The sequence below is a fragment of the Aggregatibacter segnis ATCC 33393 genome (genome assembly GCF_000185305.1).
In the GTDB taxonomy this organism is placed as follows: Bacteria; Pseudomonadota; Gammaproteobacteria; order Enterobacterales; family Pasteurellaceae; genus Aggregatibacter; species Aggregatibacter segnis.
Genome location: NZ_GL622200.1, coordinates 931,703 through 989,373 on the forward strand (window position 1 = coordinate 931,703; position 57,671 = coordinate 989,373).

A 57,671-nucleotide genomic window follows, 5' to 3' on the forward strand; every position below is an offset into this window, starting at 1 on the left:
AATAAAGTGCGGTCAATTTCCAAAGAGTTTTAAAATCTCTCAAAAATTGACCGCACTTTTGTATTTTCAATGATGCTTATTTTAAGCAAATTTTGATATCTCATTCCCCAATGATAGCGCCAGCGTCCACGCTGGTGCTGTTTAATAAAAAATTGCGAATTTTACCCATAAACGTTGGGATAACTAATGTTCAAAATCCTTTGGATTTTGTGACCGCACTTTTAGTTGATAGGCACAAGCGAGGACGCTTGCGCCATCGTGGGGGGAAAACTCAAGAGTAAAAGAGCAAGATATGATTTATAAAAAAGGTCGTCTGAAATAGTTTCAGACGACCTTTTGCTCGATTTACGGCAATTATTAGCAGCGGCCAGCAGCTTTCAATAAAGCGTTACAACTCGATCCTCCTCGACTTCCTTTGCCGCCATGAACATTTGAACCGGAACATAAGGCGTCAGATGAAACTGCTCCCATGACAGTGGTTACATAGCAAGAGTATGATTTACCGCCTGTTGTTGCTACGAATTTGACTGAATCGATGTCTCCATGGCGATTAGAAATTCTAATACTTTCAGCCGGAACATTTAATGCAAATGCGGCTTTATTTTTTAACGAATTGTCAGAAATGGTCTTATTACCGACTACTCCACAAGCGGACAAGGTTAATATCATTAACAAACTTAATGTGTATTTCATATGAAGTTTCCTTTGATGCTAGGTACTAGGGTTGTAATCCAAAGAACGATTCTAAGAAGAAAAAAAATAAAGTCAATATTTTTGGGAGAAAAAGGGTATGGTTGTATTTCTTTAAGTGATGACTGTAATAATGCAATAGAATTCTTAAATTTTTGCTCAAAAGATGATAAGTTTGAGGTGGTTTTTTCTGAGAATATTAATCACTTGGCAGCTTCGAAAACTATGCCCAAAGAATGTTAAGTTCGACTAAAGATACCAGCGCTGTTTGATACTTAAGATGCATACAGTTTGAATTGGGATATAAAGTGCGGTCAATTTTCAAAGAATTTTAAAACCTCTCAAAAACTAACCGCACTTATTCATTAAAAAAGGCTGATATTGACAGTGTCGAAATCAGCCTTTGGTTTATCTAAAGGGGATTATTTAGGCATCTTTAATTGAGGATCTTGTCCGTAGGATGGATGTCTCGGACCGTAAAGCAAGCAGCCATTACAAGAACGACCTAACATGTTTCCGGTTGCCCATCCTGCCACTTTATATCCTTTATCAGACACGTTATTGACAATCTGTTTAACAACTGCCGTCACAAGCATAGCAAGTGCGCCGCCGTTGTTATTTCTTTCGGCATCGTCCGCATAGCCTTTGCCTTCCCACAAGGTTTTACCATTGCGTAAGTCAACGAGTTTGCCACTCACTTTTACTCTGGTCACGCTGTCGAACACTTGGTAATTCACACCGTAGTCGTCCACATTAATGTAGAGCACGGCATCCGCACCAAAAATCTCGCGTAATTTTTGTGGGTTGACGTTATGAATTTCTTGCGCTTGTGTTAACCCGTTATTTTTAAAGGTTTGATAAACAAGAGCCGGTGGAAAAACATAGTAACCATTTTCAGCCAATGGCGAAATGGCTTGTGCCAACACAGCCGGGGAGCCTTTTACATCATTGGTGGTATCGGTTGGAAGCAATACAAGAATAGACTGCGGTTTGCTCTCTAAATAGTTGGTATAGTCATACGGCGTTGGCTTCATTGCAGAACACGCTGAAAGCAAAAATGCGCAAGCCATGGCTAAATAGAGTGAAATATTTCTCATTTTTTCTCTCCTTTTTTCGCTTTTTTATTTGCGCGATTTTCTTGGGCTGTCTCTACTTTTTTTCCTTTATTTAACAGGAAATTGATGTACTGCGTCGATTCAGGAAACAGGCTCATTTCTTTTTGATAAGATTCAGCCATTTTTCCCGGATTCCCTAATTGCCCATAAAGAAGTCCAATTTGTGCGTATAAACCGGGTGGCACTTTGTTACCGCCATCCAGTTGAGCCAGTTCTTCTAATTTTTGCAGTTGTTCTTGCGGATCACCTTCTTGTGTTAGGTGTTGATAAACAGAAGAAGGGTAAACATCACCATTCCAAGTGTAGAGTGAGTGTTGTTTGTGCCCTGATGAACAAGCCGTCAATACAGCGACGGCAGACAAACATGCAAGAAGTGTTAATTTCTTCATTATCTAACCCTTAATTAGCCGGTTTCCATTGACCTGCTTCAACACCTGAAACAAGGTTGTTTACCGCTTCACGAATGGCTAAATCTAATACTTTGCCATTGAGTGTTGAGTCGTATCCTGATGTACCGCCAAAGCCTAATACTTCACGGTTAGAAAGATTGTATTCGCCGGCACCTTGAACGGAATAAACCACTTCAGATGTTTGTGTGTTAACAATATTTAAGGTGACTTTCGCGTAAGCCACTTGTTGTTTTCCGCGACCTAAAATGCCAAATAATTGTTGATCGCCAACGGTTTTACGGCCAAATTCCGTGACATCGCCGGTAACCACATAATTTGCGCCTTTTAAGGTTTGTTTTTTACCTTTGATTTTTGCTTCTGCTGCAGTTTCAGACATATTGGTGCGATCTAACACACTAAAACGGCCTGATTGTTGTAAATGAGAAACTAAAATCGTTTTTGCTTGATTTCCTAATTGATCTACGCCATCGGAGAATACGCCATTTTGATAGCTTGAACGGTTATCAAATTTACCGACAGAAATCGGTGCTTTTACGCCATGATAAGCGGTGTTGTAGCTGTTGACTTTTTGCACTTCTACGGTACGAGAACCTTCAGTTGCACAGCCTGCTAATGCTAAAATACTTGCTGATAATAAAACCGGATAGAATTTTTTCATCATAGAATCCTTATATTTTCATGAATAAAAAGTGTCCTGAATATCAAAGACGCCGCATTTTAAAGAATTTATTGTTCCTTCGCTATCGAATTTTCTGCGGAATTTATGTAAGTTAATCATCTTTTAGCGGTTTTTTATCAGATCTAAAAAACAATTTAAAAACGCACCGCACTTTTATTAAACCAATCAGGAGAAACCTTCGTGTTATTTAAAAAAATATTCGGCATGATTCAATTTAGCGGCTATAAAAGTTTTTCCGGCTTATACGATTGCTATGCCATTATTGGGTTTGAAAAGCAGCTTGATTTCGCAGAACGAGTAGAGAATTTGGAGTGGAACGTGGATTTGAAAGCCGGGAAAATTACCTTCGGCGAGCAATATACTTATCCGGTTCAGGTGTTGGGTTCTTTTTCTTTTGAGAGTCAAACCTGGCTTTGGAGTTGGGCAAACCAAGCCACCAATATTCCGGCGAAGTTGTTGGAACAAGCGAAAGAATTTCGTGCTTACGGCAAAAAATACAAAATTGATGAACTCACAAAACCCAATCGGGAACTTGCCTTAAATGACGTGCATAGTTTTGGTTTGGTCGCGTTGGGGATGTTTGAGTCTGACGGGTATTACGTGGGCAATTTTGGTGCGGGTGCATTGTTGGTGACGGTGAAAGATCGTAGTTTACGCAAGACATTCTCTTTGGAAGAAGAACATTTGAGAATCTTGTCGGTTTATCCGCAATTCATTTCTTTATTTGAAATTAAAGCCCAGAAAAAAGTGCTACAAAATTATGTGACGGCAAAGGAATATCGCATTATCGAAAATACGGAAACCCATTTAATCGCCCGTCGTGGTGAAAAAGAAATTGTCGGTATTTTTGATGAAGAAGGACGTTTATCGCAGCTGAAAGGGTAGTGCGAGAGAAAGTGCGGTCAACTTTGACGATGTTTTTTAATTGAAAAACACGTTGAATTTTGACCGCACTTTTTATTTTTTTTATAAAGCAAACGTTTGCTTTTGGCCTGGCTAAGAATTAGAATTTGCCGATTTTTTTACTTTGAAAGGATACAAAAATGAGTTCTGAAAATTTTAGTTTGAAGCCCGTTCCACAACATGAACGTAAAGGTGCGGTGGCACTGACGTTTGTTATGCTGGGATTAACCTTTTTCTCTGCAAGTATGTGGACGGGCGGCACGCTGGGCACATCACTCACTTACCATGATTTCTGGTTAGCCGTGATCATCGGTAACTTAATGTTAGGGATTTACACGTCATTTCTTGGCTACATCGGTGCAAAAACCGGCTTGACGACCCATGTTTTAGCGCGTTATTCCTTTGGTGTGAAAGGCTCTTGGTTGCCATCTTTAATTTTAGGGGGCACCCAAGTGGGCTGGTTTGGTGTCGGGGTGGCGATGTTTGCGATTCCGGTTAATAAAGTTACCGGTATTGATGTGAACTATTTAATTTTAGGCTCAGGTTTATTAATGACCATTACGGTTTTTTTCGGTATTTCCGCACTGACCATTCTTTCCACCATTGCGGTGCCGGCAATTGCGGTGCTTGGTTCTTATTCGGTGTATTTGGCGGTAACAGATGCCGGTGGCTTATCTGTGTTAGAAAATATCATGCCGAAAGACGACATTTCCTTACCAATGGCCATTACCTTGGTTGTGGGCTCTTTCATCAGCGCCGGTTCATTAACGGCAGACTTCGTGCGTTTTGGACGCAAAGCCAAACAAGCGATTTTAATCAGCATGATTGCGTTCTTCTTGGGCAACTCATTAATGTTCGTCTTTGGCGCCGCCGGAGCAGCGGTGACCGGGATGTCTGATATTTCTGATGTGATGGTTGCACAAGGATTAATTCTGCCGGCGATTATTGTGCTTGGTTTAAACATTTGGACAACTAACGATAACGCACTTTATGCCTCCGGTTTGGGTTTCGCCAACATTACGGGCTGGAGTAGCCGTCCATTATCGGTATTAAACGGTGTGATCGGTACGCTTTGCGCTTTGTGGTTATACAACAACTTTGTGGGTTGGTTAACGTTTTTATCTGCCGCGATTCCACCGATTGGTGGCGTCATCATTGCCGACTATATTTTGCGTAATAAAGCCTATGCCAATTTTGAACAAGCCAGATTTGTTAGCATCAACTGGACGGCAATTATCTCTGTGGCTATCGGTATCGCGTGCGGTAAATTCTTGCCGGGTATTATTCCGTTAAATGCTGTCATTGGCGGTGCGGCGGCTTATTTTGTGTTAACGCCGTTATTCGGTAAAAAATTGGCGTTCAAATAGGATCGATAAATGTTAGTTAAAAATATTCATATTAACGGCCGTGAAGGCTTATGGCAGATTACCATTGAAGACGGCAAGATTGCCCGTATTCTGCCTAACGAAGAACAGATTGATTTCTCCGGTGACATTTTAGACGGCGAACAGGGCATCGTGTATCCGCCGTTTGTTGAACCGCACATTCATTTGGATGCAACACAAACCGCAGGACAACCGAACTGGAACCAATCCGGTACTTTATTTGAAGGGATTGAGCGTTGGGCTGAACGAAAATCTTTGTTGAGCCATGAGGATGTAAAATCCCGTGCGTGGAAAACCTTAAAATGGCAAATCGCAAATGGCGTGCAACATGTGCGTACCCATGTGGATGTGTCCGACCCCACGTTAACCGCACTCAAAGCCATGCTTGAAGTGAAAAAAGAAGTGGCTCCTTGGGTCGATCTTCAAATTGTGGCATTTCCACAAGAGGGAATTTTGTCTTATCCGAACGGCGAAGCCTTGTTGGATCAAGCCATGGCAATGGGCGCAGATGTGGTGGGTGGCATTCCGCATTTTGAATTCACCCGTGAATACGGTGTGGAATCTATGCATATTGCCTTCAATATTGCGCGTAAATACAACAAACAAATTGATATTCACTGTGATGAAATTGATGATGAACAATCCCGTTTTGTGGAAACAGTTGCCGCGTTAGCGTTGAAATATGAAATGGGCGACAAAGTGACGGCAAGCCATACCACTGCAATGCATTCGTACAATAATGCCTATGCCTCTCGTCTTTTCCGTTTGTTAAAATTATCCAAAATTCATTTTGTGGCTAATCCGCTCGTCAACATTCATTTGCAAGGTCGATTCGATACTTATCCAAAACGCCGTGGTGTGACGCGCGTGAAAGAAATGCTGAAAAACAATATCAACGTGTGTTTCGGCCATGATGACGTATTCGACCCTTGGTATCCGTTGGGAACAGCGAATATGTTGCAGGTGTTACACATGGGGTTACACGTTTGCCAACTCATGGGCTACGGACAAATTAACGACGGCTTAAAATTAGTGACTGAAAACAGTGCGAAAGCGCTAAGGTTGCAAGGTTATGGCGTGGAAGAGGGGAATGTCGCTAACTTTATCATTTTACCGGCAGAAAATGGCTTTGATGCAGTACGTCGTCAAGTGCCGACGCGTTATTCTATTCGTCATGGTAAGGTCATTGCAGAAACCAAATTAGCTGAAACGACCATTCATTTAAACGATAACGAACGCGTCACCTATCGTTAATCTGTTATTTTTAAGGATAAGTGCGGTCAATATCCGATGTGTTTTTTCCGTTGAAAAACATCGTCAATATTGACCGCACTTTTTTGTTTTTCTAAACCTTTCTTTCAGTATTTGTCACAGGCTGCGTTCCTCACTATAATTTCCGCTTTTAAAACCAACCCGGTAAATAATCCTATGCAATTAGAACCTGATTTCTGGCGACACAAAAACCTGCTTGATATAAATGATGCCGAATGGGAGGCATTATGTGATGGTTGCGGCAAGTGTTGTTATCGTAAATATATTGATGGCGAGGGCAAATATGAGCGTTTATATTACACCCGTATCGCGTGCAATTTATTGGATTTGGAAACAGGAAAGTGCGGTCATTATTTGAAACGTTTTGAGTTAGAAGAGGATTGCACCAAACTGACCAAAGACAATTTACCTGAATTTGGCTGGCTTCCCACCACTTGTGCTTATCGTTTGCTTTATGAAGGCAAACCGTTGCCGTCATGGCACCCGTTAATTAGCGGTGATCCTGACAGCGTTAAACGTGCAGGCGTGTTAATCCAAAACGGTATTCATGAATGTGATGTCATTGATTGGTTTGAGTTTGTTGTGGATGAAGAACAATCGGTTTAAGCGTTAAACGATTCATGACATCAAAATGCATCCTTCTTTTTAAAAGGCTCACGTTAAGTGAGCTTTTTTTATTCGCCAAACAGACGATTGAAAATTCAGCCCAAATTAACGCTTAATGCTTGTAAATACTGAAAGATTTATTTTGATAGAGATCACTAATTTGGATTAAAAACATTGTTTTTACCTGCCCCTTCACTACAATACTTATAAATCGTTATTTTTATGTTGTATTGAGTTGTAGGTTCGTATGCAAGTTTCTGATTCTCTTAAACGATCTGCTGAAGACGTTGGCATTTCGCTTTCTCATTATGATATCGACGGGCATTTGATTTATGCCCCTCCGGAAACGTTGCATTATTTCACCGCACTTTTACAACCGCCGAGTAAACGGGAAAAAGGCGCGTTCGATGATGTGATTACCGTCTTTGAGAACGAGCCGATTCATTACGATTTAGCGCGTTTATCCCTTTCCGAGCCTGTTTCCTTAACTATTCAACTTCTTGATGAACAAGGTAAAAAATGTGTTGAACAAACCTGTTCTTCAAGCCAATCGCTTTTATTGCCTTCATTACCATTTGGTTACTATCAATTAAATCTTTCCACGGCGAATCAAAAATATGTGATTCGTGTGTTGTTAGCGCCGCGTACCGCCTATCAACCACCGGTCTTGCAATCAAAAAAAGCCTGGGGGATCAATGTTCAGCTATATAGCTTACGTTCTCAAACGAACTGGGGCATTGGTGACTTCGGTGATTTAGCTTATTTAATTGAGCAGGGCGCAAAACAGGGGGCGGATTTTATCGGCATTAATCCGTTGCATTTGATGTATCCCGCCGTGCCGGAATGGGCAAGCCCTTATAGTTCGTCCTCCCGTCGTTGGTTGAATTTTATTTATTTGGATGTTGCCGCCTTGCCGGAATTTAAATTATCCCGTTCCGTGCAAACTTGGTTTCATTCCACACCTGTGCAAGAACAAATAACCTCCTTGCGTGAAGCCAAAACCGTGGCTTACGGTGAAATAATGCAGCTAAAACTGACCGCACTTGAACAACTATTTGATTTCTTTAAACGTAGTAAATCTGCACAAATCATCGCCCGTCGCCAAGATTTTGATGCTTTCAAAAAAGCACAAGGTGAAGCATTGTTATTGCAAGGGCTCTTTAATGTGTTAGATGGCATTGAGCATGAACATCAACAGGCGGAAGAAAATACCATTGGTTGGTTGGGCTGGCGTAAAGAATGGCAAATGCTCTCAGCGCGTGAACGCAAAGCCTTGTTAAAAGAACATGAAGCAAAAGTGGAATTCTTTGCATGGTTGCAATGGGCGACATTACAACAATTAGGTGAGCTACAAACGTTATGCCGTCAAGTGGGAATGCAACTTGGCATTTATGGCGATTTGGCTGTAAACAGCTCTCGCGGAAGTGCCGATGTGTGGTCAGACCCGGAACTTTATTGTGTCAACGCATCTGTCGGTGCGCCACCTGATCCGTTGGGCCCTGTCGGACAGAATTGGAATTTGCCGCCCTACAATCCAAGCGTGTTAAAAGCCCGTGGTTTCCAACCTTTTATTGAGATGTTGCGTGCCAATATGCAGAACTTTGGCGTGTTGCGTATCGATCATGTGATGGGCTTATTCCGCTTGTGGCTGATTCCTGAAAATAAAACCGCGGCAGATGGCGCTTATGTGCATTATCCATTTGATGAGCTGATGGCGATTCTCGCCATTGAAAGCCAACGCAACCAGTGTTTAGTGATTGGTGAGGATTTAGGTACAGTACCTGATGAAGTGCGGTTGAAATTAAACGAGTTTCGTATTTTCTCGTATTTTGTGTTGTATTTTGCCCAATGCAACAACATGTATCCGCTTAAACAGGATTTCCCACCACATGCCTTTGCCACCATCGGCACCCATGATGTGCCTTCTTTACAAAGTTTCTGGCACTGCCTTGATTTGGCGTTGTTCGGTCAGCTCGGCATTTTAGAGGGCGACGTGTTAAAAGAAAAATACGATCAACGCGTCGTAGATAAACAAGCTTTATTAGACAGTTTGCACCGCGACGGTTATTTACCGCCTGATTATTGGGGCGATGCTTTAAGTATGGCTATGCACGACAATTTGAACCGTCAAATTCACCGTTATTTGGCAGAAAGTGAAAGCCGTTTGGTGGGCGTGCAATTAGAAAATTTATTGAGCCAAGAAGTGTCATTCAATTTGCCGGGCACTTCAACGGAATATCCGAATTGGCGAAAAAAATTAAGCCAATCTTTAGAACTTATTTTTGATGATGCGCAAATGACCGCATTTTTCTCTTTAATTAATCAAGCCCGCAGAGCTTAGCGAGGATTTATTATGACCCAACTAGTAGCGCAATCCGTGATTAATCAATTCTTTGATGGAACACATTCTGATCCTTTTTCCGTATTGGGTATGCACGAAACCGATAACGGCATTGAAATTCGTGCTTTATTGCCGGATGCGTGTCGTGTTAGTGTCATTAATAAAGAAAATCAAGACACCGTCTGTGAATTGAATTCTTTAGATGACAGAGGTTTTTTTGCTGGTGTTGTACCGAACACCCGAGATTTCTTTGCCTATCAATTACAAGTGTATTGGGGTAAAGAATCGCAAATCCTTGAAGACCCTTATCGTTATCATCCAATGATTAATGATTTGGATGAATGGCTTTTAGCTGAAGGCTCATTCTTGCGTCCGTATGAAGTGTTAGGTGCGCATTTTATCGAATGTGATGGTGTTTCCGGTGTGAACTTCCGTTTGTGGGCACCGAACGCGAAACGAGTTTCTGTGGTGGGAGATTTCAACTATTGGGACGGACGTCGCCATCCGATGCGCTTACACCCTGCAAGTGGCGTATGGGAATTATTCCTACCGAAAGTTGCATTAGGGCAGTTGTATAAATTCGAATTAATTGATTGCCACGGCAATTTACGCTTAAAAGCCGACCCTTATGCCTTCAGTTCACAGTTACGTCCTGATACAGCGTCACAAATTAGTGCGTTGCCGGACATCGTGCCAATGACTGAAGCCCGTCGTAAAGCCAACCAATGGGATCAACCGATTTCCATTTATGAAGTGCATTTAGGGTCTTGGCGCCGTAATTTAGAAAATAATTTCTGGTTGGATTATGACCAAATCGGCGATGAATTGATTCCTTATGTAAAAGAAATGGGCTTTACGCACATTGAGTTTTTACCGCTTTCCGAATTCCCGTTTGACGGTTCTTGGGGCTACCAACCACTAGGACTGTATTCTCCAACCAGCCGTTTTGGTACGCCGGAAGGGTTTAAACGTTTAGTGGAACGCGCCCATGAGGCCGGCATTAACGTGATTTTGGACTGGGTGCCGGGGCATTTCCCAAGCGATACCCATGGTTTAGTGGCGTTTGACGGCACAGCATTATATGAACACGCTGATCCTCGCGAAGGATTCCATCAAGACTGGAACACGCTCATTTACAACTATGGTCGCAACGAAGTGAAAAACTTCTTATCCAGTAACGCCTTATATTGGATTGAACGTTTCGGCGTTGACGGTATTCGTGTCGATGCGGTGGCCTCCATGATTTATCGTGATTACAGCCGTGCCGAGGGAGAATGGATTCCGAACCAATACGGCGGACGGGAAAATTTAGAAGCCATTGAATTCTTAAAACACACCAACTGGAAAATTCATAGTGAAGTGCAAGGGGCGGTTTCCATTGCGGAAGAATCGACCTCTTTTGCCGGTGTAACACATCCGACAGAAAACGGTGGTTTAGGCTTTAATTTCAAATGGAATATGGGCTGGATGAATGACACGCTTTCTTACATGGAAAAAGATCCGGTCTATCGCCAATATCACCACAACCAAATGACTTTCGGCATGGTGTATCAATACAGCGAAAACTTTGTGTTACCGCTTTCCCACGATGAAGTAGTACATGGAAAATGTTCCTTAATCGGTAAAATGCCGGGGGATGCGTGGCAAAAATTCGCGAACTTACGCGCTTATTACGGCTACATGTGGGGCTATCCGGGTAAAAAATTATTGTTCATGGGAAATGAATTTGCCCAAGGGCGCGAATGGAATTACCGCGAAAGTCTTGATTGGTTCTTACTGGACGAATCCATCGGCGGAAGATGGCACATCGGTATGCAACAGTTGGTGAAAGACCTCAATAAAATTTATCGCGAAAACGCACCGCTCTTTGAACTGGATTCGGATCCGCAAGGCTTCGATTGGTTGGTCGTGGATGATGCGCAAAATTCTGTATTTGCCTTTGAACGACGTAGCAGCAAAGGCGAGCGCATTATTGTGATCAGTAACTTTACGCCAGTGCCACGCCATGATTATCGTATGGGCGTGAATGTTGCCGGTCAATATCACGAAATCTTAAATACAGATTCATCCTTTTACGAAGGCTCAAATCTTGGTAACTGCGGTGCAGTGGAAAGTGAGGCAATCCCAAGCCACGGACGAGATCATTCTATTTCTGTTTCGATTCCTCCATTGGCAACCCTCTATTTGAAATATCAAGGATAAGGCATGGTTGCAGTAAAAAATGAGGGCAAGGCTTATCCGTTCGGTTATAGCCAACATGAAGAAAACGGTGAGCAAATGACTAACTTTGCGCTGTATTCTTCTGTGGCGGATGCCGTGGAATTGTGCCTGTTTGAGAATGGCAAAAAAGAGCAGCGTTTTGCTATGCATCGCAGCGAAAATGTTTGGCATATTGCGCTTTCCGGTGTGGCTAACGGTATGCAATACGGTTTTAGAATCACCGCAGAAAATGACCGCACTTTAGCCAATCCAAACAAGCTCATGCTTGATCCTTATGCTAAAGCCGTGGTGGGTAAACCGGATTTAAGTTCGGTAGAAGTGCGGTCGATTTTTCAGTTAAATGATCCACGAGATAACGCGGAATTTGCGCCGAAAGGTCAAATTATTGAGACGGCATTTGACTGGCAACACGATAAAGCCCCGAAAACACCTTGGGCAGAGACCGTGATTTATGAACTCAGCGTAAAAGGGTTTAGCCAATTACGCACGGATCTACCTGAAAAGTTACGCGGAACTTATGCTGGTTTGGCGCAACCGCAAAGTGTGGCGTATTTAAAAGCATTAGGTATCACCGCCGTGGAATTGTTGCCGATTAATTACCACGTAAACGAACCGCACTTGCAAGAAAAAGGACTACAAAATTATTGGGGATATAACCCGTTGGCCATGTTTGCAGTAGAGCCAAAGTATTGCTCCGAAGAAAACCCTGAAAACCCGTTGTATGAATTCAAAAGCATGGTGAAAGCATTACATGAAGCGGGGATTGAAGTAATTTTAGATGTGGTATTTAACCACACGGCAGAATCAGAAAAACCGTTCCCTACCTTTAGCCAACGTGGCATTGATGATCGGACGTATTATTGGCAAAACGAACAAGGCGAATATATTAACTGGACAGGTTGCGGCAATATGCTGAACCTCGCCAATGACATCACCCGAAAATGGGTGGTGGATTGCCTACGTTATTGGGTGGAAGAATGCCATGTAGATGGTTTCCGTTTTGATTTAGGCACGGTGTTAGGGCGTGAGTCACCGGATTTCAACCCACACGCCAAACTGTTTGACGATATCGCTCAAGTACCGAGTTTACAGCAGGTGAAATTCATCAGCGAACCTTGGGATATTGGCCATTACGGTTATCAATTAGGACGTTTTCCCCATTATTTTGCCGAATGGAACGACCGCTTCCGTGATGATATGTGTCGTTTTTGGTTATGGAAAAGTGGGGAAGTGGGCGCATTTGCCGAACGTTTTGCCGGATCAAGTGATCTGTTCAAGCGAGAAACACGCTTGCCACACACCACCCTGAATTTTATTACCGCTCACGACGGTTTTACGTTGCGCGATTTGGTGAGTTATAACCATAAGCATAACGAGGCGAACGGCGAAGATAATCGCGATGGTCGCAATGAAAATTACAGTTACAACCATGGCATTGAGGGCAGTCAATTAGACCTAAATGACGAGTACCAAAGTACGGTGGAAAATCAGCGTGTTTTAGCGCAAAGCGGATTATTGGCAAGTTTGTTATTGGGCAACGGCACACCAATGTTGCTTGCCGGCGATGAATTCGGCAACACGCAATTCGGTAACAATAACGCCTATTGTCAGGATAATGAAATCACGTGGCTGAAATGGCAGGATTTCAATCAGGAATTATTTGACTTGACCAAACAACTGATTGCAACACGAAAACAAATTCAAAGTTTACAACGGGATGTTTGGTGGTCAGATGAAAATGTCATTTGGCTCAACATTGAGGGTGAATCAATGCGAACCGAGGATTGGCATAATCGGGAAAGCAAAGCGCTGCAAGTGGTATTAGATCAGCAATGGCTTTTCTTAATCAATGCGAAAGCAGAACCCCAGTCTTTTATGTTGCCCGTCGCGTTTGATGGACACTGGAAGGCCGTGGCAGGTACAACAAACTTAACGGAGCAACAACGGCAAGTTGATGTAGGTGGTATGGCGTTTTGTGTGTTGAAAAAAATGGATACTTAAAACAATATAACGGAGTTCACTATGAAAGCTAATCTAAATAAACACGATCTCGTTAAAAGCACCTTAGTGCTTATTTTGGCCGGTGGCCGCGGTTCACGTCTGCATGAATTAACGGATAAACGTGCAAAACCGGCACTTTATTTTGGTGGTAACCGTCGAATCATCGATTTCGCTTTGTCCAACTGTATTAACTCCGGCTTAAACCGCATTGGTGTCGTCACGCAATATGCTGCTCACTCTTTATTACGTCATTTACAAAAAGGTTGGTCTTTCTTACCACAAGAGCGCGGTGAATTCATTGATATGCTCCCGGCGCGTCAACAAATTGATGACTCCACTTGGTATCGCGGTACAGCTGATGCGGTATATCAAAATATGGCGATTATTCGTGATCACTACCGTCCGAAATACGTCTTAATTCTCGCAGGTGACCACATTTATAAACAAGACTATAGCCAAATGTTGTTAGACCACGTGACCAGTGGTGCAAAATGTACCGTGGGCTGTATTGAAGTACCACGTTCTGAAGCGCATGAATTTGGCGTGATGGCAGTCAATGAAAATCTGAAAGTGAAAGCCTTCGTGGAAAAACCGAAAGATCCACCGGCAATGGTGGGCAAACCGGATACCTCGTTGGCTTCCATGGGGATTTATGTGTTTGATGCAGACTATCTCTATCAAATGTTAGATCGCGAAGTGAATACGCCTTGCACATCTCATGACTTCGGTAAAGATGTATTGCCGAAATGTTTGGAAGAAGGCACGTTATATGCCCATCCGTTCAGCCGTTCTTGCATGGGTCGCAATACCGAGGGTGATATTTATTGGCGTGATGTGGGGACATTGGATAGCTTCTGGCAATCAAACATCGACTTAGTGTCTGAAAATCCGCAATTAGATATTTATGACCAAACTTGGCCGATTCGCGGAAACCCGGTACAAGCGTATCCGTCTAAATTCTTCTATAAAAATGCCAATGTTAAGCCGGTGGATAACTCCCTTATCGGCGGTGGTTGTGTGATTACCGATGCGTCAATCAGTTATTCCGTGTTATTTGATCGCATTAAAATTAATGAAGGCTCAGTGATCGATCATAGTGTCGTGTTGCCGGAAGTGAGTGTCGGTAAAAATTGCGTGTTGAAACACTGTATTATTGACCGCCATTGTGTCATTCCGGACGGTATGCAAATCGGTGTTGATCGCGAATTGGACAGCAAACGCTTCCGCATCAGTTCAACTGGTAAAGTCATTTTAGTGACACCTTCGATGTTGAAAAAATTAGAAGGACAAGAAGTGTTCTCGGAAGAACATTTAGATTAACGTGAAATAAAGTGCGGTCAGTTTTCAAAACGTTTTAACTATTACTCATAAATCACGCAAGTGATTTATTCGCTCCTTCGGAGCCGTTGGCAAAGCCAACGTTCAAAATCCTTCGGATTTTGTGACCGCACTTTAAGAAGGTAAATACAGGCGCAAGCGTCTTCGCTTGTGCCTGTAACAGAATTGTTTATAACGACACGCGTTAGAAAACGTGCGTCATATTAGGTAAATAAAATGAAAGTATTACACGTTTGCTCGGAGTTATATCCTTTACTGAAAACCGGCGGATTAGCCGATGTGATGGGCGCATTGCCATTTGCACAAAAAGAAATCGGCATTGATGCACGTATTTTGTTGCCGGCTTATCCGGCGATTATGGCTGGCATTCCGCACACGTCCGTGGTGACAGAATTTGATAATTTTGCCGGTCATATCGTTTTGCGCTATGGCGAATATAACGGTGTCGGCGTTTATCTTATTGATGCACCGCACTTATATGCGCGTGAAGGCAACCCTTATCACGATGCTAATTACAATGATTACGGCGATAACTACAAACGTTTCGCATTGTTAGCGTGGGTTGGGGCTGAATTGACCACCGGTTTAGATAGTTGGTGGCGTGCCGAAGTTGTTCATGCCCATGACTGGCACGCAGGTCTAACGGCGGCGTATTTATTTAATAAAGGGCGTCCGGCAAAATCCGTCTTCACCATTCATAATTTAGCCTATCAAGGTCAATTTGATTATCGCCATTTATTTGAAATCGGCTTGCCGCACAGTATGTTCCATGTAGATGGCTTAGAATTGTTTGGGCAAATTTCTTACTTAAAAGCCGGGCTCTATTATTCAGATGCCGTGACAGCCGTTAGTCCGACTTATGCGAAAGAAATTACCACACCGGAATTTGCTTATGGCTTACAAGGCTTACTTTCAACCCTAGATCATGAAGGGCGCTTGGTGGGCATTCTAAATGGCGTTGACGAAAAAATTTGGCATCCGATGAACGATCAGTACATTCAACATGGTTACAAGTTGAAATACATGGGTGGCAAAACGAAAAACAAAGCGGATCTACAAGCTTATTTCAATCTTCCACAACAATCTGATGCGCTATTGTTTGTCATGGTGACCCGTTTAACAGAACAAAAAGGCGTTGATTTATTGCTAGAAAGCGCTGATGAAATCGTTAAACAGGGTGGACAGTTGGCGATTCTTGGCTCAGGCGCACCGCACTTAGAAGCCGGTATTCGTCAATTAGCGGAAACCTATCCGCAAAATATTGCCGTTAAAATTGGCTACGATGAAGCGTTATCACATTTGATGGTTGCCGGTGGCGATGTTATTTTAGTGCCAAGCCGTTTTGAACCTTGCGGTTTAACACAGCTTTACGGTTTAAAATACGGTACGTTACCCTTAGTTCGTGCAACGGGTGGTTTGGCGGATACGGTGGTCAATAGCACGGCGGAAAATATTCAAGCTCGAACAGCAACCGGATTTGTCTTTAGTCATGCGACGGCGGATGATTTGCGCCAAGCGTTACAAACGGCATTTGCTTTATGGAAAAAACAACGTTTATGGGCAACGGTTCGAGTCATTGCAATGGAACAAGATTTTAGTTGGCAAATCTCTGCAACCCATTACCAACATTTATATCAAAGAATTTTATCTCACTAATGAAATACTTATCTTCTGCGTAGAGAGAAAACAAAATTTGCGCAGAAGATTGTTGTTGTTTTTTTATTTTGAATGATTAAAATTCACCCGCTTTTTTTATTAACTGAGGACTATTTTTATGATAATGGATAATTTCGATTCTCCATTCCTATATGATCGACCTGAAGTCAATGTCGATTCATTGAAAAAGACGATTGTTTATAAGCTGATTTTTTTAATTGGCCGCTCACCAAAAGAAGCGAGTCAACGGGATTGGCTAAACGCCACATTATATGCCGTACGTGATTTCGTCACCGAAGGTTGGATTACCACTGCACGCGAAGCTAGAGCAGAAGACTCCCGCCGTGTTTATTATTTATCAATGGAATTTTTGATTGGTCGTACCTTATCCAATGCCATGATCGCAGAAGGGTTGTATGACATCGCTAAAGAAGCCCTTTCCGAATTAAACGTTGATTTAGAAGAAATTATTGAAAAAGAAGTGGACCCGGGTTTAGGTAACGGTGGTTTAGGTCGTTTGGCTGCCTGTTTCATGGATTCTATTGCGACATTAGGTTTGCCGGGCATGGGGTACGGTATTCGTTATGAATACGGTATGTTCCGTCAAAAAATTGAAGATGGCCAACAAGTTGAACGCCCGGATGCCTGGTTAGAAAAAGGGGCTCCTTGGGAATTTATTCGTCCGTCTAAACGTTTTACCGTTTCTTTCGGCGGTAATATTCATTTTGAAGGCAAAAAATGTATCTGGAATAAAGGCGAAGAAGTGACCGCACTTGCTTATGACCAAGTGATTCCAGGCTATAAAAATGATTCTGCGGCCACATTACGTTTGTGGTCTGCTCATGCCGGTGAACTTTTCAACTTAGAAGACTTTAACCGCGGTCAACACATTGCTGCCGTGGAAAGCCGCGCCTCTATTAAAAATCTTTCTCGTGTGCTTTATCCGGATGATTCCACTTGGAATGGCCGTGAATTGCGCTTACGTCAAGAATACTTCTTGGTTTCCGCTTCATTGCAAGACATTATCCGTCGCCATAAACGTACCCATGACAGCATGGAAAATTTAGCGGATAAAGTGGCAATTCATTTAAATGATACTCACCCGGCATTAGCGATTCCTGAGTTAATGCGCATTTTAATTGATGAAGAAGGCTTTGAATGGCAAAAAGCCTGGGATATGACCCGTCGCATTTTCTCTTATACTTGCCACACATTAATGTCTGAAGCGTTAGAAACCTGGCCGGTAGAAATGATGGCGAAAATCTTACCGCGTCATTTACAAATGATTTTTGAAATTAACGATCATTTCTTGGAATACGTCAAAACCTACATCACTACCGACGTAGATTTCATTCGTCGCGTTTCTTTAGTAGAAGAAGGGTATCAACGTAAAGTTCGCATGGGTTGGTTATCCGTGGTTGGTTCGCACAAGGTCAACGGTGTTGCGGCAATTCATTCCGACTTAATGGTGACATCTACTTTTTCGGATTTCGCGCGTATTTATCCGGAACGTTTCACTAATGTGACTAATGGTATTACCCCGCGTCGTTGGCTTGCTGTGGCAAACCCACAATTAGCGTCGTTATTTGATAAATATATCGGTTCTGATTGGCGTTGCGATTTAAGCCAAATCGAAAAATTAAAACAATACGCCCATGAAGCAGATTTCAAACACGCCATTGCCGATATTAAATTTGCAAATAAAGTGAAATTGGCAAATTACGTGAAGAAAACGTTAAACATTGATTTGGATCCCCATGCGTTATTTGACGTTCAAGTAAAACGTATTCACGAATATAAACGTCAAATTTTGAACGTGTTGCATATTATTGCTCGTTACAACGCCATGTTAGAGCATCCGGAAAAAGATTGGCAACCTCGTGTGTTTATCTTAGCTGGTAAAGCAGCATCGGCGTATTATGCAGCGAAACAAACCATCCATTTAATTAATGATGTTGCGAATGTCATCAATAACGATGGCCGTTTGGGTGGCCGCTTAAAAGTGGTCTTCATCCCGAACTACAGCGTAAGCTTGGCTCAATTGATCATTCCGGCTGCAGATATTTCTGAACAAATTTCTTTAGCAGGTACGGAAGCCTCCGGTACCAGTAACATGAAATTTGCATTAAATGGTGCATTAACCTTGGGTACATTGGATGGTGCAAACGTAGAAATTTTGGAAAATGTCGGCAAAGACCACATCTTTATTTTCGGTAATACCGTAGAACAAGTAGAGAAGTTACGTCGCGACGGTTACTGTCCATTTAATTTCTATCAAGAGGATGTGGAACTCAGAAACGTTGTTGATCAAATTATTAACGGCCGTTTCTCCGAAAACGATCCGAACCGTTATCAACAGCTATTACAGGGTTTACAATATCACGATTTCTACCAAGCCTTTGCTGATTTCCGCAGCTATGTGGACGCACAAAAATTGGTGGATGAAAAATATAAAAACCGTGATGCATGGATTGATAGCACGATTCAAAATATTGTTAACATGGGTTATTTCTCTTCCGACCGCACCATTAAGGAATACGCGGAAAATATTTGGCACATTGAGCCATTAAATCTCGAGAAATAATTTCCTGATAAAAAGAAACCCCATTTGAATCTGAATGGGGTTTTGTTTTATGGGCTTAAAGTAACTAGAAAAACGTTTTGATTTTTGACCGCACTTTATGCTTTTTTGCCAGTATTTTTACGTCCTTTACGCCATTTCCAGACCAGATAGATTGCTAAAAGCGCAATTAAAATATAAATAATGGACTGTCCTTTTTTGATTTGCTCATGTAGCCAATCCAAGTTACTTGCCCCGAAATCCCCTAAATAAACCCAAATAGGTACAGAAATAATGGCGGCAAAAAAATCTAATAAAAGAAAGCGAATAAAACTCACGCGACGGGTAATGCCGGCAACCATATAAATCGGTGCACGTAATCCCGGTAAAAAACGGGCAACAAATAAAACACGATTGCCATATTGTTCAAATTTGCTCCGAACCATACGTAAACGCTCTAAGGTTAAAAAGCGTCGAATAGGGCGGAAACGTAAAATTTTTGTGCCATAAATACGTCCCAGCCAATACATAGTGCTATCACCTAAGAGGACACCAAATAGACTCACAACTAACATGATATGCACATTGGTATAACCCAAACCGGAAATAACACCACCGGACACTAAGGTAATGTCTTCGGGAATCGGCACGCCAAAACCACAAATAATCAAAACAAATAGCACGGCAAAATAGCCGTAATCACTAAAAAAGTTAATTAAAAATTCCATCGAATACTCTTTTAACTCAATAAAAATAACGCCTTATTTTAGCCCGTTTTTTAGCGTAATATCTAGGAAAATTAACAAGATTTTCGTTTGCTTTAGCACCACGAATTCATTATAATGCACCACCTCAAAGTTCAGGCTTTGAGCAAAATTTGTGGAAATCGCTGGGTCGCCTGCGATTTTTTAATTTTAATCTTTACAAAAGAGAACATAACAATGGCATTTAAATTTAACGCTGAAGTTCGTACAGCGCAAGGTAAGGGTGCGAGCCGCCGCCTGCGTCATAACGGTCAAATTCCTGCTATCGTTTACGGTGGTAGCGAAGCACCGGTTTCTATCATCTTAAATCATGATGAAGTTAACAACGCTCAAGCACACGATGCATTCTATTCCGATGTGATTACTTTAGTTATCGACGGTAAAGAAGTTGCAGTAAAAGTACAAGCAATGCAACGTCACCCGTTCAAACCAAAATTGGTTCACGTTGACTTCAAACGCGTTTAATCATGAAAAACTCCGAAATTCTCGGAGTTTTTTTATATTTAAAAAGATTGAACGCATCATTGCATGCTATGTCTAATGCCCCGTCTTTTGCTCGTAATAGAGTAATTTTCATCAACAATTAATAAGGATTTTTCATGAACAAATTTACAAAAATTAGCGCGACCGCATTATTGGCTCTTTTCTTAACAGCTTGCGACAAACCGGCAGACAAAGCACCAGAAGCGAAACCGGAAACAGCACAAACACAAGCCGCATCAGAAGTAAAAGTAGATGAAAAGGGTGATTATCAAAAATTAGTCGATTGGAACAAGGCACAAGAACAAACACAGTTACAATCACAACAAAAATTCCAACAAGATTTAGTGGCTGCAGTTCAAGCTCAAGATGAGAAAAAAGTGAAAGAAGCGATTGAAACATTTAATCAATCAGTAAAAGATACAATTACAAGCTTAGATGCATTAGATGTAAAAGCAGAATCAATTAAATCTATCAAAGAGCAAACAAAAAATGTATTAAGCTTGGCGAGTGGTTTATTGGTTGATCAGGCTAATATGAGTTTCACTAACCCGACACAAACACCGGAACAACAAAAAGCTTATGCAGAAAAAGCTGAAGCATTAAGAAATGCGATGACCGAGTTACAAAAACAAAGTGTCGAATTAGAACAAAAATTTAATCCTGCACCGGTAGCAGCGCCCGCACAAGACGCAAAATAATATTCTGACTTATTTATCTAAAAATAAATCGCCTTATTGTTCCGCAGTAGGGCGATTTTTTTATATGAAATATACCTTGAAAACTCACCGCACTTTTCTAATTAAATCAAAAAAGTGCGGTGAGTTTTATGTCAGTTTTTTTCCGAAACACTCCTTTGATTTGTATTGGGGTGCATGGCGTGCTAGAATTTAGGACCTTTTTTAATTAAAGACGAGGATAAAATAGAATTCAAACTTAATAAACTTACATTAGTTTTATTATCAGCTCCGCTTATTGCTCATGCAGGTATTTCTCATAACGGAAGTGAACATAATCTTCTTCCTTCTAATCTGGCTACAAATATAACCGATAATCAAGAGCACACTATAAATGGGCCTTTATCGATTTCGGAAGGGGCTAAAACAAACCCTAGCGGGCAAACCAAGGGTGAAATGACCATCGACAATGGTTCCAAATTAAACTCTACAGGTACAGTGTATATTGGGAATCAAAACAATGACGGTTTCGGTGCTAAATTTACTGTCACTGGTGCTGGAAGTGAATTAAATGTAGGGGGGGAGTTAAATGTTGGTAACTATAGTAATGCGAATCTCTCTATTTTAGAGGGCGGAAAGGTGACCTCAACATTTCATGGTAATCCTAACGCTCCTCACTTTTGGGGATGGTTTCTTCATAATGGAACGGCTCGAACAGCGATTGACACTAAAATTGTTATTGATGGTGAAGGTTCGGAACTTTCTTATCATAAAAACTCCTTAATTCGTGTAGTGGGTGGAGGTCATAAGGCAACAACCCTCGATTTGTTGATTTCTAATGGTGGTAAACTCAGCGCAGGTGTGTTGCAATTAGAATCTGGCACAGCCAATATCCAAATCGGGAACAAAAGTAAAGGTGGAACGCTAGATGTTAAACGTTTTACTATTGGTAGTGCAGATGTAAAATTCACCTTTGACCAAAATGATATGTTGAATTTTACCCCTATTATCCACACGCATCGTTCACTGAAAGAATCTCATGTTAATTTCATACAAAGTGGTTCTGGCACAACTTTATTTGCTCCAATAGGTATGAATAACGTGAATTCAAATGTAGACATTACTGATGGTACATTAAAAGTCGGTAGAGATAATGCATTCGGTAGAGATAATGCATTCGGTAACGATTCTGTTACCACTGAAGTGAATATTGGTGAGAAAGGTACATTAGCGTTAAACAATTTTAATGCCTCTGTTAGCACCATTAACAATCAAGGTACGCTTGATCTTACTTCAGATAATGCAGATAAAAAACTTACTGTTTATGGAGATTACAGTGGCGACGGAAAACTATTAGTGAAAACAATTTGGAATAATGCTAATAGCTCTTCTGATGTGCTAGATATTAAAGGAACAGCAACAGGGAACACTGTTGTGTCAACCTCTACAGGTTTCATCGAAGGTGATGTAGTTCGTCAAACGAATCAAGATATTTATTCTGCAGATGTAGTTAAAGTTGCTGATGCAAATCATTCAGGTACCTTTACCGGCACAGCGAAAACAACCAATGCTAGTGAAGCACAATTAACTAAAAAAGATGCGAATACTTATGCATGGACCTTAAAAGCACTTGGTCAAAATATTTATATTGAGCCTGCTACCGCTTATATTCAAATGCCTCGTGTCAATATGGAATTAGGCTATAGCGTGTTGGATACCTTACACCAACGTCGTGGTGAAATTAGCCAATCACCAAATTCTGCCGTTTGGGCGCGAGTTTCCGGTAAACGTTTAGAAACTGAGGGTCGTACCCGTTTAGACGTTGACAGCTCACAATATATCGCACAAGTAGGTTACGACTTTAACCGTAGCGAAATGCAAAATGGTCTGCCACAATCTCTAAGTGGTGTATATTTTGCGTATTCTCGTGCAGATAGCCGTTTCTACGACCAATATCGTGCTGAAAACGGCGTTGTGGCTGCTGATAAATATACCGGTAAAGGTAAAACAACAGCAGCAAACATCGGTGTATATCACTTATACCGTGCACCAAATAATGCCTATGTGGACACCGTGGCGCAATTCTCTTACTTAACGAACAAATATAACTTTGTATCTAATCCGGAAGTAAGACAACATGGTTGGAGCGGTGCGTTATCCGTTGAAGGTGGTCACAGCTTTGCATTGGGTAATTCCAACTGGCGCCTTGAACCACAAACCCAATTGGTTTACCAACGCTTGAAACTTCAATCGTTCTATCACGATGCAGACCGCCGTGTTGAACAAGGTACGGACAACAATTTACGTGGACGTATCGGTGTGCGTTTAAGTCACAGTAAAGACTTCCAACGTAACCCAACCGTGTATTTTGTTGCAAACGTATGGCATGATTTTATTACTGCAAAATCTGTCTTAATCGGTGACACCAAATATAACGAAAATGATGCCCGCACTTGGTTGGAAGGCGGTGCAGGTTTAAATGTACCATTCGGTAACCATGCTATTCATGCTGATCTTCGTTTAGAACATTCTCTAGGCAATAAAGGTAACCGTTCCGGTGCGAAAGCTGTATTAGGTTATAGTTACGCTTGGTAATTCAAATAACGAATATATAAAAACAAAAACCACCTTCTGTTGAAGGTGGTTTTTTTATTAAGAACTTTTATAAATTCCTTACAATACGTGTTGCTGATTTGTTTACCTGATCTAAGAGTGATAAAATCAACAATGATATATACAACAACAAAAGGACGAGAGAAAACTATGAAGTTCAAACTTAATAAATTAACATTACTTTTATTAGCTGCCCCATTAGCAGCAAATGCAAGTGTTACTTGGTCTGGGACTAATGACGGAATTCCGGAAACCCTTGGAAAAGTCAATCCGGATACGGTTAACGGCTTAATTCAAGTTGGTACTGGTACTGGTAATGAAGGCAATCTTAGAATTGATGGAGGCTCTGTTGTAAATATACAAGGTACATTACATATAGCCAACCATCGCCAGTCTAAAGGAACTGTTGTCGTTGACGGGCAAGGCAGTAAACTCGTTGTAAACAGTAATGCCAATAATCCAATGAATATCGGTAACTTTGGTAATGGTAATTTATATGTTTCCAATGGTGGGCAGGTAATCGGTGAATTCGAAGGAACTGAACCGACACCTCACTTTTGGGGATGGCTTCGTGATACCCCGGAAGATGTCACCAATACGGTAATTTCAGTCACAGGTAAAGGTTCATTGCTTCAGTACCCGAAAAATGCCGAAATCCGTGTTGCCGCCAGTGATTGGAGCTCTAAAACCAACACTGTTAATGTATTAGTTGCAGATGAAGGTCAACTTACTGCGGGGACATTAAGAGTAGGAAATGGTACAACCAACATCCAAATTGGTGATAACAACAAAGCAGGTACGTTTGATGTAGAAAAAATTAAACTTGAAGAGAATCCTCAAAAAGTCAAATTTGATTTCGCACAAACAGATAATTTTAACTTTACCCCTGAAATGACTTCAGCTTCGCCTACTACTAAGATTGTAGACTTTGTTCAAAGAGGTAGTGGCACCACTTTATTTGCACCAAGAAACATGAGTGGTGTTAATTCTAATGTAAATATTACTAACGGTACATTAAAAGTTGGTAGAGATAATGCTTTTGGCGACGCTTCCGTTAAAAGTAATGTTGATATCGGTGAGAAAGGGACATTTGAGTTAAATAACTTTAATGCAACAGTAACCAACCTTAATAATAAAGGTACGCTTGATCTTACCTCTGAAAACGCAAATAAAACCCTTACCGTGGAAGGCGACTATCATTCTGATGGCGGTAAATTAATCGTAAAAACGACTTGGAATAATAACAATAGTAGTTCTGATACATTACATATTAAAGGTAAAGCAACAGGTCGCACTATTGTTTCAACTCGCAATGGTTTCATTGAAGGGGATGTACTTCGTCAGGCGCGGGAAAATATTTTTTCTGCAGATATGATTAAGATGGATGATCCTAATAGTGAAGCTATCTTTGAGGGTACAGCAAAAACCAGAAATGCGGATGAAGCGCAGTTAGCCAAGAAAAATGGCACAACTTATGCTTGGACATTAAAAGTACTTGGTCATGATATTTATATCGAACCGGCCACTGCGTATATCCAAATGCCTCGTGTCAATATGGAATTAGGCTATAGCGTGTTGGATACCTTACATCAACGCCGTGGTGAAATCAGACAATCACCAAATTCTGCCGTGTGGGCGCGAGTTTCCGGTAAACGTTTAGAAACCGAGGGTCGTACCCGTTTAGACGTTGACAGCTCACAATATATCGCACAAGTAGGTTACGACTTTAACCGTAGCGAAATGCAAAATGGTCTGCCACAATCTCTAAGTGGTGTATATTTTGCGTATTCTCGTGCAGACAGCCGTTTCTACGACCAATATCGTGCTGAACACGGTGAGCTTATTGCAGATAAATATATCGGTAAAGGTAAAACTACTGCGGCAAATATCGGTGTATATCACTTATACCGTGCACCAAATAATGCCTATGTGGACACAGTGGCGCAATTCTCTTACTTAACGAACAAATACAACTTTGTATCTAATCCGGAAGTAAGACAACATGGTTGGAGCGGTGCGTTATCCGTTGAAGGTGGTCACAGCTTTGCATTGGGTAATTCCAACTGGCGCCTTGAACCACAAACCCAATTGGTTTACCAACGCTTGAAACTTCAATCGTTCTATCACGATGCAGATCGCCGTGTTGAACAAGGTACGGACAACAATTTACGTGGACGTATCGGTGTGCGTTTAAGTCACAGTAAAGACTTCCAACGTAACCCAACCGTGTATTTTGTTGCAAACGTATGGCATGATTTTATGTCCGCAAAATCTGTTTTAATCGGTGATAAAAAATATGGCGAAAATGATGCCCGCACTTGGTTAGAAGGCGGTGCAGGTCTCAATGTACCATTTGGTAATCACGCTATTCATGCCGATCTTCGTTTAGAACATTCTCTAGGCAGTAAAGGTACCCGTTCCGGTGCGAAAGCCGTGTTAGGTTATAGCTACGCTTGGTAATTTAAATAACGAATATATAAAGACAAAAACCACCTTCTGTTGAGGGTGGTTTTTTTATTTAATCTCACCTTGAAAAACTGCTAAAATAGCGCCGTTGCTTACTTCTTTGAATCATCCTATGTTATCAAAAACCTTGCCTTTATTATTTTTACTACCAACGGTTGCCGTTGCACAATCTTATGTTGTGTATGACTTTACCCACAATAAAATATTGGAAAGTAGCTCACCTCATAGCGTGCGTCCCATTGCTTCTGTAACAAAATTAATGACGGCAAATGTGTTTTTGGAACATAACAAAAATGCCCGTTGCACAGCCTCAATTACTGCAGAAGATGCGGACCACATCAAAGGCACAAGCACAAAATTGCCTAGATACACACCCATTTCTTGCAACGAATTATTGAAAGCGATGTTGGTGCATTCTGATAATTATGCTGCACATGCTTTGTCCCGTTCAGCCGGTATGAGCCGTCAACAATTCATAAAAAAAATGAATGATAAGGCGAGAGCGCTTGGTATGACCTCAACTCATTTTAGCGACAGTTCAGGTTTATCTAACAGTAATGTGTCCAGCGTGATGGATTTGGTGAAGCTAGCTAAATATTCTTTAAATAACGCGGAAATTAAACGTCTTTCTAATATCTCTTCCACCTATATCCAAACAGGAAAGCGCAATATTTTTGTGAAGAACACCAATAAACTCGTGCGTGACGAAATGTTTAGTGCGGCTATCAATAAAACCGGCTATATCCGCGAATCAGGATACAATTTGGTGTTCGTCAATAAAGTGCCTTGCAATCGAGCCACCATCGGCGTGATAAGCCTCAATAATATCTCCTCTGCGTATCGTTCCAGCTTTACCAAAAGCAAATTGGAAAAATACGGTTGTACCGCGTTAAATAGCAAAGTATTGAGAGATTTCGTAGAGGATATGCAATATGAAGAAGGCTATGATGAAGAGGGTATGAATGAATTAATCAAAAAAGTTGCAGGTTAATCTAAAGATAAGTTTTATCCGAAAAACCATTGTTTTTTTGACCGCACTTTCCATTTTCAAGCTGTTAGAAAAGGCAAATTCCTGTATAATTCCCACAATTTTTTGTTGAAATTAACCTGTTGTGAGATCCCTCATGCTTGACACATCACAAACCATTCCCGAACTGGTCTCCTGGGCGAAAGAACGTGAGTTTTCCTTAAATTTGCCGACAGAGCGTTTGGCATTTTTACTGGCGATTGCCGTTTATAATAATGAACGTTTTGACGGCGAAATGTTAGAAGCTGATTTAGTCGATATTTTCCGCCACATTTCCACCGCCTTTGAACAATCTCAAGAAACAATTGCCGTTCGTGCTAATAATGCAATTAATGAACTGGTTAAACAACGTTTTCTTAACCGTTTTAGCAGTGAATTTACCGAAGGTTTAGCGATTTATCGCTTAACGCCGTTGGGGGTTGGTGTATCCGATTATTACATTCGTCAACGTGAATTTTCTGCCTTACGTCTTTCCGTTCAACTTTCCATTGTTGCTGATGAAATCCAACGTGCTTCTGATGCCGCTGAAGAAGACGGCGATGAGCATTATTGGCGTCGTAGTGTTTTTGCACCATTAAAATATTCCGTTGCAGAAATTTTTGACAGCATTGACTTGTCACAACGCGTGATGGATGAAAATCAACAAAGCATTAAAGAAGATATCGCCGCCCTGTTAACCAAAGATTGGCAAGCAGCAATTTCCAGCTGTGAACAATTATTAGATGAAACCTCCGGCAATTTACGGGAACTCCAAGACACCTTAAATGCGGCCGGTGACAAATTACAGGCGCAATTATTACGCATTCAAGATTGTGTGATCGGTCGCCAAGAATTGTATTTTATCGAACAATTAATCATTGATTTGCAAGCTAAGCTAGACCGCATTATCAGTTGGGGACAACAAGCTATCGATTTGTGGATCGGCTACGACCGCCACGTGCATAAATTTATCCGTACCGCCATTGATATGGATAAAAATCGCGTCTTTTCCCAACGTTTACGCAATTCTATTCATCATTATTTCGACAACCCTTGGTTCTTGTGGACAGCGCAAGCAGAGCGTTTAGTTGATTTGCGCGATGAGGAATTAGCACTACGCGAAGAAGATGCCTTGGGCGAATTGCCGGAAGAATTACAATTTGAATCTTTAGCCGATATTCGCGAAAAAATCGTCGAACACATGCAAGGCTTATTAATTGATTACCGCGAACAAAATCGTCCGATTAATTTAAGTTTAGTGTTGAAGCAACAATTAGAAAATTATCCATTGATACAACATTTTGATGTAGCGCGAATTATCGTGGATCAGGCTGTGCGTTTAGGTATTGCAGGCGATGACTTGGCAGGTATCTATCCGCATTGGACAGAAATTAACGATTACGGCGCAGAAGTTCAGGCGCATATCATTGATAAATATTAAAAGTGCGGTCGAAAATCCACGCGTTTTTTGAGTCGTATTTCGCTATCGCACGAATAAGACAATAACAGAGCAATTCAGTTAGAGAAAAAAATAATGACAGACAACCTTCAAGATGTAATTTCACCGAAATTGGCAGCTGCCATTGCCAACCCGTTATTTCCTGCTGTGGACAGCCAGTTGCGTTCCGGTAAACATATCGGCACAGAACATTTAGATAACCACGCTTTTTTACTTGATTTTCAAACGGAACTGGATCTGTTCTATCGTCGCTATAACGTCGAACTGATTCGTGCGCCGGAAGGTTTTTTCTATTTACGCCCGAAAGCGACAACACTCATTGCCCGTTCTGTGTTAACTGAATTGGAAATGTTAGTGGGTAAGGTGTTGTGTTATTTGTATTTAAGCCCGGAGCGACTAGCTCAACAAGGTATTTTTAGTACTCAGGAAGTGTATGACGAATTGCTGAATTTAGCGGATGAAGGCAAGTTACTGAAAGCGGTGAATCAACGTTCCAGTGGTTCCGATTTGGATAAACAAAAATTAGCAGAAAAAGTGCGTGCGGCAATCGGTCGTTTGCGCCGTTTAGGCATGATTTATACCGTAGGTGAACCGAATAGTGGCAAGTTTACCATTTCTGAATCGGTATTCCGTTTCGGCGCAGAAGTGCGTGCCGGTGATGATCCGATTGAAGCACAATTACGCTTAATTCGCGATGGTGAAGCGGCAACGCCACAATCTTTACAAGCTGAAAAAGCAGCATTACAACGCGATACAGAAAGCACTGAAAACGATACTGACGTTGAAGACGAATTCGTAGAAGAGGAACAAGAATAATGACTGAAGAATTATCTCTGGAAAATGAAGTAATGGATATTGCATCCTCTGATGTAGCGCCGGTCATCTTTAATCAAAACAGTGGGGTAGAACGCGGTAAGTTCCGTTCTTTAACGCTCATCAACTGGAACGGTTTCTTTGCCCGTACCTTTGATTTAGACGAATTGGTGACCACACTTTCAGGTGGTAACGGTGCCGGTAAATCTACGACCATGGCCGGATTTGTGACAGCGTTGATTCCGGACTTAACCTTATTGCACTTCCGTAACACCACGGAAGCCGGTGCCACAAGCGGTTCGCGTGATAAAGGTTTGCACGGTAAATTGCGTCCGGGCGTGTGTTACGCGGCGTTGGATACCATCAACTCCCGTCATCAACGGATTATTGCGGGTGTACGTCTGCAGCAAGTGGCAGGCCGTGATAAAAAAGTGGATTTAAAAACCTTTTCTATTCAAGGCGTAGAATTGTCTGTCAATCCGACCGCACTTTTCACCGAAACCATTAACGAACGTCAAGCGCGCGTACTGACCTTAAATGAACTAAAAGACAAAGTTGAGCAGGGCGGCGCGCAATTTAAACAATATCATTCCATCACAGATTACCATGGCATGATGTTTGATTTGGGGATTATTCCAAAACGCTTACGTTCTTCTTCCGACCGCAGCAAATTCTATAAACTTATCGAAGCCTCTTTATACGGCGGTATTTCCAGTGCCATTACCCGTTCCTTGCGTGATTACTTATTGCCGGAAAATCTTGGTGTGAAAAAAGCCTTCCAAGACATGGAAAGCGCTTTGCGTGAAAACCGCATGACGTTGGAAGCGATTAAAGTCACCCAAGCGGATCGCGATTTATTTAAACATTTAATCACCGAATCGACTAATTATGTGGCGGCGGATTATATGCGAAATGCCAACGAGCGTCGTGGCAACATTGAAACCGCATTAAATTTCCGTCAGGAGTGGTATAAAGCCAAGTCTGAACAGAATTTATCACAACATCGTTTAGTTGAATTAAGCCGTGAAGCCGCTGAGTTAGCCGAAAGTGAAAGAATCCTGGAAGTGGATCACCAAAGTGCGCTTGATCACCTGAATTTGGTGTTAAATGCGTTACGTCATCAGGAAAAAATCTCTCGTTATCAAGAAGATGTCAGTGAACTGACCGAACGCTTGGAAGAGCAGAAAATGGTGGTTGAAACTGCTAACGAGCAACTGGAAGAAAGTCAGGCGCAATTTGAACAAACAGAACAAGAAGTTGACAACTTGCGTTCCCAATTAGCAGATTATCAGCAAGCGCTTGATGCACAACAAACCCGTGCATTGCAATATCAGCAAGCCATTCAAGCCTTAGAAAAAGCCAAGACGTTGTGTGGATTAGCCGATTTATCGGTAAAAAACGTGGAGGCATATCACGAAGAATTTGAAGCGCAAGCGGAAGTGTTGACAGATAACGTGCTTGAACTAGAGCAAAAAATGTCTATTTCCGAGGCGGCGAAAACGCAATTTGATAAAGCCTATCAGTTGGTTTGTAAAATTGCTGGAGAAGTGCCTCGTTCTGCCGCATGGGAAAGTGCAAAAGAATTATTACGCGAATATCCGACACAAAAACTCCAAGCACAACAAACGCCGCAATTGCATGCTAAGTTACATGAGTTAGAGCAGCGCTTAAATCAACAACAAAGTGCGGTGAGATTATTAAATGATTTTAATCAACGTGCGAATCAAAGCTTAGAAACGGCGGATGAATTAGAAGCGTTTTATGGCGATCAAGAAGTCTTAATTGAGGATTTATCTGCCGAACTTTCTGATTTAGTTGAGCAACGTTCAACGCTACGTCAAAAACGTGAAAACTTAACCGCACTTTATGATGAAAACGCACGTAAAGCGCCGGCTTGGTTAACCGCTCAAGCGGCATTGGAACGCTTGCAGGAGCAGAGTGGAGAAGAATTCGCAGACAGTCAGGATGTGATGAATTTCATGCAATCACAGCTGACCAAAGAGCGCGAATTGACCATGGAGCGCGACCAGCTGGAACTTCAACGTCAGCAATTAGACGAGCAAATTAGCCGTTTAAGTCAGCCGGATGGTTCGGAAGATGCCCGTTTGAATGTGCTGGCAGAACGTTTCGGTGGCGTGTTGCTGTCTGAATTATACGATGATGTGCCGATCGAAGACGCGCCTTATTTCTCCGCCTTATACGGCCCGGCACGCCACGCTATTGTGGTGCGTGATTTGAATGCGGTGAAAGAGCAACTCGCTAATTTGGAAGATTGCCCGGAAGATTTGTATTTAATCGAGGGCGATCCGGCAGCATTTGACGACAGCGTACTTTCCGCGCAAGAGTTAGAGCTTGGTGTAGTTGTTCAGGTGTCCGATCGTGAATTGCGTTATTCCAAATTCCCTGAAATTCCGTTATTCGGCCGTGCGGCTCGTGAAAAACATTTAGAAGAATTACAGGCTAAACGTGAAGAAGTGGCGGAGCAGTACGCACAACGTGCTTTTGATGTGCAAAAATGCCAGCGTTTACATGAGCATTTTAGCCAGTTTGTTGGTCTGCATTTAGCCTTGGCATTCCAAGCCAATCCAGAACAAGTGATGGCGAAGACCAATCAACAACGCAATGAAATTGAGCGCGAGCTTAATCAATTGGTGATCGGCGAGCAACAAATTCGTCTTCGTTTAGATGAGGCGAAAGAAAGAATGCAGTTGTTGAATAAATTAATTCCGCAATTGCCATTATTGGCTGATGATAGCTTAACTGATCGCATTGAAGAATGCCGTGAGCAATTAGATTTGGCAGAGCAGGATGAATTATTTATCCGTCAGCACGGAGTCACGTTGTCACAATTAGAACCGATTGCTAACACGTTACAAAGCGACCCAGAAAATTACGAGCACTTAAAAGCCGATTATGAACAAGCCATTCAGCTACAAAAACAAGTGCAACAAAAAGTCTTTGCCTTGGCGGATGTGGTGCAACGCAAAGCGCATTTCAATTATGCGGAAAGCGTACAAACGGAAACCTCTGAATTAAATGAACAGTTACGCGCGCGTTTAGAACAAATGCAGCAACAACGTGAAATTCAGCGCGAACAATTACGTCAAGTTCAAGCGCAATATGCTCAGTACAATCAAGTGTTGATTCAATTGCAAAGTTCTTTCAACAGTAAAAATCAAATGTTGCAGGAATTGATGCAAGAAATTGGTGAATTGGGTGTGCGTGCTGATGAAGGAGCGGAAGAACGTGCCAAAATTCGTCGTGACGAGTTATATCAACAACTTTCTACTAATCGCCAACGCCGTTCTTATATTGAAAAACAACTCACCCTTATTGAAAGCGAAGCGGAAAATCTGACTCGTCGTATTCGTAAAGCAGAACGTGATTATAAAACCCAGCGTGAGTTGGTGACGGCGGCGAAAATGAGTTGGTGTGTGGTGCTTCGTTTATCCCGTAATTCTGATGTAGAAAAACGTTTAAATCGTCGTGAATTGGCCTATTTATCCGCAGATGAATTGCGTTCCATGTCGGATAAAGCGTTAGGTGCGTTGCGTACAGCAGTTGCTGACAACGAATATCTGCGTGATGCCTTACGCTTGTCGGAAGATAGCCGTAAACCGGAAAATAAAGTGCGGTTCTTTATCGCCGTATATCAACATCTGCGCGAACGTATTCGTCAGGATATTCTGAAAACCGATGACCCGATTGATGCAATTGAACAAATGGAAATCGAGCTTTCCCGCTTAACGGAAGAATTGACCGGCCGTGAACAAAAATTGGCGATCAGTTCTGAAAGTGTGGCGAATATCATGCGTAAAACCATTCAACGTGAACAAAATCGCATTCGTATGCTAAACCAAGGCCTACAAAATATCGCCTTTGGTCAGGTGAAATCAGTGCGTTTAGTGGTGAATATTCGTGATACGCATGCCATGTTGTTGGATGCGTTATCCGGTAATCAGTCGGATTATCAAGATCTGTTCAGCGACAACCGCATGACTTTCTCCGAGGCCATTGCGAAGCTATATCAACGTCTCAACCCGCATATCGATGTAGGGCAACGCACTGCGCAAACTATCGGTGAAGAGTTATTGGATTATCGTAATTATCTTGACTTAGAAGTGGAAGTTTATCGTGGCGCAGATGGCTGGTTGCGCGCAGAAAGCGGCGCATTATCCACCGGGGAAGCTATTGGTACCGGTATGTCCATCCTCTTAATGGTGGTACAAAGCTGGGAAGAAGAAAGCCGTCGTATTCGCGGCAAAGACATCGTGCCGTGCCGTTTATTATTCCTAGATGAAGCGGCGCGTTTGGATGCGAAATCCATTTCTACTTTGTTTGAGCTATGCGAACGCCTAGATATGCAACTACTGATTGCTGCACCGGAAAACATTAGCCCGGAAAAAGGCACCACCTATAAACTGGTGCGTAAAATCTCCGGTAATCACGAACACGTTCATGTGGTCGGATTACGCGGATTCGGAGCAACAGAGTAGTTTAATAAATAAAAAGTGCGGTTAAAAAATGAAGTGTTTTTTGACCGCATTTTTTGTTAAGGAATAAATATGCAAACATATAAAGAAATGATGTTTCCTATTTTAAGATTATTTTCTGATCGGAAAGAATACTCTCGTAGTGATGTATATCAATTCATAGTAAAGTACTTTTCTTTAACCGAACAACAAATAAGTGAACGAATAAAATCAGGACAAGCACTTTATAAAAATAGAGTAGATTGGGCAATTACCTATTTATCTACACTAAATAATATACCTGAAAGACAGAAACTTTTATTGAGAATATCCCGTGGCATTTATCAAATAACAGAATTGGGGTTTTCAATTGCTAAGGATGAGAAACTATTTGAGAATTGGTATCAGGAAGTACATGGTAAAGAAAGTAAGTCTAAGCCAAAGGATAAAAAGGATGCTAAATCCACATCTCAAGAAAAAACACCTAATGAAAGAATTGATGATATCTACCTTGAACTAACAGCAGCATTAAAAAGTAATTTATTAGACGAAATCGCAAATAAAGATCCTAGATTTTTTGAAAATTTAGTTTTGCAATTGCTAAACAAAATGGGATATGGAACTAGCAATTATACATCTTTAACAGCTAAAGGGGCTGATGAAGGAATCGATGGAATTATTAGTGAAGATGAGCTCGGTTTAAGTAAAATTTATATTCAAGCAAAACGCTGGAAAGATAATGTTTCACGACCTGAAATACAAAAATTTGTAGGTGCAATCTCTGATAAACCTACACAAAAAGCAGTTTTTATTACAACATCTGATTTCTCGAAAGAAGCTATTAATTATGCAAAGAACATACAGAATTTAGTCATTATACTAATCAATGGTGATCAATTGTGTAATCTAATGGTTAAACATAAAGTTGGCGTTTATGTGAAACAAACTATTGAGCTTTGTGAAATTGATCGTGATTTTTTTGAAGAATAATTTAATAAGGAAAATTAGCTATGCACAATCTCATTATCGCCGTTCTCTGTAGTGTTGCGGTGTCTGTATTATTAAAAGTTGCTCGTAAACGCAATATCGTTATTCAGCAAGCTATTGCCTTTAACTATATTGTGGCGTTGTCACTTAGTTGGTTTTTATTAAAACCGGATTTCAAAGGGCTTGAATTTACTGACTTTATCGCACAAAGCGAAAATACGCCGATTTTCTTAGCATTGGGTATTTTATTACCAAGCGTGTTTATTATTATGTCCAAAGCCGTGGAATTTGCCGGAATTGTACGTTCTGATGCGGCGCAACGCCTATCATTATTTTTACCCATTCTCGCTGCGTTTTTAATCTTTCACGAAACCTTAAGCCAATCAAAAGCAATTGGTATTGTGTTGGCATTTGTCGGGTTGTTTTGTCTTTTAAGTAAACCTAATCAACAAAGTGCGGTCGATTTTCGAGGTATTTTGGGCTTAGTCGGTGTGTGGTTTGGCTATGGCATCATCGATATTTTGTTTAAACAAATAGCAAAAAGCGGGGGCATCTTCCCAACGACGCTATTCATTGCGTTTTCCTTGGCTGCCTGCATTATGTTTATTTACTTGTTATTCAAACGAACTCAATGGAATGTCGCAAGTTTTGTGGGCGGCATTATTTTAGGGGTGCTAAATTTCTTCAATATTCTGTTTTATATTAAAGCTCACCAGAGTTTTGGCTCGAATCCGACATTAGTTTTTGCCGGCATGAACATTGGAGTGATTTGTTTAGGTACGATTACCGGCGCATTAATTTTTAAAGAAAAAATCAGCAAAGTTAACTGGTTAGGCATTGTATTCAGCTTGTGTGCAATTTTCTGTTTGTATTATCTAGATAAACTCTTGGCTTAAATTTGAGAAAAATGATGGCAAAAAACGATTTCAGCTTTTTTATTTATGACTATGAAAGTTTTGGTGTCAATCCGGCAACCGATCGCCCGGCGCAATTTGGGGGTATTCGTACAGATGCCGATTTTAATATTATCGGCGAGCCCGTTGTGTTGTATTGCAAGCAAACCAACGATTATTTACCCGCGCCGGAAGCGGTGTTAGTGACAGGCATTACCCCACAGGAGTGTAATGAAAAAGGCCTACCGGAACCGGATTTTGCCGCTCGAATTTTACAGGAATTCAGCCAACCAAATACCTGTGTTATGGGCTTTAATAATATTCGTTATGACGATGAAATGACACGCTATACCTTTTATCGTAATTTTATTGATCCTTATGAATATAGCTGGAAAAACGGTAATTCCCGTTGGGATTTATTGGATTTAGTGCGTGCGTGTTATGCCTTGCGTCCCAATGGCATTGAGTGGCCTTTGGATGATGACGGCATGCCGAGTTTTCATTTGGAAAAACTGACGAAAGCAAATGGGATAGAGCATACCAATGCGCATGACGCCATGTCCGATGTGTATGCTACTATCGAAATGGCAAAATTAATTAAGCAAAAACAGCCGAAGTTATTTCAATATTTCTTTGAAAATCGTGGAAAAAAAGAGATTGAAAAACTCATTAATACCGCAGAAATGACGCCGTTAGTTCATGTGTCGGGAATGTTAGGAAATTACCGCGGGAATACGACATTAATTGCCCCTTTAGCTTGGCACCCAACAAATAAAAATGCGGTCATAGTGTGTGATTTAACGGCCAACATTGATGACCTACTGACAAAATCGGCAGAGGAGTTACGTGAAAATCTTTATACGAAGAAAGAAACGTTATTAGAGGCCGGTGTGCTTCCTGTTCCGTTAAAGCTCATTCATATCAATAAATGCTCCATTCTAGCACCGGAAAAAACCTTATTACCGCAAAACGCTGAACGTTTAGGGATTAATCGAGCGTTATGCGAGAAAAATCAACAGCGTTTGTTGGCATCTAAGGATGTTCGTCAAAAAGTCATGGATATTTTTCAGCAAGATCGCGAGTTTGAAGCATCTGATAATGTTGAAACTGAACTTTATAATGGCTTTTTTAGTGATGCAGATAAAAACAATATGGCGATTTTACGCACTTTGGAGCCCGAAAAGCTCGCTGAACATAATCTGAGTTTTCAAGACCCAAGAATCCCTCAATTGTTGTTTCATTATCGTGCGAGACATTTTTATCGCACATTAAACCGAGCTGAACAAATTAAATGGCAAAAATATCGCCGGAAAAAATTAGAAGCCGAAGTTTTGAGATTTGAGCAAAGCCTTCAAGAATTAGCTACACAAAATGAGAACGATGAAGAAAAACTGACTTTATTACAAAAAGTTTATGAATATGGCAATAAGATAATTGATTAGAAAGTGCGGTCAAATTTTTTAATGTTTTTTCAATAGAAGAAAAGAGACAACGTCACTAAATATTAAATAATGAAAATACGCTGGATGAAAATTCAGCGTGTTTTTTATTTATGTATTTTGAAAATCTGGCAAAATACCCCCTGAGAAAAACTCTAGATTTCACGTAGCGCAATCTATCCCTAAATTTCATCCCTTTCATAAAAATTACTTTCCAATAAAGTAAGGCGTAAAAACGAAGGAATACAGAAAAAAATAGGAAATATACTATGATTTTCCGACTCTTACTTTTGGTTGAATAAATATTTACATTTCAAACTTAAAGTCCATAACTTCATTTTTATATTTGTTACATATCATGCAAAAATCAGTTTTCATCTAGTTTTACTAGTAAGAGTGACTTGTGTATAAGTCTGTGATCTTGTTAATCCGTAGCTTTCACTTACCCCATAACCAATTTCTTATAATGTATATTATGTTAAATAATAAATAATATTTGTCACATTCAGATATTAAAGATAACCTACTTTGAAGCTATATCGCTTTGATTCGTAATTCTATAAAAAACATTAAATTTTCATGTTTTTTATTTATCCAGTATTTTGGATTTAATAAGTGAGAGAAAAAAACTTTGGAAATCTATGATTCTCTTTCCAACACCTCATCATTTCTCTAGAGAATTTGAGCAAAGGCGATATTGATAACTCATTTCATTAAATGTAACCAAATGAGAATGATTTTATTTATAAAACCCTTTTAAATTAATGGGTTACACTAAAAATCAATAAAATAAAATTGACAATTCTCAATAATATGAGTAAAATTCATCCGCAAATACAAATTTTGTATTGTGATACATCTATTAACCGTATTAAGGAAAGGAGTTAGTTATGCTAAGTAAGTCAATTACAGCAAAATTAAACGAACAAATTAATCTCGAGTTCTATTCATCAAATGTCTATTTGCAAATGAGTGCATGGTGCTATAAACATGGTTATGAAGGCGCTGCAGCATTTTTACTTCGCCATGCCGATGAAGAATTGGAACATATGCAAAAGTTGTTTACTTATGTGAGCGAAACCAGTGGAATGCCTTTGTTAGGTAAAATTGACGCCCCTAAACACGATTACGCTTCATTAAAAGAAGTTTTTGAAACAACACTTGAACACGAAAAACTAGTGACATCTAAAATTAATGAGTTAGTTGAGAGTACTTTTGCAGAAAAGGATTACTCTACTTTTAACTTCTTACAATGGTATGTGGCTGAACAGCATGAAGAAGAAAAATTATTTAACAGTATTGTTGATAAATTCAAACTTCTTGGTGAAAGTGGCACAGCGCTCTACTACATTGATCGTGAATTAAAAACTTTATAAGAATAGGAGAAATAAAATGTTATCAAATAGCGTGATTAAACTATTAAATGATCAAATGAATTTAGAGTTTTATTCTTCTAACTTATATTTACAAATGAGCGCCTGGTGCGAACAACAAGGTTTCGAGGGAGCTGCAAAATTTTTATCAGAGCATGCGGCTGAAGAAATGCAGCATATGCGTAAACTCTTCACTTATTTAAATGAGACCGGTGCTTTGGCTATCATCACACAAATTGATGAACCACCTCATCAATTTTCATCATTGAAACAAGTACTTGAATTAACTTATGAACATGAAAAGTTAATTACTTCTAAAATCAATGAATTAGTTGGTAGAACTTTTGAAGAGAAAGACTACTCTGCCTTTAACTTCTTACAATGGTATGTGGCTGAACAACATGAAGAAGAAAAATTATTCAGTGGAATTTTGGATAAATTAAATCTTCTTGGTGAAGATGGTAAAGGTTTGTTCTTAGTTGATAAAGATTTAGGCGCATTAACAACAAACAACTAATTAAGTCTGATGAAAAAGGCTAAGTCATTATCGATTTAGCCTTTTTTTATATCAAAATCTAGCTACTTTTGTCTAAAAGTGCGGTGCTTTTTTCAGGTGTTTTTGAAGGATATTGAGAAGGATATTGAGATTGTTGGTTGCTTTCATAATGAAATGTACGATAAAAAAACGCAATAAGTAGAATGACTAGCACCAGTAAAATTTGAATTAAGCGTTTCTTAGTTAGTTTTTCAGCAGCCATACTTCCTCACCAATGTTTGTACTTTTTAAATTAATAATTTAGTGGTATTATTGAGATAGATCAATTTTACACGATTCTTTTCCATTTTTCTGGAATTTGGGGAATAAATGAAAATTTTACCGACTGAAACAAAATTAGGACGTCGAGTTCAATCTGGTGGATGCGCAATCCATTGTCAAAATTGTAGCATTAGTCAGCTATGTATTCCTTTTACTTTAAATGAACATGAATTAGATCAATTAGATAATATCATTGAACGTAAAAAACCTATCCAGAAATCTCAAGTGCTTTTTAAAGCGGGTGATGAGCTTACATCACTCTACGCTATTCGCTCTGGTACAATTAAATCTTACACAATTAGTGAAACCGGTGAAGAACAAATTACTTCTTTTCATTTACCGGGAGATTTAGTCGGTTTTGATGCGATTATGAATATGCAACATCCAAGTTTTGCTCAAGCACTAGAAACCGCTATGGTGTGCGAAATTCCATTTGATATTTTGGATGATTTATCCGGCAAAATGCCGAAATTACGCCAACAAATTATGCGTTTAATGAGTAATGAAATTAAAAGTGATCAAGAAATGATTTTATTACTCTCAAAAATGAATGCTGAAGAACGCCTTGCCGCTTTTATTTATAATTTATCGCAACGCTATTCTGCACGCGGCTTTTCCGCTCGAGAATTCCGTTTAACGATGACACGTGGTGATATTGGCAATTATCTTGGTCTCACCGTTGAAACAATCAGTCGTTTACTTGGCCGTTTCCAAAAGCTAGGTGTTTTGTCTGTGCAAGGAAAATACATTACGATTAACAATATGGCCGAATTAATCGAATTATCCGGTACTAATAAAACCAAAATCAAAATGGTTATCTAACACCTCCCTTTCCGGCGCATAAAATTGTGCCGGATGCCTTTTTAAGTCTCTCTCCTTGTCATTTATTCAAGAATGTTCTACCCTATTTATAACCAATAAATGGAGGTTGTACATGAAATTCAATAACATACTGGTGGTTTTAAATCCTGAAAATGACAAACAATATGCCCTTGCTAGAGCTGTTCGTTTGGCGCAAGAGCAAAAAAGTCAATCCCCAGTAAAAATAACCCTTTTCCTCGCAATTTACGATTTATCTTATGAAATGTCGGCGTTACTTTCTTCAGAGGAACGCTCAGAAATGCATAAAAATGTCATTGAACAACGTAAATTAGCCATCCAGCCCTACATTGAAAAATATGCTTCTGATGGAATTGAATTTGCTACAACCGTTGTTTGGAACAGCAATGAGGCAGAAGCCATTGCTACTGAAGTAGAAAATCAAGGATATGATTTGGTAGTCAAATATACTAAAGCGGAAGAAAGCCTGACATCATTAATCGTGACACCGGTTGACTGGCAATTACTGCGCAAATGTCCGGTACCTATTCTTGTAGTGAAAGATGGCGATTGGAAACACCAACGCCGGGTTTTGGTTGCAGTCAACGTATCTGATGATGAAAATGAAGCGCATAGCTCGTTTAATGATGAATTAGTCTCATTAAGTATGGATTTAGCGGCATCTTTAGATCGCGGCAATATCCATCTTGTTACCGCTTATCCGCCAACGCCAATTAATATGGCTATAGATTTACCTGAGTTTAGTTCTAGTGAATACAATAACGGTTTACGTGGACAATATTTAATTAATATGAAGGCATTGCGCCAAAAATACGGTATTAATGACGATCATACCCACGTGGTTGAAGGTTTCCCTGAAGATGTTATTCCACAAGTTGCTAAAAAAATAGAAGCTGAACTCGTGATTTTAGGCACCATTGGTAGAACGGGGCTTTCTGCCGCATTTTTAGGGAATACCGCGGAACATGTCATTAGCAAACTAAACTGCAATTTATTAGCTATTAAGCCATCAAAGAAAGAGGAGAATTAATTTAATCTCTTTCAGCTTAATGATTTTTTCTTATTGCAGAAAAATTATGGGTATTCTGATAAAACAAAAACCACCTTTACAGGTGGTTTTTTAATAAGAAAAGTGCGGTCTAAAATTTAAATATTTTTTCAACCGCACTTTTAAACTTCGAAGAAAAAAAATTACTTTTTCCGCTCTATCCATTTTCCATCAACAAAATCCACAATCCATTTCGTGGCTTTGCCATTCTTTTCAGAGGTAACATATTGACGTTTTTCCTTACGGCTAAAGCGAATAATTGCCTCATTCCCCTCTGGATCGACTTGTGGTGCATCGGCTAAGTAGCGCAATTTCTCCGGTAAACGCTCACGATACAACGCCAATTCTGCCACTTTCGGGGCGCGAGTTTCGCGAGATTTCGGGAAATTATGCGCGGACATAAACACGCCACTGGCACCATCGCGTAATACAAAATAAGCATCCGATTTTTCACATTTTAATTCGGGGAAAGGAATCGGGTCTTCTTTTGGTGGTGCAACTTCACCATTTTTCAAAATTTTACGAGTGTTATCACATTGCGTACAGCCCATGTATTTACCAAAACGTCCTAATTTGAGGTGCATATCGCCACCGCACTTATCACATTCGACAACCGGGCCGTCATAGCCTTTAATCTTAAATTTACCCTCTTCGACTAAATAGCCCTCGCAATTTGGGTTATTACCGCAAATATGCAATTTGCGATGTGGATCGATAATGTAACTATCCATCGCGGTACCACATTTCTGACAACGCTTACGTTCCATCAGCGCTTTCGTTTCCGACGCATCATCCAACACATTTAACAATTCCGCTTCCGGAATCAAATTAATAGTGGTTTTACAACGTTCTTTCGGCGGTAAAGAATAGCCGGTGCAGCCTAAGAAGACGCCCGTGCTAGCCGTTCTAATAGCCATATTGCGTCCGCAAGTTGGACAAACAATATCTGTTTCGACCAAATTATTCGGACGCATTCCGCCTTCTAATTCGTCTAATTCTGCCTTAGTCAATTGTGTTGAGAAATCTTTGAAGAATTGATTTAATTCGGTTTTCCAATTTTTCTCACCGGACGCGATTTGGTCTAATACATCTTCCATATTGGCAGTGAAATCATAGCTCATCAAATCAGCAAAAGACTGATTTAAGCGATCGGTCACAATTTCGCCCATTTTTTCCGCATAAAAACGACGATTTTCTGTACGCACATAACCACGTTCCTGAATCGTAGAAATAATGGCAGCATAGGTAGAAGGTCGGCCAATACCACGTTTTTCCAACTCTTTCACTAATGCAGCTTCTGAAAAACGTGCCGGTGGCTTAGTGAAATATTGTTGTGGCTGCACTGCAGACAAATTGAGTTTGCTGTTGACAGAAACATCCGGTAGCGCTTGATCTTCAGCAGATTTACTTTGTTGCGGCAATACTTTTGTCCAACCGTCAAAACGTAAAATACGTCCTTTGGCCGTTAACGTATAATCCCCTGCTATCACCGTTAATGTTGTGCTGTCATATTGCGCAGCCGGCATTTGACATGCCACAAATTGACGCCAAATTAAATCATATAAACGCACGGCATCTTTTTCCATACCGACTAATTCATTTAATCCAACATGGATATCGGATGGTCGAATAGCCTCGTGGGCTTCTTGTGCATTGTCTTTACTGGAGTAAAAATTCGGTTTTTCCGGTAAATAAGCGTGTCCGTAATGTTTTTCAATATAACCGCGCACCATATTTAACGCGTCTTGGCTTAAATTGGTGGAGTCCGTACGCATATAAGTGATGTAGCCCGCTTCATATAAACGTTGTGCCAACATCATGGTTTTCTTCACACCAAAGCCCAAACGGGTACTTGCCGTTTGTTGTAGCGTAGAAGTAATAAAAGGCGCTCTTGGTCGAGAGCTGGTCGGTTTGGTTTCTAAATCAGAAATGACATAATCGGATTTAGTTAAAAAATCCACCGCACTTTGTGCTTGTTCCGCATTTTTCGGTTCAAATTTTTTGCCTTTAAATTGCGCAACATCTAACTGAATTTCATCACCTTTCGGTGTGTTAGTAAGAACGGAAACTTCCCAATATTCTTGCGGCACAAACGCCTTAATCTCACGCTCACGTTCTACAATCAATTTCACGGCGACCGATTGCACACGGCCGGCAGATAACCCACGCGCCACTTTTTTCCAAAGCAACGGTGACACCATAAAACCGACAACACGATCTAAGAAACGGCGCGTTTGCTGCGCATTCACCCTATCCATGTTTAAATTTTCAGGATGTTCAAAGGCTTGTTTAATGGCGTTTTTGGTAATTTCATTAAAGACAACGCGACTATAACGTTCATCATCGCCGCCAATTACCTCGCGTAAATGCCAGGCAATAGCCTCTCCTTCTCTATCCAAGTCGGTGGCGAGATAAATATGATCGGCTTTTTTGGCGAGGGATTTTAGTTCAGCAACGACTTTTTCTTTACCGGGTAAAATCTGATAGTTGGCTTTCCAACTGTGATATGGGTCGATCCCCATGCGTTTGACTAAAGCATCTTGTTCTTTTTGTTGTTTTATCGCTTGCTTTTCTTCCGCACTAAGACCTTTGGTGGAAATAGGTTTGGCTTTCTCTCCGGTCGCAGAACCCACCGTTGGCAAATCACGAATATGGCCCACGCTGGATTTCACTACATAATTGTTTCCTAAATATTTATTAATGGTTTTCGCCTTCGCCGGCGACTCCACAATAACCAAGGATTTTGTCATTATTATTACCTAATTTCGATTAACTCGTATAAAATTGCCCGCTATATTGCTAACTATCTTCAAGTAGGTCAACTACTTTTTTCCAAAAGGCATCAGAAATGGATAAACTCAACGCAATTTATTACTCAGCTGGATTTATGTAAGACAAAACCGTAAAAGTGCGGTCGTTTTTAAGTACGTTTTCGTTTTACGTGACCTTGCAATTAAGCAAGGTCATTTTTTATGTCTAAAACAAAAGGAATATGCTCCGGCAACGGTGCAAGTCTGCCTAACTCCACCCAGGCACAAGGAAAATGGAAATCAGACCCCATAGAGCCGGCAAGTTGATGTTCTTCCGCGAGTTTTACCAATAATTGATACTGGTCGCGACTTTGTCCACAACCGGAAATTTCAATGGCATCGCCGCCCCAGGCTTTAAAACTCTCTGTCAGTTTTCGCACCCATTTCATGGTCATAGTATAACGCAACGGATGGGCAAACACGGCAAGCCCACCGGCTTGATGGATGATATCAATGGTCGTTGGAATATCAACCCACTGTGACTTGACATAAGCAGACTTCCCCTGCCCCAAATAACGTTTAAAGGCTTGACCATCATTAGAGACTTTGCCGATTTGTACTAAATGACGGGCATAATGCGCTCGGGTCACTTCGCCATTGCCGGCTAATTTTTTTGCCTCTGCGTAGGCATTTTCTACACCAATTTTTTCTAATTTCGCCCCGATTTCCTGAGCTCGAATCTCGCGTAATTTCGCTTGCTCTGCTAAAAGTGCGGTCATTTTTTCATGTGAAATATCAACCCCTAAAGCCACAATATGAATGGAGCGATTTTCCCATAACGTGGAAATTTCCACGCCATTAATCAGCCTCATGCGCAAGGACTCTGCCTGTTGTCGAGCCTCAGCAACTCCGGCCACGGTATCATGATCCGTCAAGGCCAGCACATTCACGCCTTTTTCATGGGCGCGCAAAACCACTTCCGTCGGTGTCAAAATACCGTCAGAGGCTGTACTGTGGCAATGTAGATCGTATTTGAGCATGCTTTTCCTTATTTAATCGCTTGAACCAACTCTTTCACCAATTTCGGGCCGTGATAAATCAACCCGGAATACACTTGTAAAAGCTCGGCACCGGCTTGGATTTTCTCTTGAGCATTTTGTACGCCGTCAATGCCACCGCTGCCAATAATCGGAATTTGCCCTTTTAGTTCTTGGTGCAAGCGAGCAATGATAGCAGTACTTTTATGTTGCAATGGCTTCCCGCTTAATCCACCCTGCTGTTCAGCATTTTGAAGATTTGTGACGTTGTCGCGAGAAATGGTTGTATTAGTGGCAATCACACCATCCATTTTATGACGCATCAAGGTATCGGCAATTTGAATTAACTCGCTTTCCGTCAAATCTGGGGCGATTTTTACCGCAATCGGCACATATTTGCCGTACTGTGAAGCCAGTTCTTTTTGACGGGATTTAATACTTCTCAACAAATCATCAAAATAATCACCATATTGTAACTGACGCAAATCCGGCGTATTAGGCGAAGAAATATTCACGGTGATATAACCGGCATAGTTATAGGCTTTATTCAAACAAATCAGATAATCATCTTTCCCTTGCTCTAAAGGCGTCAGTTTATTTTTACCGATGTTGATCCCCAACACGCCGTCATAGTGCGATTTTTTGACATTTTCAATCAGCTGATCGATACCATAATTATTAAAGCCATTACGATTAATGATGCCTTCTGCTTCGACTAAACGAAACTGGCGTGGTTTGGCATTCCCCTCTTGAGCCAATGGCGTCACTGTGCCCACTTCAATGAAACCAAACCCCATGGCACCAAAGCCATCAATCGCTTCAGCGTTTTTATCTGCACCTGCTGCCAAACCGATAGGATTTTTAAATTCAATGCCCATGACGGTTTTCGGCGTGCCTTGTGGGCAATTTAGAAGTTGTTTTAAGAGAAAATGAAATGGTGGATATGCCGCTAAGCCAAGGGCTTTTATCACTAAATTATGGGCATCTTCAGGATCAAGGGAAAAAATCCCTTTACGAATGAAAGAATACATACTCGTTTATCTCTCCGGATAGTTAACTGTGAAAAGAATAGAAAAAGTGCGGTCAAATTTAACCGCACTTATCATGTTTACTGTAACGCTTTTTCGATTTTCTCAAATAAATCGCGAGATAAATCTTCTGTCTCACTGATGCGTTCTAGCGCTCGTTTCATCAAGGTTTGGCGTTGTGCATCATAGCGCGCGAAACGAATTAACGGTTCAATTAAACGAGAGGCTATCTGTGGGTTGCTTTTATTTAGTTTAATCAAAATATCCGTTAAGAAACGGTAGCCTGAACCGTCAATGGCGTGGAACGCCTTTAAGTTTTGTCCTGCGAAGGCACCAATGAGAGAGCGCACGCGATTCGGGTTATTAAAATTAAAACTTGGATGATCCATTAACTGCATCACATTTTGCAGCACATTGTCTTCCGGACGTGTCGCTTGTAAAGCAAACCATTTGTCCATGACTAAACCGTCATGTTGCCATTTTTGCTCAAAATCAGCCAATAAACTGTCACGACAAGCCAATTTAGCTTGGGTTGCAGAAGTCAATGCGGCAAGCGTATCAGTCATATTATTAGAATAAGTGTAATGCTTATTCACCAAGTTATTGCCAATATTACTGTATGCCAAGTAACTTAAGCACACATTGCGCAGTTTGCGTAAGGCAATATCTTGACGATTAATTTGATATTCATCCAAACGAATTTGATTGTAAGTCTTCAGTAATAATTCTTTTAAATTATCGGCAATCGTTTGTGCCATAAATTCCCGTACAGCACTGATCGCATCCGGATCAATGGTTTTAAATAGTTCGGCAAATTCTGTTGCTTTCGGTAAGGTGAGAATTAAACTGGTTAACTCGATATCTTTTTGATGATTATCTAGAACTTGATAAAGCACTGCAGCCGTTTCCGCAGATAAATCGAGAGGTTGCCCTTGTTGATAATTGGTAACGTTACGTCGTAACTCTGCAGCAAGTAACATCTGTGCAGCATCCCAACGAATAAAGCCATTTTCAGCAAATTTTAATAAGGTAATCAGTTGTGAAGTGGAATAATCGTAATCCAATTTCACCGGTGCAGAGAAATCACACAATAATGCCGGAACAGGCTTAGTGTAAATATTATGAAATTCAAAGGTTTGGTCTTTTTGTGTAATGTTCAAGACATTATCCACAACGCCATCGGCATCATAGAGTGTTTGTACTGCACCCTTTTCATCATACAACGCAATTTTCAACGGAATGTGTAAATTCACTTTTTCCATTTGATCGGCTGTCGGTGGCGTTAATTGAGAAACCTGTAATTGATAGACATGATTTTTTTCATCATAACGATCACTGATAGTTAACTCCGGCGTGCCGGATTGACTGTACCAACGGCGGAACTGGCTTAAATCCAAATCATTGGCACGTTCCATGGCTGACACAAAATCTTCGCAGGTTGCGGCTTTACCATCATTTTCCGCAATATATAACTTCATGCCCTTTTGGAAGCCTTCTTCGCCCAATAAGGTATGCAACATACGAATCACTTCCGCGCCTTTTTCATACACGGTAACCGTATAGAAGTTATTCATTTCAATCACTTTTTCCGGGCGAATTGGGTGTGCCATCGGGCCGGCATCTTCGGCAAATTGTACGGTACGCAAAAACTTCACGTTATTAATGCGATTTACCGGGCGAGAACCGGTGTCAGAGGAAAATTCTTGATCACGGAAGACCGTTAAACCTTCTTTTAAACTTAATTGAAACCAATCACGGCAAGTGACTCGATTCCCCGTCCAGTTGTGGAAATATTCGTGCGCAATTACACTTTCAATGGCTAAATAGTCGTCATCTGTTGCCGTTTGTGGATTTGCCAACACATATTTGTCGTTAAAAATATTGAGCCCTTTATTTTCCATGGCCCCCATGTTGAAGAAGTCCACCGCAACAATCATGTAAATGTCTAGGTCATATTCCAAATCAAAACGCTCTTCATCCCATTTCATGGCACGTTTTAAGCTTTGCATTGCCCAATCTGCGCGATCTAAATTGCCACGATTAACATACAATTCCAATGCGACTTTACGGCCCGTTTTAGTAATGAATTGATCTTTCAGAACATCAAAATCGCCTGCCACTAACGCAAACAAATAACTTGGTTTCGGGAATGGATCATTCCACTCTACCCAATGACGCCCATCTTCCAAATCGCCGCTGTTAATGCGATTGCCGTTAGAGAGTAAAAATGGATATTTCGCTTTATCCGCCGTAATTTTGGTGGTGTAACGCGCTAATACATCCGGGCGGTCTAGCATGTAGGTAATTTGGCGAAAGCCCTCGGCTTCGCATTGTGTACAAAAAGCTTCACCGGATTGATACAAGCCTTGCAATGAGGTGTTGGCGGCCGGGCTTAAAATAGTGGTAATTTCCAGCTCAAATTGGTCTGCTTCTACTCGCGCCAAATCCAACGTTAAACTTTCGCTATCCTGCTGATATTGAGAGAATGGTTTGCCATTTAATTTAATGGAAGAAAATTGAAAATCATGCCCGTCTAACCGTAATGTCGTACTTTCTTTGTTAAGACGTTGATATTGACTTGTTGCTACAACAACTGTTTTTTCAGGTTCCAACTGGAAATCAAGATAAATGTCGGTAACAGTGAAATCGGGAGTTTGATAATCTTTTCTATATTTGGCTTTAGCGTACATAAAACGACCTAATTCTAAGGGCTAAAAAGTGCCGTTAAGGATATGATTTTTAGCCTTAAGTTGCAAATGGATTTTCTTTGGCAAACTTATCGCAAACGTTTGCGCATTATGCTATTCTAGCGCCGTTTTTTATCTCCAAGAATGAGGCAAAAATGTCTTTAACATCTCCTAAAATTGCCATAGTAATGGGCTCCAAAAGTGATTGGGCAACCATGCAGGAAGCTACGCAAATTCTCGATCAATTACATGTTCCTTATCACGTCGAAATTGTTTCGGCACATCGCACGCCAGACAAACTCTTCCAGTTTGCCGAAAACGCACAACAAAACGGTTATGAAGTGATTATTGCCGGCGCTGGTGGTGCAGCACATTTGCCGGGCATGATTGCTGCTAAAACCATCGTACCCGTGCTTGGCGTTCCGGTGAAAAGCGCAATTTTAAGTGGTGTCGATAGCCTCTATTCTATCGTGCAAATGCCCAAAGGAATTCCTGTCGGCACCTTAGCTATCGGGCCAGCCGGTGCGGCAAACGCAGGCTTATTAGCTGCGCAAATTTTGGCGATGAATAATGCAGAATTAGCACAACGCTTGCATCAGTTCAGACAGACACAAACACAAAGCGTATTGGACAATCCTGATCCTCGAATTTAAAAACAGCTAAAATTTCCACCGCACTTTAAACAACAGATATAAAAAGTGCGGTCATTTTTTCCCGTGTTTTTTAATGAATCACTGAAGGTAGCGCAAGCCTGAACGTTTGTGCATCCCTAAAAATCAATGAGAAAACTATGCAAAAATCAGCCCTCTACCCAACCATTTATGTCCTCGGCAACGGACAGCTCGGCAGAATGTTACGCTATGCCGGTGCGCCTTTAGATATTCACGTTCAACCGCTGCCTTTCGATGCGCCGGTGTTTGACTTGTCGCCGAATGACATTATTACCGCAGAAATCGAACGCTGGGAAAAAACACCGCTAACCACGCTCCTCGGCAATCACGCCAATTTCGTCAATCAAAAAGTCTTCGCACAATTAGCTGATCGCTTAAGCCAAAAATCCTTATTAGATAAATTACATCTCCCGACCTCGCCTTGGTGTCTCTTGAAAGAACCATCACAATGGGACGAAGTATTTCAAGATATCGGTGAAAAAGTCGTTGTTAAACGCCGTATGGGCGGCTATGACGGACGTGGGCAGTGGATTGTATCTGATGAAAACAAAGCACAAATCACTGAAGACCTGTTTGGGGAAACCATTGCTGAAAAATTCATTCCCTTTGATTACGAAGTGTCTCTCGTGGGCGCCCGTTTCCGTAACGGCGAGACTCGTTTTTATCCGGTCACTCACAATTTACAGCAAAATGGCATATTACGTTACAGTGTCATGGATATCACTTTCCCACAACAAAGCGCACAGCAACAGCAAGCTGAAATGATGTTAAGCAAAATCATGAATGAGCTCAATTATGTGGGCGTGATGGCAATGGAATGTTTTGTGGTTGGCGATCAGCTTTTAATTAATGAGCTTGCACCACGCGTACACAACAGCGGACACTGGACCCAACTTGGCTGTGCTGTGAGTCAATTTGAATTGCATTTGCGCGCATTGTTGGATTTGCTTACGCCGCAATTAAAGGTCTCTGCGCCAAGCGTGATGGTCAATTTGATTGGTACTGAGCACAACCCACAGTGGTTAAACACCGCCTTTGCACAATTACACTGGTATGGCAAAGAAGTACGACCGGGGCGTAAAGTGGGACACATTAACCTTTCGCATCCGGATAAAAAGGTCATTATCGCCCAACTAGACAAACTCGCCACAGAGTTGCCGGAAGACTATCAATCCGGTTTGCAATGGGCAAAAAATAAGTTGATATAGTTAACATTTTCGCAACATATTGCTTGTCAAAAAGAAACCCGAGCAGTATAACTAAAGAGATTTTTCACCCACCATCCGAGGATAATACTATGTTTGAAAAGATTACTGCCGCACCGGCGGATCCAATTTTAGGTTTAGGCGAAGCATTTAAATCCGAAACCCGTAGTAACAAGATTAATTTAGGCATTGGCGTGTATAAAGACGCCAAAGGCAATACCCCGATTGTTAAGGCGGTAAAAGAAGCGGAAAGACGTTTATTAGAACAAGAAAATACCAAAAACTATTTGCCGATTGACGGTGTTGCTGATTTTAACGCACGTACCAAAGAATTATTGTTTGGTGCGAATTCCGATATCGTAAAAAATAACCGTGCAAGAACCGCACAAAGTTTAGGTGGCACCGGCGCGCTCCGCATTGCTGCAGAGTTCATTAAACGCCAAACTAACAGCCAAAATGTGTGGATCAGCACGCCAACCTGGCCAAACCACAATGCAATTTTCAAAGCGGTGGGCATCAACATCCGCGAATATCGTTACTACGATGCAGAACGCAAAGCCTTAGACTGGGACAACTTAATTGCCGATTTAAGTCAAGCCGGTGAAGGCGATGTGGTTTTACTTCACGGTTGCTGCCACAACCCGACCGGTATCGACCCGACACCGGAACAATGGGACAAACTGGCTGAAATGTCTGCACAAAAAGGCTGGTTGCCATTATTCGACTTTGCTTACCAAGGCTTTGCTCACGGTTTAGAAGAAGATGCTTACGGTTTACGCGCTTTTGCCAAAAACCACAAAGAACTTTTAGTGGCAAGCTCCTTCTCTAAAAACTTCGGTTTATATAACGAGCGTGTTGGTGCATTCACTGTCGTGGCAGAAAATTCTGATATTGCTGCAACAGCATTAACTCAAGTAAAAGTCATTATCCGTACCCTCTACTCCAACCCGTCTTCTCACGGGGCAAATACCGTTGCATTAGTATTAAATGATGCAAAATTGCGCCAAGACTGGGAAAACGAACTCACCGAAATGCGCGACCGCATCAAAAAAATGCGCCACCGTTTTGTTGAGTTGCTTAAAGAATACGGTGCACAACAAGACTTTAGCTTCATCATCAACCAAAACGGGATGTTCTCTTTCAGTGGCTTGACCGCAGAACAAGTTGACCGCTTGAAAGAAGAATTTGCCATTTATGCCGTGCGCTCAGGCCGTATCAACGTTGCCGGTATTACCGAAGACAATATTCGTTACCTCTGCGAAAGCATTGTCAAAGTGTTGTAATTTTTAACCGCTCTTTAAAAGAAAACGGCATCGAAATAGATGCCGTTTTTGTTTTCTGAAAAACAGTCTCAAAACTGACCGCACTTTTATCACTCAAAACAAAAGTCCAGTTATTTTTCCTGCGCGTTTTGACTTACTCCCTTAATTTCGTTATATAAAATAAATTACAAAGGTATATATAATTTCATATATAATGAACCACATTAAAAACTAACCGCGCTTTTCTCATGAATAAAAACACGCTGATTTTTATCTTGCTCATTTTATTGCTTTTCGGTCTTGCCTTGTTTTCTTTGTCGTGGGGGCGTTTTGCCATTCCGATTGAAAACGTAGTACAAAGCCTAATGGGCAATAATGCTAGCGATGTACAAAACAACATTATTTTCAATCTGCGCTTGCCACGCATTCTTGCCGCTATTTTAGTGGGGGCGGCGCTTGCGGTGGCGGGAGCAACCTTTCAGGGGATTTTCCGCAATCCGCTGGTGTCGCCTGATCTGTTAGGTGTATCCAGTGGAGCTTGTATTGGCGCAGCCATTGCGATTTTGCTCGGTTTCGGGTTGTTTGCCATTCAGGGATTTGCATTTGTGGGCGGTTTAATTGCCGTGTTGATGACCATGAGCCTGCCAAAACTGGTGCAGCGCGATTCCACGATTATTCTTGTGCTTTCCGGGATTATCATTTCCGGCTTTATGATGGCTTGCCTTGGTTTAATCAAATATCTCGCCGACCCGGAAACTCAACTTGCCGACATTGTGTATTGGCAAATGGGGAGTTTGACCAAAGTGGATTATAAAAACCTGAGCATGCTCGCCCCGATTATTCTGTTTACTACCGGCGGTTTACTCATGATGCGTTGGCGCATTAACGTATTGTCATTAGGTGATCGGGAGGCAAAATTAATTGGTGCCAATATTCGTTTGGAACGCAATGTTATGGTCGTGTTTGCCACCTTGCTCACCGCCTCTGCTGTCTGTTTAAGCGGCACGATCGGTTGGATTGGCTTAATTATTCCGCATTTGGCGCGCATGTTTATCGGCGACAATAACCTTCGCACCCTTCCGCTTTCTGCACTGATCGGAGCCCTATTCTTGCTCATTATCGACACCTTAGCACGCAACTTATATACCCAAGAAGTTCCACTCGGCATTCTGACAGGATTTATTGGTGCCCCGTTCTTTGCTTGGGTATTAGTAAAACAAAAAGTCGCGAAATAAGGAGCCGACATGTTAAAAATCAACCAACTTTATTTTCAACATCAGCCTCATATTCCGTTATTAAATGGTGTGGACTTAACGCTGAATGCAGGTGAATTAGTCACCATCCTCGGTGCTAACGGACGCGGAAAATCAACGTTGCTGAACTGTATTGCCGGTTTACTCACACCACAACGGGGCGAAATTTTTCTCAATAATGTAGAAATTAAGCATCTGACAAGTAAACAAATTGCCCGTCAAGTCGCCTATGTATCGCAACATTCACCGCAAACTTATCAATACAAGGTATTGGATTATGTGGTGCTGGGACGTGCAGCTCACCTAGGTTTGTTCGGCAAACCGCGTGAGGAAGATTATCACTTGGCAGAACAAGCGTTAGCCCAACTGGGTATCAGCCATTTTGCCGACAAAATTTATATGCAAATGAGCGGCGGTGAAAAACAATTAGTCAATTTAGCCAAAATTTTAGTGCAACAGCCGCAACTGATTTTGTTTGATGAACCCACTTCCGCCCTGGATTACGGCAATGTATTTAAAACCTTGAGCCTGATTAAAGAGTTATCACATCAGCAATTTTCCATCATTATGACCACCCATAATCCTGATCACCCGATGCTTTTGCATGATGTGATCCCGAACAGCAAAGTGGCCATCTTAAATACCCAAGGAAAATTGCACTGTGGTTTAACCGAAGACATTCTCACAGAAGACAATCTGCGAGAACTTTACCAAACAGATTTGCGCTTAATTGAGGTGCCTGAATTAGGACGCAAAATCTGTGCCATTACGCATATTTAAGAGGACGTGCTTATGACCCTGAAAAAAACATCTCTAAAACTTACCGCACTTTTTGCTGCTACCCTGTTGGCATTTTCTGCACAGGCAAAAATCGTCACCGACGTGGACGGCAACCAAGTGAACATTCCCGATCGCGTCGAACGTGTCGCTGACCTTTGGCATGCCAATAACCAAATCGTGTTGTTATTAGGTGGGGCCGACAAATTAGTTGCAACGACCACTGCTATTGCGGCGAATCCTTGGTTCGCTGAAGTGTATCCAAACATTAAAAACGTTCCGGTGCTAACTAACGGCGAAACGATTCAAGTGGAAGAATTGTTATCCCAAAAACCGGATGCTGTGTTGTTGTCTAAAAAATCCATGCTAACCGAAGTAAGCCAAGCCGGCTTAAAAGGCGTGCGTGTGAGTTTTCAAGATTTTGATGGATTAAAGAAAACTGTGAGTATCACTGCCGAGGTTTTAGGAGACAAAGCCCCTGAAATCGCGAAAAGTTACATCAAAGAACTTGAAGGCAACATTCAATTCGTCGAATCCCGCATTAAAGACGTGAAAGAAGAAAAACGTCCGACCGTATTGCACATCACTAGCGGCGCTGATTTACTTAAGATTGACGGTGGCAAATCCATGATTGGTGAATGGATTCGTTTAGCCGGCGGTAAAAGCGTGTTACCGGATCAAGCCAACATGGTGACTGTCACCATGGAATCCATTGTGGAAGCTAATCCGGATGTAATTATCATCGGCAGCAGCGGCAATAAATCTCAAGTCGCCATTGAGAAAATCAAATCTGATCCAACTTGGCAATCCATCAGTGCGGTCAAAAATAATCGTATTTATGCCAACCCGACGGGGACTTTCCCATGGGATCGTTATAGTGCAGAAGAAGCCTTACAAATTTTGTGGGCGGCACAATTATTCCACCCAGAAAAATTCCAAGACATTGATATGGTGGAAAAAACACAGGCGTTTTACAAAAAATATTACGGTTATGCATTAAGTAAAGAAAACGCTGAGCAAATCTTAAAAGGGCTATCACCTCTTAAGTAGTATTGGTTTTTATCGTAATTATGGGTAAAATGCAGACTCTTTTTTCATCCGCCTACTTTTTGTAGGCCTTAATACAAGGAAATTTCTATGAAAATCAGTGCAAGAAACCAATTAAAAGGTAAAGTTGTTTCAATCGAAAGCGGTTCTGTAAACGCAATCGTTCACCTTGATATCGGTGGCGGCAACGTAATTTCTTCTACCATCTCTCTTGAAGCGGTAAAAGAATTAGGTTTAGCAGTAGGCAAAGACGCTTATGCAATTATCAAAGCAACTTCCGTAATGGTTGGCGTAGAATAATTTATTCTTAATGAAAGACAAAACAACCGTACTTGAAAAAGTGCGGTTGTTTTTTTATGTGTTTTTCTGCCATAAAAAATGCGGTGAAAATTCACCGCACTTTTTTTACATAATCAATTTTAGAAACTGTATTTCAAATTCGCAAAGTAAGAACGACCACGCTCATTATAGGTGCGTGCCGTGCCGGCGTTACGATAAATACGTTTATCTAAAATATTATTCACCCCCACACGTAGGCTTAAACTGTTATTAAATTTATAGCCAACGTTAGCGCCCCAAATGCCGTAGCTACCAAGTTGATATTGTGTCACCAAGCTTTCACCGGTGTTATAAATTACGTGCATAAAGTTTTCCGCATTCTCAACGGTTTTTTGTTTGCCGTAACGGGTGTAAGAGGTATTCACATCCCAATGATCATTAATTTTCCAATTAAGATTGCTGTTCACCGTGTATTTCGGCACAAGAGAAATCGGATTGCCGGTTTCCTTGTTTTTATTTTTGAGCATATAGGTGAGATTGGTACTGAATAAAATCGCATCATCTAAGAATGGTAATGTGATATTACCTTCAACCCCTTCAATAATCGCTCTTGGTGTGTTGCCCCAACGATAAACATTGGTTGCCGTGTAGTTACGATAAATCGCTCTTCCGTCCGGAGTATTGCTTGCACGAATTTCACGATCATAGCCGCCTGCCGGTGCATCAATGGTCGTTAAGAATTCACCGTTAGACACGATTTTATTGCGATAATCATTGTGGAAATACGCCAAGGAGAACAATTTACCTTCGTTTTCATATTCAAAGCCGATTTCTTTGTTCCAGCTGGTTTCCGGTTTGATATTTTCATTACCTAAGAAGTAACAAGCACGTCCCCAGTCAAAACCTTTCGGATTACTGTTTTGAAGAACGGTATATTGTCTGCCTTTTGCATCTGTCTTAACAACACTGCCGGTTGAATTTAACGCATTTGGATTATTCCAGTTATTTGCGCTGTCAATCGGACAACCATTACTCGCGTTAATGAGCAAATAATTTGGGGAAGATTGATAAAGATTCGGTGCTTTATAGGATCTTGCTACTCCACCTTTAATTTTCCAGTTTTCGCTCACTTGGTGTGAGAAGTTGAATGACGGGCTCCAGTTCGATTTAGAATTCGTGCTGGAATCAAAACGAATGCCCGGTGTTACAATGGTTTTGTTATTTGGCAACATAATGTTGTCTTCCAAGAACGCCGCCCATTCATTTTGTGCCACTTTACCACTACGTCCTTTATCTTTTAACCAAGGCACGATGGCATAAACTTGCATGGTTTGCGTCATAGAAGCAGCATCATCCAATTCAGAACGGGACGCTTCCGCACCAACAGTCACCATATGGCTGGTATTACCCAAAGCAAAGGGAATATAAAGTTCATTGCTAAAACGGTAGTTTCTGAGTAAACCGACAGATTTATTTAACCCGTTGTAAGCCCCTTCCGTACTGCCCAACAAGCCTTCCGGATAATGATAGTTACGGGTTTGGTCGAAAGTGAAATAAGTGCGGTTATCTAACACGCCCCATTTGCCTTCATGTGTTAAACCGTAACTTTGACGGTAAAGCGTTGAGGTTTCCGCATGTTGTAACGCAAGATCACGGCTGGTTTTCATGGCTTGATTCAGTAAAACAGAGCTGTTTTGTGTGTCCCCGTTATAAATATTGCCTTGACGACTGTATGCTGCATCAAAGGTTAATTTTTGATCCGGGGTGATATTCCAAACTAACTGTCCTGCCACATCACGGTTACGCACACCTTCACGCCCGGCATAACGAGTATTATCTTGTGTTCCCGCATTGTTATTAACGAAGGCATCTTCACCTGAGTTGATATCCAACGCATCCGCTTGTGTTTTCGCAATGTTGCCGTATAAACGGAAACCTAATACATCCTTAATTAACGGACCGCTGACGTTAAAACCAAGACGGTTGGTATAGCCTTCCTTGCCGTCTTCCGGTTGTTCGGTGAAAAGATTCACACTGCCGTGATACTCACTGGTCGGAGATTTAGTTTTGATATTAACCACCCCACCCATCGCACCGGAACCGTAACGAGCTGCTGCCGGCCCACGCAACACTTCAATGGATTCAATGGCATCCGCCGGTACCCAGTTGGTATCACCACGGGTATTACGGGTACCGTTTCTGCCGTAACGTTCGGAGTTACGGGATTTTACCGGTTTACCGTCCACCAAAATCAGGGTATTTTCCGGCCCCATGGCGCGAATATCCACCTGACGTTTATTACCACGAGCACCGCCCGGTGCGTTGGTACTTAAGGTTACGCCCGGTTGTTTA

At 41.2% G+C, this 57,671-nt stretch carries 43 protein-coding genes (1 of these 43 cut by a window edge); 32 read left to right on the forward strand and 11 right to left on the reverse strand.

Going from position 1 to position 57,671, the window contains the following annotated elements; all coding sequences use genetic code 11:
- Positions 1-357: 357 nt before the first annotated feature.
- The 4 genes from HMPREF9064_RS0109455 to HMPREF9064_RS05035 all read right to left on the reverse strand — a co-directional run bounded on the left by HMPREF9064_RS0109455 (position 358) and on the right by HMPREF9064_RS05035 (position 2,873).
- On the reverse strand, positions 358-693 hold the full coding sequence (locus HMPREF9064_RS0109455) for a hypothetical protein (RefSeq protein ID WP_032997866.1): 336 nt from the start codon (positions 691-693) through the stop codon (positions 358-360).
- A gap of 419 nt (positions 694-1,112) precedes the next feature.
- The gene (locus HMPREF9064_RS05045) at positions 1,113-1,787 is read right to left on the reverse strand and encodes a DUF799 domain-containing protein (protein WP_006718153.1); all 675 of its coding nucleotides are present in this window, start codon (positions 1,785-1,787) and stop codon (positions 1,113-1,115) included.
- Positions 1,784-2,194 carry a DUF4810 domain-containing protein gene (locus HMPREF9064_RS05040; RefSeq protein ID WP_006718155.1) on the reverse strand — a complete coding sequence of 137 codons (411 nt, stop codon included), beginning with the start codon at positions 2,192-2,194 and terminating at the stop codon, positions 1,784-1,786. The genes HMPREF9064_RS05045 and HMPREF9064_RS05040 overlap by 4 nt, the downstream gene beginning before the upstream one ends.
- A gap of 10 nt (positions 2,195-2,204) precedes the next feature.
- Positions 2,205-2,873 carry a CsgG/HfaB family protein gene (locus tag HMPREF9064_RS05035; protein ID WP_032997867.1) on the reverse strand — a complete coding sequence of 223 codons (669 nt, stop codon included), beginning with the start codon at positions 2,871-2,873 and terminating at the stop codon, positions 2,205-2,207.
- Between the two features lie 201 nt (positions 2,874-3,074).
- Between HMPREF9064_RS05035 and HMPREF9064_RS05030 the strand changes: the two genes are divergently transcribed.
- The 10 genes from HMPREF9064_RS05030 to HMPREF9064_RS04985 all read left to right on the forward strand — a co-directional run bounded on the left by HMPREF9064_RS05030 (position 3,075) and on the right by HMPREF9064_RS04985 (position 19,200).
- Positions 3,075-3,779, forward strand: a complete 705-nt coding sequence (locus tag HMPREF9064_RS05030) for a DUF6882 domain-containing protein (RefSeq protein ID WP_006718158.1) — start codon at positions 3,075-3,077, stop codon at positions 3,777-3,779.
- Positions 3,780-3,937: 158 nt separating this feature from the next.
- Complete coding sequence (gene codB / locus HMPREF9064_RS05025) at positions 3,938-5,164, forward strand: cytosine permease (RefSeq protein ID WP_006718160.1); 1,227 nt, start codon at positions 3,938-3,940, stop codon at positions 5,162-5,164.
- Positions 5,165-5,173: 9 nt separating this feature from the next.
- Positions 5,174-6,436 (forward strand): cytosine deaminase, encoded by a 1,263-nt coding sequence (locus tag HMPREF9064_RS05020; RefSeq protein WP_006718162.1) that lies wholly within the window; start codon positions 5,174-5,176, stop codon positions 6,434-6,436.
- Positions 6,437-6,610: 174 nt separating this feature from the next.
- Positions 6,611-7,060 carry a YcgN family cysteine cluster protein gene (locus HMPREF9064_RS05015; RefSeq protein WP_032997869.1) on the forward strand — a complete coding sequence of 150 codons (450 nt, stop codon included), beginning with the start codon at positions 6,611-6,613 and terminating at the stop codon, positions 7,058-7,060.
- 247 nt (positions 7,061-7,307) lie between these two features.
- Positions 7,308-9,401, forward strand: a complete 2,094-nt coding sequence (malQ, locus tag HMPREF9064_RS05010; RefSeq protein WP_006718166.1) for a 4-alpha-glucanotransferase — start codon at positions 7,308-7,310, stop codon at positions 9,399-9,401.
- A 12-nt stretch (positions 9,402-9,413) separates the two neighbouring features.
- Entirely contained in the window at positions 9,414-11,603 is a 2,190-nt protein-coding gene (glgB, locus tag HMPREF9064_RS05005) for a 1,4-alpha-glucan branching protein GlgB (protein ID WP_006718167.1), read from the forward strand.
- A gap of 3 nt (positions 11,604-11,606) precedes the next feature.
- On the forward strand, positions 11,607-13,622 hold the full coding sequence (glgX, locus tag HMPREF9064_RS05000; protein WP_006718169.1) for a glycogen debranching protein GlgX: 2,016 nt from the start codon (positions 11,607-11,609) through the stop codon (positions 13,620-13,622).
- Positions 13,623-13,643: 21 nt separating this feature from the next.
- Positions 13,644-14,942, forward strand: coding sequence for a glucose-1-phosphate adenylyltransferase (gene glgC, locus HMPREF9064_RS04995; protein ID WP_006718172.1), 1,299 nt, complete (start codon positions 13,644-13,646; stop codon positions 14,940-14,942).
- 234 nt (positions 14,943-15,176) lie between these two features.
- Complete coding sequence (gene glgA / locus HMPREF9064_RS04990) at positions 15,177-16,616, forward strand: glycogen synthase GlgA (protein ID WP_006718173.1); 1,440 nt, start codon at positions 15,177-15,179, stop codon at positions 16,614-16,616.
- 118 nt (positions 16,617-16,734) lie between these two features.
- Positions 16,735-19,200: a glycogen/starch/alpha-glucan phosphorylase gene (locus HMPREF9064_RS04985; protein ID WP_006718175.1), complete on the forward strand. Its 2,466-nt coding sequence runs from the start codon at positions 16,735-16,737 to the stop codon at positions 19,198-19,200.
- 95 nt (positions 19,201-19,295) lie between these two features.
- On the opposite strand, the gene HMPREF9064_RS04980 is transcribed toward HMPREF9064_RS04985, so the two are convergent.
- Positions 19,296-19,904 (reverse strand): DedA family protein, encoded by a 609-nt coding sequence (locus tag HMPREF9064_RS04980; protein WP_006718177.1) that lies wholly within the window; start codon positions 19,902-19,904, stop codon positions 19,296-19,298.
- Between the two features lie 213 nt (positions 19,905-20,117).
- Here HMPREF9064_RS04980 and rplY point away from each other — a divergent pair, with 213 nt between their 5' ends.
- From rplY to ftnA (HMPREF9064_RS04920), 13 genes are all read left to right on the forward strand, one after another.
- Positions 20,118-20,405, forward strand: a complete 288-nt coding sequence (gene rplY / locus HMPREF9064_RS0109460; protein WP_032997871.1) for a 50S ribosomal protein L25 — start codon at positions 20,118-20,120, stop codon at positions 20,403-20,405.
- A gap of 134 nt (positions 20,406-20,539) precedes the next feature.
- Positions 20,540-21,121: a hypothetical protein gene (locus HMPREF9064_RS04975; RefSeq protein ID WP_006718181.1), complete on the forward strand. Its 582-nt coding sequence runs from the start codon at positions 20,540-20,542 to the stop codon at positions 21,119-21,121.
- A gap of 432 nt (positions 21,122-21,553) precedes the next feature.
- Positions 21,554-23,692 carry an autotransporter family protein gene (locus HMPREF9064_RS04970; RefSeq protein WP_006718185.1) on the forward strand — a complete coding sequence of 713 codons (2,139 nt, stop codon included), beginning with the start codon at positions 21,554-21,556 and terminating at the stop codon, positions 23,690-23,692.
- A gap of 168 nt (positions 23,693-23,860) precedes the next feature.
- A complete protein-coding gene (locus tag HMPREF9064_RS04965; RefSeq protein ID WP_032997874.1) occupies positions 23,861-26,170 on the forward strand; it encodes an autotransporter family protein in 2,310 nt (769 codons plus the stop codon).
- Positions 26,171-26,288: 118 nt separating this feature from the next.
- Positions 26,289-27,167: a D-alanyl-D-alanine carboxypeptidase family protein gene (locus HMPREF9064_RS04960; protein ID WP_006718189.1), complete on the forward strand. Its 879-nt coding sequence runs from the start codon at positions 26,289-26,291 to the stop codon at positions 27,165-27,167.
- Positions 27,168-27,300: 133 nt separating this feature from the next.
- Entirely contained in the window at positions 27,301-28,623 is a 1,323-nt protein-coding gene (mukF, locus tag HMPREF9064_RS04955; RefSeq protein WP_006718191.1) for a chromosome partition protein MukF, read from the forward strand.
- A gap of 93 nt (positions 28,624-28,716) precedes the next feature.
- Positions 28,717-29,457: a chromosome partition protein MukE gene (mukE, locus tag HMPREF9064_RS04950; protein WP_006718195.1), complete on the forward strand. Its 741-nt coding sequence runs from the start codon at positions 28,717-28,719 to the stop codon at positions 29,455-29,457.
- Positions 29,457-33,950 (forward strand): chromosome partition protein MukB, encoded by a 4,494-nt coding sequence (gene mukB, locus HMPREF9064_RS04945; protein ID WP_006718197.1) that lies wholly within the window; start codon positions 29,457-29,459, stop codon positions 33,948-33,950. The genes mukE and mukB overlap by 1 nt, the downstream gene beginning before the upstream one ends.
- A gap of 69 nt (positions 33,951-34,019) precedes the next feature.
- A complete protein-coding gene (locus tag HMPREF9064_RS04940) occupies positions 34,020-34,916 on the forward strand; it encodes a restriction endonuclease (RefSeq protein WP_006718199.1) in 897 nt (298 codons plus the stop codon).
- 20 nt (positions 34,917-34,936) lie between these two features.
- Complete coding sequence (locus tag HMPREF9064_RS04935; RefSeq protein WP_006718201.1) at positions 34,937-35,809, forward strand: DMT family transporter; 873 nt, start codon at positions 34,937-34,939, stop codon at positions 35,807-35,809.
- A 14-nt stretch (positions 35,810-35,823) separates the two neighbouring features.
- The gene (gene sbcB, locus HMPREF9064_RS04930; protein ID WP_197712326.1) at positions 35,824-37,248 is read left to right on the forward strand and encodes an exodeoxyribonuclease I; all 1,425 of its coding nucleotides are present in this window, start codon (positions 35,824-35,826) and stop codon (positions 37,246-37,248) included.
- Between the two features lie 887 nt (positions 37,249-38,135).
- Complete coding sequence (ftnA, locus tag HMPREF9064_RS04925; RefSeq protein ID WP_006718205.1) at positions 38,136-38,621, forward strand: non-heme ferritin; 486 nt, start codon at positions 38,136-38,138, stop codon at positions 38,619-38,621.
- A 16-nt stretch (positions 38,622-38,637) separates the two neighbouring features.
- Entirely contained in the window at positions 38,638-39,135 is a 498-nt protein-coding gene (gene ftnA / locus HMPREF9064_RS04920; RefSeq protein WP_003686798.1) for a non-heme ferritin, read from the forward strand.
- Positions 39,136-39,193: 58 nt separating this feature from the next.
- On the opposite strand, the gene HMPREF9064_RS04915 is transcribed toward ftnA (HMPREF9064_RS04920), so the two are convergent.
- Entirely contained in the window at positions 39,194-39,376 is a 183-nt protein-coding gene (locus HMPREF9064_RS04915) for a hypothetical protein (protein WP_006718211.1), read from the reverse strand.
- Between the two features lie 107 nt (positions 39,377-39,483).
- Between HMPREF9064_RS04915 and HMPREF9064_RS04910 the strand changes: the two genes are divergently transcribed.
- Together HMPREF9064_RS04910 and uspE are read left to right on the forward strand one after the other, a co-directional pair.
- A complete protein-coding gene (locus tag HMPREF9064_RS04910) occupies positions 39,484-40,257 on the forward strand; it encodes an FNR family transcription factor (RefSeq protein WP_006718213.1) in 774 nt (257 codons plus the stop codon).
- 112 nt (positions 40,258-40,369) lie between these two features.
- Entirely contained in the window at positions 40,370-41,305 is a 936-nt protein-coding gene (gene uspE / locus HMPREF9064_RS04905; RefSeq protein ID WP_006718215.1) for a universal stress protein UspE, read from the forward strand.
- 161 nt (positions 41,306-41,466) lie between these two features.
- On the opposite strand, the gene topA is transcribed toward uspE, so the two are convergent.
- From topA to pepN, 4 genes are all read right to left on the reverse strand, one after another.
- Positions 41,467-44,073, reverse strand: coding sequence for a type I DNA topoisomerase (topA, locus tag HMPREF9064_RS04900; protein WP_006718217.1), 2,607 nt, complete (start codon positions 44,071-44,073; stop codon positions 41,467-41,469).
- Between the two features lie 203 nt (positions 44,074-44,276).
- Positions 44,277-45,113 carry a PHP domain-containing protein gene (locus HMPREF9064_RS04895; protein ID WP_006718218.1) on the reverse strand — a complete coding sequence of 279 codons (837 nt, stop codon included), beginning with the start codon at positions 45,111-45,113 and terminating at the stop codon, positions 44,277-44,279.
- Positions 45,114-45,121: 8 nt separating this feature from the next.
- Positions 45,122-46,141: a quinone-dependent dihydroorotate dehydrogenase gene (gene pyrD / locus HMPREF9064_RS04890; RefSeq protein WP_006718220.1), complete on the reverse strand. Its 1,020-nt coding sequence runs from the start codon at positions 46,139-46,141 to the stop codon at positions 45,122-45,124.
- A 77-nt stretch (positions 46,142-46,218) separates the two neighbouring features.
- Complete coding sequence (gene pepN, locus HMPREF9064_RS04885; RefSeq protein WP_006718222.1) at positions 46,219-48,828, reverse strand: aminopeptidase N; 2,610 nt, start codon at positions 48,826-48,828, stop codon at positions 46,219-46,221.
- A gap of 152 nt (positions 48,829-48,980) precedes the next feature.
- Here pepN and purE point away from each other — a divergent pair, with 152 nt between their 5' ends.
- The 7 genes from purE to HMPREF9064_RS04850 all read left to right on the forward strand — a co-directional run bounded on the left by purE (position 48,981) and on the right by HMPREF9064_RS04850 (position 55,340).
- The gene (purE, locus tag HMPREF9064_RS04880) at positions 48,981-49,478 is read left to right on the forward strand and encodes a 5-(carboxyamino)imidazole ribonucleotide mutase (RefSeq protein ID WP_032998138.1); all 498 of its coding nucleotides are present in this window, start codon (positions 48,981-48,983) and stop codon (positions 49,476-49,478) included.
- Positions 49,479-49,615: 137 nt separating this feature from the next.
- Positions 49,616-50,704, forward strand: a complete 1,089-nt coding sequence (purK, locus tag HMPREF9064_RS04875; protein ID WP_006718226.1) for a 5-(carboxyamino)imidazole ribonucleotide synthase — start codon at positions 49,616-49,618, stop codon at positions 50,702-50,704.
- An 89-nt stretch (positions 50,705-50,793) separates the two neighbouring features.
- Entirely contained in the window at positions 50,794-51,984 is a 1,191-nt protein-coding gene (locus tag HMPREF9064_RS04870) for an amino acid aminotransferase (RefSeq protein ID WP_006718228.1), read from the forward strand.
- Positions 51,985-52,211: 227 nt separating this feature from the next.
- The gene (locus HMPREF9064_RS04865; RefSeq protein ID WP_006718229.1) at positions 52,212-53,198 is read left to right on the forward strand and encodes a FecCD family ABC transporter permease; all 987 of its coding nucleotides are present in this window, start codon (positions 52,212-52,214) and stop codon (positions 53,196-53,198) included.
- A gap of 9 nt (positions 53,199-53,207) precedes the next feature.
- Positions 53,208-53,996: an ABC transporter ATP-binding protein gene (locus HMPREF9064_RS04860; RefSeq protein WP_006718231.1), complete on the forward strand. Its 789-nt coding sequence runs from the start codon at positions 53,208-53,210 to the stop codon at positions 53,994-53,996.
- Between the two features lie 12 nt (positions 53,997-54,008).
- A complete protein-coding gene (locus tag HMPREF9064_RS04855) occupies positions 54,009-55,043 on the forward strand; it encodes an ABC transporter substrate-binding protein (RefSeq protein ID WP_006718233.1) in 1,035 nt (344 codons plus the stop codon).
- A gap of 87 nt (positions 55,044-55,130) precedes the next feature.
- A complete protein-coding gene (locus tag HMPREF9064_RS04850; protein ID WP_006718235.1) occupies positions 55,131-55,340 on the forward strand; it encodes a TOBE domain-containing protein in 210 nt (69 codons plus the stop codon).
- A 119-nt stretch (positions 55,341-55,459) separates the two neighbouring features.
- On the opposite strand, the gene HMPREF9064_RS09775 is transcribed toward HMPREF9064_RS04850, so the two are convergent.
- Positions 55,460-57,671, reverse strand: the 3' portion of a protein-coding gene (locus HMPREF9064_RS09775) for a FepA family TonB-dependent siderophore receptor (protein ID WP_006718236.1). The gene runs 197 nt beyond the window's last position; only the last 2,212 of its 2,409 coding nucleotides appear in the window; its start codon lies off the right edge, out of view; it ends in the stop codon at positions 55,460-55,462.

What these genes read in the sequence shown, in the direction of transcription:
- HMPREF9064_RS0109455 (WP_032997866.1), bottom strand. Translation starts at nt 693, where the DNA reads ATGAAATACACATTAAGTTTGTTAATGATATTAACCTTGTCCGCTTGT.
- HMPREF9064_RS05045 (WP_006718153.1), bottom strand. Translation starts at nt 1,787, where the DNA reads ATGAGAAATATTTCACTCTATTTAGCCATGGCTTGCGCATTTTTGCTT.
- HMPREF9064_RS05040 (WP_006718155.1), bottom strand. Translation starts at nt 2,194, where the DNA reads ATGAAGAAATTAACACTTCTTGCATGTTTGTCTGCCGTCGCTGTATTG.
- HMPREF9064_RS05035 (WP_032997867.1), bottom strand. Translation starts at nt 2,873, where the DNA reads ATGAAAAAATTCTATCCGGTTTTATTATCAGCAAGTATTTTAGCATTA.
- codB (WP_006718160.1), top strand. Translation starts at nt 3,938, where the DNA reads ATGAGTTCTGAAAATTTTAGTTTGAAGCCCGTTCCACAACATGAACGT.
- HMPREF9064_RS05020 (WP_006718162.1), top strand. Translation starts at nt 5,174, where the DNA reads ATGTTAGTTAAAAATATTCATATTAACGGCCGTGAAGGCTTATGGCAG.
- HMPREF9064_RS05015 (WP_032997869.1), top strand. Translation starts at nt 6,611, where the DNA reads ATGCAATTAGAACCTGATTTCTGGCGACACAAAAACCTGCTTGATATA.
- malQ (WP_006718166.1), top strand. Translation starts at nt 7,308, where the DNA reads ATGCAAGTTTCTGATTCTCTTAAACGATCTGCTGAAGACGTTGGCATT.
- glgB (WP_006718167.1), top strand. Translation starts at nt 9,414, where the DNA reads ATGACCCAACTAGTAGCGCAATCCGTGATTAATCAATTCTTTGATGGA.
- glgX (WP_006718169.1), top strand. Translation starts at nt 11,607, where the DNA reads ATGGTTGCAGTAAAAAATGAGGGCAAGGCTTATCCGTTCGGTTATAGC.
- glgC (WP_006718172.1), top strand. Translation starts at nt 13,644, where the DNA reads ATGAAAGCTAATCTAAATAAACACGATCTCGTTAAAAGCACCTTAGTG.
- glgA (WP_006718173.1), top strand. Translation starts at nt 15,177, where the DNA reads ATGAAAGTATTACACGTTTGCTCGGAGTTATATCCTTTACTGAAAACC.
- HMPREF9064_RS04985 (WP_006718175.1), top strand. Translation starts at nt 16,735, where the DNA reads ATGATAATGGATAATTTCGATTCTCCATTCCTATATGATCGACCTGAA.
- HMPREF9064_RS04980 (WP_006718177.1), bottom strand. Translation starts at nt 19,904, where the DNA reads ATGGAATTTTTAATTAACTTTTTTAGTGATTACGGCTATTTTGCCGTG.
- rplY (WP_032997871.1), top strand. Translation starts at nt 20,118, where the DNA reads ATGGCATTTAAATTTAACGCTGAAGTTCGTACAGCGCAAGGTAAGGGT.
- HMPREF9064_RS04975 (WP_006718181.1), top strand. Translation starts at nt 20,540, where the DNA reads ATGAACAAATTTACAAAAATTAGCGCGACCGCATTATTGGCTCTTTTC.
- HMPREF9064_RS04970 (WP_006718185.1), top strand. Translation starts at nt 21,554, where the DNA reads ATGACCATCGACAATGGTTCCAAATTAAACTCTACAGGTACAGTGTAT.
- HMPREF9064_RS04965 (WP_032997874.1), top strand. Translation starts at nt 23,861, where the DNA reads ATGAAGTTCAAACTTAATAAATTAACATTACTTTTATTAGCTGCCCCA.
- HMPREF9064_RS04960 (WP_006718189.1), top strand. Translation starts at nt 26,289, where the DNA reads ATGTTATCAAAAACCTTGCCTTTATTATTTTTACTACCAACGGTTGCC.
- mukF (WP_006718191.1), top strand. Translation starts at nt 27,301, where the DNA reads ATGCTTGACACATCACAAACCATTCCCGAACTGGTCTCCTGGGCGAAA.
- mukE (WP_006718195.1), top strand. Translation starts at nt 28,717, where the DNA reads ATGACAGACAACCTTCAAGATGTAATTTCACCGAAATTGGCAGCTGCC.
- mukB (WP_006718197.1), top strand. Translation starts at nt 29,457, where the DNA reads ATGACTGAAGAATTATCTCTGGAAAATGAAGTAATGGATATTGCATCC.
- HMPREF9064_RS04940 (WP_006718199.1), top strand. Translation starts at nt 34,020, where the DNA reads ATGCAAACATATAAAGAAATGATGTTTCCTATTTTAAGATTATTTTCT.
- HMPREF9064_RS04935 (WP_006718201.1), top strand. Translation starts at nt 34,937, where the DNA reads ATGCACAATCTCATTATCGCCGTTCTCTGTAGTGTTGCGGTGTCTGTA.
- sbcB (WP_197712326.1), top strand. Translation starts at nt 35,824, where the DNA reads ATGGCAAAAAACGATTTCAGCTTTTTTATTTATGACTATGAAAGTTTT.
- ftnA (WP_006718205.1), top strand. Translation starts at nt 38,136, where the DNA reads ATGCTAAGTAAGTCAATTACAGCAAAATTAAACGAACAAATTAATCTC.
- ftnA (WP_003686798.1), top strand. Translation starts at nt 38,638, where the DNA reads ATGTTATCAAATAGCGTGATTAAACTATTAAATGATCAAATGAATTTA.
- HMPREF9064_RS04915 (WP_006718211.1), bottom strand. Translation starts at nt 39,376, where the DNA reads ATGGCTGCTGAAAAACTAACTAAGAAACGCTTAATTCAAATTTTACTG.
- HMPREF9064_RS04910 (WP_006718213.1), top strand. Translation starts at nt 39,484, where the DNA reads ATGAAAATTTTACCGACTGAAACAAAATTAGGACGTCGAGTTCAATCT.
- uspE (WP_006718215.1), top strand. Translation starts at nt 40,370, where the DNA reads ATGAAATTCAATAACATACTGGTGGTTTTAAATCCTGAAAATGACAAA.
- topA (WP_006718217.1), bottom strand. Translation starts at nt 44,073, where the DNA reads ATGACAAAATCCTTGGTTATTGTGGAGTCGCCGGCGAAGGCGAAAACC.
- HMPREF9064_RS04895 (WP_006718218.1), bottom strand. Translation starts at nt 45,113, where the DNA reads ATGCTCAAATACGATCTACATTGCCACAGTACAGCCTCTGACGGTATT.
- pyrD (WP_006718220.1), bottom strand. Translation starts at nt 46,141, where the DNA reads ATGTATTCTTTCATTCGTAAAGGGATTTTTTCCCTTGATCCTGAAGAT.
- pepN (WP_006718222.1), bottom strand. Translation starts at nt 48,828, where the DNA reads ATGTACGCTAAAGCCAAATATAGAAAAGATTATCAAACTCCCGATTTC.
- purE (WP_032998138.1), top strand. Translation starts at nt 48,981, where the DNA reads ATGTCTTTAACATCTCCTAAAATTGCCATAGTAATGGGCTCCAAAAGT.
- purK (WP_006718226.1), top strand. Translation starts at nt 49,616, where the DNA reads ATGCAAAAATCAGCCCTCTACCCAACCATTTATGTCCTCGGCAACGGA.
- HMPREF9064_RS04870 (WP_006718228.1), top strand. Translation starts at nt 50,794, where the DNA reads ATGTTTGAAAAGATTACTGCCGCACCGGCGGATCCAATTTTAGGTTTA.
- HMPREF9064_RS04865 (WP_006718229.1), top strand. Translation starts at nt 52,212, where the DNA reads ATGAATAAAAACACGCTGATTTTTATCTTGCTCATTTTATTGCTTTTC.
- HMPREF9064_RS04860 (WP_006718231.1), top strand. Translation starts at nt 53,208, where the DNA reads ATGTTAAAAATCAACCAACTTTATTTTCAACATCAGCCTCATATTCCG.
- HMPREF9064_RS04855 (WP_006718233.1), top strand. Translation starts at nt 54,009, where the DNA reads ATGACCCTGAAAAAAACATCTCTAAAACTTACCGCACTTTTTGCTGCT.
- HMPREF9064_RS04850 (WP_006718235.1), top strand. Translation starts at nt 55,131, where the DNA reads ATGAAAATCAGTGCAAGAAACCAATTAAAAGGTAAAGTTGTTTCAATC.